Source organism: Sabulicella glaciei, assembly GCF_026183895.1.
GTDB classification, from domain to species: domain Bacteria; phylum Pseudomonadota; class Alphaproteobacteria; order Acetobacterales; family Acetobacteraceae; genus Roseococcus; species Roseococcus glaciei.
Genome location: NZ_JAPFQI010000023.1, coordinates 1 through 53,526 on the forward strand (window position 1 = coordinate 1; position 53,526 = coordinate 53,526).

Sequence of the window (53,526 nt, forward strand, 5' to 3'; positions counted from 1 at the left end):
CTCACGTAGCTGAACAAGCTCTCCGTCCGCTCGTCTGTCCCGCGCATCGCTCGTCCCCCTGCCTGACCAGAAGGAATCACAGCCAAGACACCAACGCGACCGTTTTTCAGCAGCCTGTTAGGGAGCAAAGTCACATGAGCGATTTCTTCACCTCGTCCTTCATGGCGAGCGGGTACAGTTCGTCCCTGTCCGCCTCGGCGCAGGGCCAGCTTTCGTCCGCCTACACGGCGGCGCTGAGCAGCGAGATCAAGACGGTTGCCGACTATTTCGGCTTCCTCGCCTTTGAGCGGACCGGCGACCGTGACGCCGCGCTGGCGGTGAAGGAAGCGGTGGCCGCGGGTCAGTTCACCCTGTCCGACCTTTTCGGCGCGGCGCAGAGCAAGACCGGCCCCGTGGATGGTGCCGCCGTCAACAACCCGGCCCCGAAGCTGACCGTCCTGGGCGAGACCTTCGAGCTTTCGAGCATCCTCAGCGGCCTCGACACGGAGACCTGGACGACCTCGAGCAAGGTCGGCAAGACGACCGAGACGGTCTATCACACGCGCGAGTTCTTCACCTCGCTCTCGGTCGGCGAGTACGACACGGACTGGGCGGTGGTGCCGGAGCCCGTGACGAACGTGGCGCCGACCGCCGAAGCCATCGTGGTCAACCTGACCGAGACCCTGGGCAAGGCTGCTTCTTTTTCCGCCCCCATCGACCTGCTCGGCAACGCGGTTGATCTTGATGGCGATGCGCTCAGCATCGTGGCGGGGAGCTACAAGTTCACGGTCGACGGCGTCGTCCAGCCCGCGAAGCCGTCCTTCCTGACCATCACGGACGGCGTCGTGGTGTTCGATACCTCTACGGATCTTCTCAAGGACGAGATGATGGTCGTGAAGGTCGAATACGACATCACGGACTCAGCCGGGCACGTCATCCCGAACTCGCTGACGATCAACTACACCGGCACGGCCGACCTCTACAGCTACAAGTCGGAGAGCTTCACCTTCACGAAGAGCGGGGGCAACCTCACCTTCAACGGGAGCCTCCAGGCCCAGAGCGGCGCGCAGAATGGTGTGATCGACATCGCGCTCCATGCGGACCTGAACGCCACCAACGAGACCTTCTTCCTGGACGTCGAGCCGCGGCCGAACTCGGTCGACTTCACCCTCGGGGGGACGGCGAACTCGGATGGCACCGAGGTGCTGCAGAACTACAGCGGCCAGGTCAATGTCGCCCTCGCCTCTCTTGCCGATGGCGCGGTGTCCTTCAATGGCGGCTTCAGCACGCAGGTCGCGAATGGCTCCAGCGTCACCCTCACCCTGAACTACGACGTCTGGGCCTGAGCAACCGGGAGAGGCGCCCAGGCGCCTCTTCGCTTCCCACCGGGAGGGCGGACTACTCCTCCCGGACCGGCCGCTCCATCAGGGAATGGAGCGCGCCCTGCACATCCAGCCGCCCTTCCAGCAGCGCCGCCACGGTGGCGCAGACGGGCAGCTCCACCCCCACCGTCGCCGCGCGGGCCAGCAGGGCGGGCGCCGTCGCTACCCCCTCCGTCACCGCCGAGCGTCCGCGCAGCACCTCTTCCAGCGAGGCGCCGCGCCCGAGCGCGAGGCCGAGCGAGGTGTTGCGGCTGCGCTCGCCCGTCGCCGTCAGCAGCAGGTCGCCCAAGCCCGAAAGCCCCGCCGCCGTCGCCGCCTCGCCGCCAAAGGCCACGACCAGGCGCGACAATTCGGCGAGGCCGCGCGTGACCAGGGCGGCGCGCGCATTCTCGCCCAGGCCGGCGCCCATCGCGACGCCCGCCGCGATGGCCAGCACGTTCTTTGCCGCGCCGCCTAGCTGCACGCCGACCGGGTCCCCGCTCAGGTAAAGGCGCAGCCGCCCTCCGGACAGCGCCGCCTGCGCCGCCCGCGCCAGGGCGAGGTCGCGGCTGGCGACGACACTGGCGGCGGGCAGGCCGGCCGCGACCTCGTGCGCGAAATTGGGGCCGGACAGGATGGCGGCCGGTTGGCCGGGGCGCAATTCCTCCAGCACCTCCAGCGGCAGGCGGTGGCTCCCGCCTTCCAGCCCCTTGCACAGTAGGACGAGTGGCGGCAGGCGCGCCGGCCAGGTGGCGAGGGTGGCGCGCAGGGGCTGCATCGGCACGCCCACCACCGCCAGCGACGCCCCTTCCGGCCATTCCGCCGAGACGCGCAGCGAGGGCGGGAAGCCGTAGCCCGGCAGGCGACGCCGGTTTTCGCGCGCCTCCGCCATCTCGGCCGCGTGGCGTCCGTCGCGGGCCCAGAGCGTGACCGCCCGGCCCTGCCGCGCGGCGTGGATGGCGAGGGCCGTGCCCCAAGCCCCCGCGCCGAGGACAGCGAGGCTATTCATCCGCGATCCGCTCCAGGGTCCAGCCGCCGCCCGCTTCCCCGGTGGCGAGGGCGGCATGCAGCGCGGTGAGGATGGCGCGCGCTTCCTCCTCGAAGCCGAAGGGCGGGTTGACGATGGCGAGGCCGCTGCCGTTCAGCCGCGCCGCATCGGTCGGCTCGCGGAGGTGAAGCTCGGCGGCGACGATGTCGCGAATGCCGCTGTCGCGCAGCGCCGCGTGGAAGGCGCGGGCCGGGGCGCGGCCCTTGACTGGGTACCAGGCGGCCTGGACCAGCCCGCGCGAGCGTCGCCACGTCTCGGCCATGGCGGCGACAAGGCGCCCATACTCGCCCGGCTGCTCGAAGGGCGGGTCCAGGAGGACGAGGCCGCGCTTCTCCGGAAAGGGAAGCAGGGCGCGCACCGCTTCCGCCGCGTCGCGCCGGTGGACGGAAACGCGCTTGTCGCGGCGGAAGGCGGCGCGCAGCGTGGCATGATCCGCCTCGTGCAGCTCGACCAGGGTCAGGCGGTCCCCCTCGCGCAGCATCGCCGACGCGAGGGCGGGCGAGCCGGAGTAGGGGCCCCCTTCCCTACGGACGAGATCCAGCCAGGGCGCGAGCGGCCCTTCCGTGATGCCCAGCAGCTTGCCGATGCCCGCGCGCCACTCGCCGGTCCGCTCCGCCTCGGAGGAATGGAGGTCGTAGCGGCCGATCCCGGCATGGGTGTCCAGCACGTGGAAGGGTGCGGGCTTGCGCCGCAGCGCGACGAGAAGGGCATGAAGCAGCGCGTGCTTCATGCAGTCGGCGAAATTTCCCGCGTGAAAGGCGTGGCGGTAGTTCAAGCCCGCAGGACGGCGCCGTTGCCGAAGCCGGCCTCCATCTGCGCCGCGATCCACTCGCCCGCCTCGTCCGGCTGGCGCAGCGTCTTCGGATCCTCGCCGGGCATCGCCACCTGGCGGAGGTTGGTGGCGGTCGGGCCGGGATCGGCCAGGGCGACGCGCAGGGGGGTGCTCGCCACCTCGCGCGCCCAGGCGAGGACGAGGTGGTGCTGCCCCGCCTTGGCGGCGCCGTAGAGGCCCCAATAGGCCTCGGGCTCCTCGGCGCGATGGTCCGTCAACACCAGGGCGCGCCCGGCGGGGGCGGCGCGCAGCAGCGGGTCGGCGGTGCGGATCAACCGCCAGCAGGCGGAAAGATTGACCGCGAGGCTCTCGTTCCAGTCGCGCGGCATGATGTGCGCGACAGGCGTCAGCTTCGCCAGCAGCCCCGCCGCGTGCACCAGCATGTCCAGGCGGCCGAAGCGCTGCAGCAGCGTAGGGCCGAGCGCGTCCAGCTGCTCCGCCTCCTTCACCAAGTCCAGCGGCAGCAGCGTGGCGCCCTGGCCGGTGGCGGCGCGGACCGCATCGTCCAGCTCCTCCAGCCCGCCCTGGGAGCGGGCGGTGGCCACCACATGCGCGCCCCGCTTGGCCAGCGCTAGCGCGGTCGCCCGCCCGATCCCGCGCGATGCCCCGGTGACGAGCGCGACCTGTCCGGCGAAGGTCATGCGCACCCCGCGATGCGGGCAAAACGGTTCGCAACGCGAGCCGCGCCCAGGCCACCCGCGCAGCCGGCGCGGCAGCTCACGGCGCGAAAGCCAAGCGGCCGGAGGCCGCGCCCGGCGCCTGAGGGCATCAACAAGGCCGGCCTGTTCACAGGCTGGCCTGGAGCTGCTTGGTCCGTTGCTCCTCGTTGGCCGGCCAGTCCGTGAGCGGGATGGCGTAGTCGCCGGTGAAGCAGGCGTCGCAATAGCCGGGATTGGCGGCGTTGCGCCCCGGCCGGCCCAGCGCCCGGTACAGCCCGTCCAGCGAGATGAAGGCGAGGCTGTCCACGCCGATCAGCTTCGCCATCGCCGCCACATCGTTCTGCGCGGCCAGGAGATGCGCGCGGTCCGGCGTGTCGATGCCGTAGTAGCAGGAATGCGTCGTGGGCGGCGAGGAGATGCGCATGTGCACCTCGGCCGCGCCGGCCTGTCGCACCATCTCGACGATCTTCTTGGAGGTGGTGCCGCGCACGATGGAATCGTCCACCAGGATGACGCGCTTGCCCTCCAGCGCGGGGCGGTTGGCGCTGTGCTTCAGCTTCACGCCGAGATGGCGGATCTGGTCCGTCGGCTCGATGAAGGTGCGGCCGACATAGTGATTGCGGATGATGCCCAGCTCGAAGGGGATCCCTGCCTCGGAGGCGTAGCCCATCGCGGCCGGCACGCCCGAATCCGGCACCGGGACGACGAGGTCGGCTTCCACGTGGCTTTCCCGCGCCAGTTCCGCGCCGATGCGCTTGCGCGTGTCGTAGACCGGCGTGCCCTCGACCACCGAGTCGGGCCGGGCGAAGTAGATGTACTCGAAGATGCAGAAGCGCTCGGGCGCGGCCGTGAAGGGCTTCACGCTCTGCACGCCGTTGTCGTCGATGATGACGATCTCGCCCGGCTCCACGTCGCGCACGAAATCGGCGCCGACGATGTCGAGGGCGCAGGTCTCCGAGGCCAGCACCCAGCTGTCATGGAGGCGGCCCAGCACCAGCGGCCGCACCCCCAGCGGGTCGCGCGCGCCGATCAGCGCGCCATTGTGCAGGGCGACGAGGGAATAGGCGCCCTGGACCTGCTTCAGCGCATCGATCAGCCGGTCGAGCACCGTCGAGTAGAGGCTGATGGCGATGAGGTGGACGAAGACCTCGCTGTCGGTCGAGCTCTGGAACAGGCAGCCGCGGCGCACCAGGGCGCGGCGCAGCTGCGCGGCATTGGTGAGGTTGCCGTTATGGGCGACCGCGAAGCCGCCGAACTCGAAATCGGCGAAGAGCGGCTGGACATTGCGGATCGCCGTCTCGCCCGTGGTGGCGTAGCGGTTGTGGCCCACCGCGGCACGGCCGGGCAGCCCGGCCATCACCTTGGCGTCGCCGAAGATGTCGCCGACCAGGCCGAGGCCCTTGTGGGTGCGGAACTGCCCGCCCTCCCCCATGGCGACGATGCCCGAGGCTTCCTGGCCCCGGTGCTGCAGGGCATGGAGGCCGAGCGCGACCAGCGCCGCCGCATCCTTGGCGTTCCACACGCCAAGGACGCCGCACTCCTCATGGAACTTGTCGTCGTCGGACAACGGAAGAGACATGGCGACCTGGCCCTTTACGTTCGGTTCCGGGCGGGCGGGCGCAGCAGGTCTTCCTGCGTGGGCACGCGGCGTTCCGGTGGGGCGGCGATGCGGGGGCGATACTCCGGCGGGAGCAACCCCACAACCCAACGCGCGCCATCCGCGATATGCGGCAGCGTCCTGGCTTCGCGCACCGGCTCGGGCCATTCCCCCGTGTCGGGCTCGAGCAATCCGGCCAGGACATAGGCCAATATGGCGATGGCGACGCCCCGTGCCAGCCCGAACAGCGCACCCAGCGAACGATCCACCCCGCCCAGCGCCGAACCCTGCACCTTGCCCGCGATGACATGGATGACGAGCTTCAGGACGATCAGCACCACCAGGAAGACGACGGCGACCGAAAGCCCGTCGGCGATCCAGTCCACCTCCACCAGCTGGTCCATGAAGGGCCGCACCGCGCCGCGAAAGGCGAAGCCGGCAAAGGCCGCGCCGATCCAGGCGCCGATGCCCAGCACCTCGCGGATGAAGCCGCGCATGAAGGCCAGGATGGCGGAGAGCACCATTACCAGGAGGAGCACGCCGTCCACCCAGGTCATCGCGGCGTTCCATGTCGGGGAGAGATCATGGGGAGGGTTTAGGCGAGGATCGGTGGGGGTTGAAGCGTCACGCCCGTTCCTTGCGCTTCACCGTCTGCGCGGCGAAGGGCGCCACAAGGTCGGCGAGGTGGCCGATCTCGTCCAGCCGCAGCCCCTCCACCGGGGCGGGGGGCTTCTGGCCGCGCGCCAGGCGGCGGGGAAGCACCGCCGCGCCGAAGCCCAGCTTGCGCGCTTCGCGCAGGCGCGACTCCGCCTGTGCCACCTGCCGCACCTCGCCGCTCAGCCCGACCTCGCCGAAATACACCGCGTCCGATTCCGTGGGCCGGTCGGTCATGGCCGAAACCAGCGCCGCCGCCACGGCCAGGTCGGCCGCCGGCTCGTTGATGCGCAGCCCGCCGGCGATGTTCAGGTAGACATCGGCCTGGGCGAAGGTCAGGCCGCAGCGCGCCTCCAGCACCGCCAGCAGCATGGCCAGGCGCCCGCCATCCCACCCCACCACCTGCCGCCGGGGCGAGCCGCCGGCCGAGGGCGAAAGCAGAGCCTGCACCTCGACCAGCACGGGCCGCGTCCCCTCCAGCCCGGCGAAGACGGCGGAGCCGCTGATGTTGCCGCGCCGCTCCGCCAGGAACAGCGCCGAGGGATTGGCGACCTCGACCAGACCGCCTTCCGTCATCTCGAAGACGCCGATCTCGTCCGTCGCGCCGAAGCGGTTCTTCACCGCGCGCAGGATGCGGAACTGGTGGCCGCGATCGCCTTCGAAATACAGCGTCGCGTCCACCATGTGCTCCAGCACGCGCGGCCCGGCCAGCGTGCCCTCCTTGGTGACGTGGCCCACCAGCACCAGGGCGAAGCCGCGCGCCTTGGCGGTCCGGATCAGCTCCGCCGCGCAGGCGCGCACCTGGGCGACGGTGCCGGGCGCGGAGTCCAGCGTGTCGAGCCACATGGTCTGGATGGAGTCGATGACGACCAGCGCAGCCTCGCGCTCGGCCTCGAGACTGGCGGTGATGTCGCGCAGCGCCGTGGCATTGGCCAGGGCGAGCGGCGTCTCCGAGAGGCCCAGGCGGCGGGCGCGCAGCCGCACCTGCTCTACCGCCTCCTCGCCCGAGATGTAGAGGACGCGCTTGCCGGAAACGGCCATGCGGGCCGCAGCCTGCAAGAGGATGGTGCTCTTGCCGATGCCGGGGTCGCCGCCGACCAGCACCGCGGAGGCGGGGACGAAGCCGCCACCCAGGACGCGGTCCAGCTCGGCGAGGCCGGTGATGTGGCGCGGCGGCGGGGCGCCCTGCCCCTTCAGCCCGACGAAGTCGAGCCCCTTGCCGCGCGGCGCCTTGCCGGCTGGGCCGGGGCCGGCCTGCACCACCTCCTCCGACAAGGTGTTCCACTCGCCACAGGCGTCGCAGCGCCCCTGCCACTTCGGATGCGCCGCCCCGCAGGACTGGCAGACATAGCGCGCGCGATCCTTGGCCATGATTAGAACATAGAGAGAACGAGACTCCGCTTCAAGGCGGCGCTACTCGTCCTCCTCCGGCACGGGCGGGATGGGAAGGAGGCCGGACTCCTTCACCGAGGCCAGGGCGATCTCCACCGACAGGCGTTCCAGCCCCGGCAGGGGACGGATCTCCTCCGTGATCAGCTCGTCCAGGGCGGAGATGTCGGGCACACGCAGCTTGAGGAGGTAGGACCACTCTCCAGTGAGCTGATGGCATTCCAGCACTGCCTGCTGCTTGCGGACTAGGCGGCGGAAGGCGCTGTCCTCCTTGCCCGGCCGCATGTCGAGCCGAAGGAAGGCCAGAAGCGGCACGCCGACCAGGGCAGGATCCAGCGCGGCGTGCCAGCCGCGGATCAGCCCGCGCTCCTCCAGCCGCTTCTGGCGCTCGGCCGTAGCGGAGACGGAAAGCCCGGCGACCTTGGCGATCTCGGCGAGGCCGGCCGCACCGTCCGCCTGCACCGCGAGCAATATCTTCCGGTCAATCTCGTCCATCACCGGACTCTATACGGCATTGGAGCCTTTGAAAAGGAAAACCGCCGCGACAGGCGGTCTGCCGCGCAAAGGGGAAGCGCGGCACCGTCCCATCGCGGCGGGAAGCCGGGCGGGTGGACCCCGCCCGGGGATGTCAGATGTAGATCTCGTTCAGCGGCGCGAAGCCGTTGAACTTCTGGCTGGCATAGGTGGTGACATAGGCCCCGGTGGCCAGCAGCTCCACCTTGTCGCCGTCGCGCAGTGCCAGCGGCAGACGGTAGTTGCTCTTCTCGTAGAGCGTGTCCGTGCTGTCGCAGGTCGGCCCGGCGATGGTCACCGGCCCTTCCTCCGCGCCGTCATGCGGGGTGCGGAAGCCATACTTGATGGCCTCGCCCTCCGTCTCCGCCAGCCCGCCGAAGCGCCCGATGTCGAGATAGACCCAGCGCACCGGATCGTCCTCGCCCTTGCGGGAAACGAGCACGACCTCGCTCTGGACCACGCCCGCATCGGCCACAAGGAAGCGGCCGGGCTCGATGACGATCTCCGGCAGGGCATTGCCGAAATGCTTCGTCATCGCACCCATGATGGCGTCGCCGAAGGCGCCGATCTCCGGCACCTCGCTCTTGTACCGCACGGGGTAGCCGCCGCCGAGATTGACCATGCGCACCTTCACCCCCGCCTCGGCGAGGTCGGTGAATAGCATGGCGACCTTGGCGATGGCCGCCTCGTAGGCCGCGGTCTTCACCTGCTGGGAGCCGACATGGAAGCTCAGGCCGAAGGCGTCCAGGCCGAGCTCGCTCGCCTGCACCATCAGCTTGCGCGCCATCTCGACCTCGCAGCCGAACTTGCGCGACAGCGGCCACTCGGCGCCGTCATTGCCGACCAGGATGCGGCAATAGACGCGCGCGCCGGGGGCGGAACGGGCGAGCTTCAGCAGCTCCGCCTCGCTGTCGAAGGCGAACATCCGCACGCCGCGCGCATAGGCCGCCGCGATGTCGCGCTCCTTCTTGATCGTGTTGCCGTAGGAGACGCGCTCGCCGGCCGCGCCGGCGTCGAGGCACATCTCCACCTCCTGGAAGGAGGCGGCATCGAAGAAGGAGCCGAGGCCCACCAGACGCTCCAGGATCGGCGCGGCGGGGTTGGCCTTCACGGCGTAGTAGATGCGGGCCAGCGGCAGCGCGGCCTTCAGCCGGGCATAGTTCTGCTCCACGCGATCCACGTCCATGACGAGGCACGGCGTGGCAGGCTCCATCTCCGCGAGATAGCGAGCGACCTTCGGGGTCATCGCACCATCCTCCACCAGCATGTGTGGAACCCTCCCCTTTTCGTGGGGCGGCCCCAGATTGACGAAACGGTCGAACGAACCAGCGACCAAGAAGAAACCGCGAGGCTTGCGACCCGCGGGGTGCCAGAACGCTTGACGTCGTTGCGTAAACCTTGCGCCGCGGTGGCGAGCCTTACTCGGGGCTCCGCTCCGTGGGCCTGGGGCCTAGAGGCACGTGCGTACTGCGTCTTGTGGAGGGGGCAGATACGCGCGCCGGCCGGCATATGCAAGTGACATCGGGCCTGGAGGCAAAGATTTTTCGCGCTGCCCCGGCACGGCGCCGGAAGGCCCCCAGGACGCTCGCGGAAAGCCTGGAAAAATCATGCTTCCCGCCCCGCGCTGGCCGGACGGCTTCCGGCCATGACCTGCGGTCGGGTCACGCATGCCCCCAGGGCAAGCGCGTCGGCTCAGGCCACGCGCCGCAGCCCCGTCAGCAGCGCGCCGGCCTCGCGGGCCGTCATGGGAAAGCCGATCAGCGAACCTTGCGCCTCGCTGCAACCCTTTTCCGCGACGGCCCGAAGCTGCGCCTCGGTTTCCACCCCTTCGGCGGTCACGGCGATGCCCAGGCTAAGGCCGAGTCCGCCGATCGCGCGCACGATCGCCCTGGATTCACGCCGGTCGGGCAGCCCGGCGACAAACGACCGATCCACCTTGATCTTGTCGAAAGGCGCGCGGAGCAGATAGGCGAGCGAGGAATACCCCGTGCCGAAATCGTCCAGCACGATCCGCACGCCCAGGTCGCGCAGGCGGCACAGGATGTCCAGGTTGGCCTGGTCCTCCTGCAGCAGCACCGACTCCGTCACTTCCAGCTCGAGGCGGTTGGGCGCGAGGGACGCATCGGCCAGCGCCTCCCGCACCGCCGCCAGGAGGCGCGGCGAGCGGAACTGGACCGGCGAAAGGTTCACCGCAACCCGCACGTCGTCCGGCCAGAGCGCGGCGGCCTTGCAGGCTTCCCGCAGCACCCATTCGCCGATGGGAATGATGGCGCCGCTTTCCTCGGCCAGCGGGATGAACTCGGTCGGCGGCACCGCATCCTGTCCTTCCGGGAACCAGCGCAGCAGCGCCTCGAACCCGGTCACGCGGTCGTCGCTCAGCCGCCGGAGGGGCTGGAAGCGCAGGGACAGCTCGGCCTGCTCCAGGGCGCTGGCGAGGCTCCGCCGCAGCCCATGGCGGCGCTCCGCCTCCTCCGCCATGGCGCAGTCGAAGAAGCGCGCGGCGTCGCGCCCGTCGCGCTTCGCGCGGTACAGGGCGATGTCGGCATGACGGACCAGCTCGTCCGGCAACAGGCCGTCGCGCGGCGCAAGCACGGCGCCGATGCTGGTGCTCACCACATAGGGTTGCCCGTTGAGGTAGTAGGGACGGCGCAGCGCCTCCAGCGCCCGTTCGGCCAGGAGGCTGGCCTCCGGCAGCCCGTCGCCATCCGTGGCGGCCAGGATGGCGAACTCGTCCCCGCCCAGCCGCGCCACGAGGTCGCGCGGTCCCGCGCAGTCCCGCAGGCGTTCCGCCGCCTCGCAAAGCAGCGCATCGCCCGCCGGATGGCCCAGCGTGTCGTTGATCGCCTTGAAATGGTCGAGGTCGAGGCAAAGCAGGGCCAGCCCCTCCCCCGGCCGGAGCCCGGCGAGGTCGTGCGCCAAGCGGTCACGGAGGAGGCGGCGATTGGCGAGGCTGGTCAGCGGGTCGTGATAGGCCAGAAACAGCGCCCGCTCCTCGGCGAGGCGCCGTTCCGTCACGTCGGTGACCGCGCCGATATAGCCGAGATACTTGCCGGCGGCGGAAAAACGGGGCGAGGCGGTGTCGAGCACCCAGCAGACCTCCTCCCCCTCGCGGCGCAGGAGGCGGTACTCGGCGCGGAAATGGCCCTTCACTGCATTGGCCTCGGCGAAGCCGCGCTCCACCGCGGGCCGGTCCTCCGGGTGCACCCGGTCCAGCCAGCCCATGCCCTGCGCGGCCTCGCCGTCCTGGCCCGTGATCTCCGTCCAGCGATGGTTGACGAAGATGCATTCGCCCGTGGGGTCGGTCAGCCAGATCACGCCCGGGGAGGCGTCGGCGATGCCGCGGAAATACTCGATGCTTTCCAGGAGCATCTGCTCTTGCGTCGCGCCGGTCGCCTCGATGTGCTCGGCGAGGGCGCGGGAAAGCTGTCCCAGGACCCGCTCCACCCTTGTCACCCTCCCGCCAGAAGCCGTCGCCTGCCCCGGCTGGGCCAACGTGGCTTCTCCATACAAAAGCGAAGTCCTTGATACAATGTGTCGAAGCGGCGCCTGTCCCGCTGGGAGCGGAGGGCAGGCCGCCGCGCCGGGTGCGTCTGGACCAGGCCGCCGCACGGTCCTAGCTTGGCCGGCAGAGGAGACATGCCATGCAGCCGATGAGCCGCAACGAGATGGCCGCCCGCGCCGCCGCCGACATCCCCGAGGGCTGGGTGGTGAATTTGGGCATTGGCATCCCGACCCTGATCGCCGACCACGTGCCGCTGGAGCGCGAGGTGATCTTCCAGTCCGAGAACGGCGTGCTGGGCATGGGCCCGGCGCCGGCGAAGGGCAAGGAGGATCCCTGGCTGATCAATGCCGGCAAGCAGATGGTCACGCTGCGCCCCGGCGGTTCCTTCTGCCACCATTCCGACAGCTTCGCGATGATCCGCGGCGGGCACATCGACCTGTGCGTGCTCGGCGGGTTCGAGGTGGCGGAGAATGGCGACCTCGCCAACTGGGCGACGAGCGAGAACGACACCGCCCCGGCGGTGGGCGGCGCCATGGATCTCGGCGCCGGCGCGAAGCAGATCTGGGTGACGATGGACCACCAGACCAAGGATGGCCGCCCCAAGGTCGTGGAGCGCTGCGGCTACCCGCTCACCGCGCTGGGCACGGTCACGCGCGTCTACACCAACCTCGCCGTGCTGGACGTGGTGAAGGGTCTGGGCTTCGTGGTGCGCGACATCGTGCCGGGGATGAGCCTCGCCGACCTCCAGGCGCGCTCCGGCGCCAGGCTGCACGCCCAGGCATGAGCGCAGATCCGACGGGGCTCGCCCCCTTCAGCGAGGACCGCGCCGAAAGCATCGGCATGATCCGCGACAGCGCCCAGGGCCTGCTGGGCAGCGACATGAAGCGGGTCCGCGCCCTGCGCTTCACCGAGCCGGGCTTCGACCCGGCCCTCCTGCGCGCGATGGGCGAGGCGGGCTGGATCGGCCTCATGGTGGAGGAGGCGAAGGGCGGCACTGGCCTCGGCCATGCCGAGATGGTGGCGCTGGCCGAGGAGATGGGCCGCGCCTGCGCGCCGGAGCCGCTGACGGCGCTCCAGCTTTCCGCGGCTTTGCTTGCCGCCGCTGGGCACGAGCTGCTGGAGCAGGCGCTGTCTGGCGAGGCCATCGTGCTCACCGCCTGGCAGGACCGCGCCGGCACGCTGGAGCCAGCGGCGGGGGATGGAGCGCGCCGCTTCGTGCCCATGGCGGCAGGCGCCACGCATTTCCTGTTCGTGTCGGGCGGCGACCTGCACCTCCTGCCCGCCGCCGACGTCGCGCTCGAAACCGAGCAGCGGCAGGATGGCGGGCATTTCGGCACGGTGCGGCCGAAGAACGGCCTTCCCGCCCCGATCGCCACGGGGATGGGCGAGGCCATCGCGACGGCGCTGGACCGCGCGGCGCTGGGAACGGCGGCGGAGTTGCTGGGAGGCATGGAGGCAAGCTTCGCCATGACGCTCGACTACCTCCGCACCCGCAAGCAGTTCGGCACGGTGATCGGCAAGTTCCAGGCGCTGCAGCACAAGGCGGCGGATGCGCGCGTGCAGCTTTCCCTCGCCCGTGCGGCGGTGGAGGAGGCGGCCTTCGAGCTGGACGAGGGCGCGGGCGGACCCGCCATCGTCGCCCGCGCCAAGGCCCGGGCCAGCGACGCGGCCATGGCAGTGCAGCAGGCCTCGCTGCAGCTGCATGGCGGCATCGGCTACACGGACGAGTACGACCAGGGCCTGCACCTGCGCCGCGCCATGGTGCTGGTGCCCAGCTTCGGCGGGGCGGCGCTGCACCGCGCCCGCTTCATGGCCCTGGAACCCGAGACGGAGGACGCGTGATGGACGGCAACCAGACCCCGCGCATGCGGATCAACGCCGAGCGCGAGGGCGACGTCCTCGTCCTCACCCTCGACTACCCGGCGCGGCGCAACGCCCTCGCCGTGCCCCTGCGCACCGAGCTGGAGGCGGCGCTGGAAAAGGCGCAGAGCGACGGGACGCGCTGCATCGTGCTGACCGGCGCGGAGGGGATCTTTTCCGCAGGCGGCGACATCTCCGGCATGAACGTGGAAACGGCGCTGGAAGGCCGGGAGCGGATGCGCCGCACCCACCGCCTCGTGCGGCTGATGGCGCGCGGCAACGTGCCGATCATCGCCGCGGTGGAAGGCTGGGCGGCGGGGGCGGGCTGCTCCCTCGCCCTGCTCTGCGACCACGTGGTGGCGGCGGAAGATGCCAAGTTCGTGCTCGGCTTCCACAAGATCGGGCTGATGGCCGACCTCGCCCTGCCGATGACGCTGCCCGCCCGCATCGGGCTGGGGCGCGCGCGGGACATGATGCTGTTCCACACCCAGTACACGGGCGCGCAGGCGCTCAATATCGGCCTCGTGGACGCGGTCGCGCCCAAGGGGCAGGCGCTGTCGGCGGCGATGGAGAAGGCGCGGGCCCTGGCGGCCGAGGCGCCGCTGCCCATCGCCTACATGAAGCAGTGGTTCTCCGACGAGATGGAGGCGGCGCTGGCCAAGGAATCCGATTGGCAGGCCGCGCTCTTCGCCACGTCCGACCACAAGGAAGGGCGCGAGGCCTTCCTGGGCAAGCGCAAGCCGGTCTTCGCAGGGCGCTAGCCCGCGCATGGCCGGCGGATGCCCTGGCTCCGCCGGCCCCAGGCGGCCCGCCCAACAAGGAATCGCACCATGAACGCCATCACCCCCCGCGAGACGCAGGATTTGAACCTCCTCCCCGACGAGGAGTTCCGCCAGCACATCCGCTCCTGGATCGAGGCGAACTACCCGGCCGAGATCCGCAACCCGGAAAAGCGGCTGCACTGGGACGAGAACAAGCCCTGGTACATGAAGCTGGCCGAGAAGGGCTGGCTCTGCCCCGGCTGGCCGCGCGAATACGGCGGGCTCGGCCTGTCGCCAGCCAAGCAGATCATCTGGACGGAGGAGCTGGAGCGCTGGGGCTGCGCCCGCACCAACGACCACGGCATCGTCATGCTCGGCCCCCTCGTGATCCGCTACGGCACGGAGGAGCAGAAGCAGCGCTTCCTGCCCAAGATCCTGTCCGGCGAGCACGTGTGGTGCCAGGGCTATTCCGAGCCCAATAGCGGCTCCGACCTCGCCAGCCTGCGGACCGAGGCGGTGGATGCGGGCGACCACTACGTCGTCAACGGCCAGAAGATCTGGACCACGCTGGCGGGCGACGCGAACTGGATCTTCCTGCTGGTCCGCACGGACAAGGAAGCGAAGAAGCAGGAGGGCATCTCCTTCCTGCTGGTGGACATGACCACGCCCGGCATCACCGTGCGACCGATCATCAACCTCGAGATGCACGATGAGTTCTCGGAGGTCTTCTTCGACAACGTGAAGGTGCCGAAGGAGAACCTGGTCGGCCAGCTCAACAAGGGCTGGGACATGGCCAAGGCGCTGCTGTCCTTCGAGCGCATCTATCTCGGCTCGCCCCGGCAATCCGCCTATGCGCTGACGCGGCTGCGCCAGCTGGCGGAGCGGATGGGCGTGGCGGAGGACCCCGTCTTCGCCGCCACCTACGCGAAGCACCGCTGTGATCTGGAGGACCTGAAGTCGCTCTACTCCCGCTACGTCGCGGTGCTGAAGGCTGGCCGGCCGCTCGGCGCCGACGTGTCGCAGCTGAAGATCGTGCAGAGCGAGCTGTTCCAGCGCATCACCGAAACGGCGCTGGAGATCGCGGGCGAGAACGGGGCGCTGTTCGGCCCGATGGAGGGGAACCGCAACCTCAACCCCGGCGCGCTCTACATCCAGGCGCGGCCGACGACGATCTATGGCGGGACCAGCGAGATCCAGCGCAACATCATCAGCAAGAACGTGCTGGAGCTGGGCTAGCCCCGCTTCACCATTCCGGGGCCGAGAGCATCGCCTCGGCCTCGTTCATGCTCTGCACCACCTCGAAGCGGCGCGGGCGGAACTGCACCCGCAGCAGCACCGCCCAGTGGACGAAGCCCCGGTCGGGCGTGACCAGCACGGTGATCGCCCGGTCGTCGCGCCCGCGCGCGACCGAATGGTAGAGGGAAGCGATCTCCTCCACGTGATCGTGCCGGATGGAGCCGTGATAGGCCCGCAGGTCGAAGACCCAGTCATGCAGCGCCGCCTCGGGATGCGCCGCGAGCAGCTGGCGCATCAGCCCGACATAATCCGGCCCCGACACATCGCCTTCGAGGACGATATGCGCACGGCGCTTCTCGGGCAGCCAGGCGCAGGAAGAGCGGGGACGGTGCAGGGGCTGAACCTCGGCGCGGCGAAGAACGGCGGACATGACGAAATGGCGGCTCCTTGACGCCGGACAATGCCGCCGGGACCATCCTTTCTGCAATTGGGGGAGCCCCGTATCGGGCTTGTGCGGATGGAAGCGATTCACGGCTGGACCGCCACGGAGACGGCACGGCGGGTGCGGGGGCGGGAGGTGTCCGCGCGCGAGGTGACGGAGGCGGCGCTGGCCCGCATGGCGGCGGTGAATCCGGCCTTGAACGCCGTGGTGCAGCCGCTGGAGGCGGAAGCGCGCGAGGCGGCGGCGGCCGTGGACGCCGCCCTGGCGCGCGGTGAGGCGCCGGGCCCGCTCGCCGGCGTGCCCGTCACGGTGAAGGTCAACGTGGACCAGGCGGGATGCGCCACCACCAACGGGCTGCGGCTTCAGGCGAACCACCGTGCGGAGGTGGACAACCCCGTCGTGGCGAATCTGCGCAAAGCCGGAGCGATCATCCTGGGGCGCACCAACACCCCCGCCTTTTCCGTGCGCTGGTTCACGGACAACGCGCTGCACGGCGCCACCTTCAACCCGCATGACAAGGGGCTGACCCCCGGCGGCTCCTCCGGCGGCGCGGCCTCGGCCACGGCGGCGGGGATCGGCGCCATCGGCCATGGCACCGACATCGGCGGTTCCATCCGCTTTCCCGCCTATGCGTGCGGCATCCACGGGCTGCGGCCGACGCTGGGGCGCATCCCGGCCTGGAACTCCTCCCTGCCCGAGCGCGACATCGGCGGGCAGCTGATGGCGGTGTCCGGCCCGCTGGCCCGCTCCATCCCCGATCTGCGCCTGGCGCTGGCGGCGATGAGCGAGTTCGACCCGCGCGACCCGTGGTGGGTGCCGGCGCCGCTGGAAGGGCCGCCCGCGCCGCGCCGCGTCGCCCTCTGCGTGCGCCCCGATGGGATGGAGGTCGAGGCGGCGGTGGAGAAAGCGCTGCGCGACGCCGCCGCCCGGCTGCGCGACTCGGGCTGGGAGGTGGAGGAGACCGAAACCCTGCCGCCGATGCGCGAGCCGGCACGGCTCCAGGCGCAGCTCTGGCTCGCCATGCTGCCGCGCGGCGGCATGGCGCTGGTGGAACGGGAGGCGGAGCCAGCCGCGCTGGCCGTCCACCAGCACATGGCCCGGCTCTGCCCGCCCCCCGACCTCGCCGCCTTCCAGGACGCGCTGACCGCGCGCGCCACCTTCCTGCGGCAATGGAACCTGTTCTTCCAGGACTACCCCGTGGTGCTGATGCCGGTCTGTGGCCGCACCCCCTTCCCCGACGGGCTGGACACGCAAGGCTTCGAGGCCTTCGAGGGGATCATCGAGGCGCAGCTTCCCCAGGTGGGGCTGCCGCTGCTCGGCCTGCCGGGGCTGGCCGTCACCACCGGCGCGGTGGGGGTCGGGGTGCAGCTCGTCGCCGGGCGCTACCGGGAGGACCTGCTGCTGCTGGCCGGGGAGGCGCTGGCCCCCGCGCCGATCTCGCCCGTGGACCCGGCCTGGGTGTAGGATGAGGGCCATGCGCGCCCCCACCCTTCTCCTCCCCTTCCTCCTCGCCGCCTGTGCCGCGCCGGTGGCCGATCGCGGTGCGGGGCGCGGCTGCGACGGGGTGCTGGTCGTCCGCAACGCGGCCCCGGTGGAGGTGGAGCAGTTCTTCGCCGGGGGGCCCGGCCAGTGGGGGCAGGACCTGCTGGCTCCCGGCACGCTGGCGCCGGGCGCCCAGCGCATCTTCCGCATCGGCCCGGGTCCACGCGCCTTCCGCGTGGTCTATGCCACGGGCCGCGCCGGCGAGGTGGCGGGGGTGGATCCCTGCGAGACGCCCAACCTGACCGTCAACGCCAACGGGATGGCAGCGACGCCCTGACCGGCGGCTTCAGGCGGCCCGGGACAAAGCGGCGCGCGGCAGCACCGAGCGCAGCGCCACCACCAGCGCGTCCATCATCGCCTCGGCGTGGAAGGGCGTGGCGCAAAGGCGCAGCCGCTCGCCGCCGCGCGGCACGGTGGGGTAGTTGATGGGGGTGGCGTAGATCGCGAACTCGGCCAGCAGGCGGCGCGCCACGGCGCGACAGGCCTCGGCCTCGCCGACCAGCACGGGGACGATGTGGCTTTCGCTAGGCAGGCGGGCGATGCCGGCCGCGTCCAGCTTGGCCTTGAGCAGCCGCGCCTGGGCCGCGAGGCGGCCACGCAGCGCCCCATCCCCCTTCACATGCCGGACGGAGGCGAGGGCGGAGGCGACGGTGGCCGGCGGCAGCGCCGTGGTGAAGATCAGGCCGGAAGCGTTGGAGCGGATGTGGTCCACCACCTCGGCCCGCGCCGCGACGTAGCCGCCCACCACGCCGAACCCCTTGGCCAGCGTGCCCTCGATCAGGTCCAGGCGATGGGCGAGGCCGTCGCGCTCGCTGATGCCGCCGCCGGTCTCGCCATAAAGGCCGACCGCGTGCACCTCATCCAGGTAGGTCATGGCGCCGAAGCGCTCGGCCAGGTCGCAGATCGCGCCGATCGGGGCGACGTCGCCATCCATGGAGTACACGCTCTCGAAGGCGATCAGCTTCGGCGCGTCCGCGGGGACGCTGGCCAGGAGCGCCTCGAGATGCGCGACATCGTTGTGGCGGAAGATGTGGCGCGTCACCCCCGGCAGGCCGCGCATCCCCGCGATCATGCTCGCGTGGTTCTTCGCGTCGGAAAAGACGTGGAAGCCGGGCAGGGAGGTCAGGATCGTCGAGATCGCCGCCTGGTTGGCGACATAGCCCGAGCCGAAGAGCAGCGCGGCCTCCATGCCGTGCAGCGTCGCCAGCTCCTCCTCCAGCGCCGCGATGAGCGGCGAGGTGCCGGAGATGTTGCGCGTGCCGCCCGCCCCCGCGCCATGCGCGGCCAGCGCCTCCTGCCCGGCCGCGATCACCGACGGGTGCCGTCCCATGCCCAGATAGTCGTTGGAGGACCACACGATGACGTCCCGCCCCTCGTGGCGATAAACCGGGAAGCGATCCGCCTCCCGCTCCAGCCGCGCGAACTCGCGGTAGCGCCCTTCCGCCCGCAGGGTGTCGAGGCCCTGCCGGCAATGGTCGAGAAAGCGGGAGCGTGTGGCGTTCATCGGGCGAGACCTGCGCCGGGGGGCGGGAGGAGGCAAGGGAGCATGTCTCTCCCTTGCCCCGGAATGCAAGCAAGCGCCTTGCGCAGGATCAACCTGCGCGTCGCGCCTCAGGTCTTGCGGGTGAGGGTCGGGATTTCCTCACGCAGCCGGAAGCGGAGCGCCGACCAGGTGGCGTCCAGCGGCACCTGCGTCACCGGCAGCAGCCCGGCCTGGGTCAGCGGCTCCCAGCCATGGTCGCGGTCCAGGTCGGTGCGGATGCTCGCGGTCTTCTTCGGATAGGCGAACCACAGCCGCCCGCCGACGCCGTAGAGGTCCAGCGCCTTCGCCGCCACCCGCGCCAGCGCGGCACGGTCGGGCGCGAAGGCGAGGATCAGCTCGGGCTCCGAGGCATTGGTCGCGGGAAGGCCATGCTTGAAGCCGGCCGGCGGTTCGAGGACGGCGCACACCATCCCGGGCTTGAAGCCAAGCTTCCGGGGAATGGTGGCTTCCTGTGCAGCGTCAATCAGCGGTCACTCCGGCGGCACGGGCCACCGGCCCCCATATGGAATCCTGCGCGCGGATGGTGGCGGCGAGTTCCGTCCGCCCTTCCCCAACGGGTTCGGCGAACATGGCCCGGAGCCGATTCACCACCGCGACGTCACGCGCGACGGCGATGGCGGCTGCCTCGATCCTGGCCACCAGGGCTTCCTCCATACCGCGGGGACCCATCAGGGCGATCCAGGTCTCGGCCTCGAAGCCGGGAACCGTCTCACCCACCGTGGGCGCCTCGGGAAACAGGGTGGAACGCACCCGGGAGGTGACGGCGAGCAACCGCGCGCGCCCCTCCTGGACCCATGGCAATCCGATGACAGCGGAGCCGACATAGACCTGAAGCGACCCATCAAGCAAATCTGGAATGGCGCTTGCACTGTTTCTGTAGTGAACGAGGTCGCAGCGTGCCCCCACCGAGCGCAGCAGCATGTCCAGCACCAGATGCGCCTGGGTCCCGGCGCCCGGCGTGCCGCAAGTGCCTGTTTTTCCTTTCAATTCCTCGACAAATTCGCCCAGGTCGCGTGGCCCGTCGCGCGGCGGGACCAGCACCAGGAAGGGCTGCGCGGCGAAGCGGCTGATGGGGGTCAGGTCTGCCTGTGGATCATAGCCCATCCGCCGCGACAGGTGCCGGTTCAGCACCAGCGTGGCGGCCGAGACCACTCCCAGCACCGATCCGTCCGGGTTGGCGCGCGCCAGAGCCTCCGCCGCCACGTTGCCGCGGGCGCCGGTCCGGTTCTCGACCACGATGGCGCGGCCCAGCTCGGCGGCGAGACCGTCGGCGAGGAGGCGGCCCATCTGGTCCACCGCGCTGCCGGGCGCCAGGCCGACAAGCAGCCGCACCGGCTCCTCCGCACGCGCGGCACCGCCGGCAAGGCAGGCGCAAAGCAGCAGGGCGAGCAGGCGCTTCACGGCGTTTCCCCGGGCAACGTGGCGACGGAAGCGCAATCCCGGCCCCGTTCCGCCGGTTGCCTCCGGCGAGACTTCCCTCCCGGGCCGCGCGGGTCAATCATGCGCCGCGTTATGATCCTGCTGCACCTGTCGGATTTCCACATCGGCACCCCCAAGGGCGGCCGCGAAAGGCTGGGGGCGGTGCTGGACAGCCTCGTCGCGCTGCACGGGCCGGGCAGCGTCTGGCCGGCGGCGCTGGCCGTCGCCACGGGCGATATCGGGCATGACGACTACGAGAACACCTATCCCTGGCTGCGCGACCGCTTTGCCGCCCTGCCCTTCCCGGTCGTGCCGCTGATCGGCAACCACGACGACCGCGACGCCTTCCGGCGCCATTTCGGCGGGGCCGGCTTCGTGCAGGAGGCGCGCGACACCCCGGCGGGGCGGCTCCTCACCCTCGACACCCATACCCCCGGCGAGGCGGGCGGGACGCTGTGCCGCGCGCGGCTGGACTGGCTGGCGCGGGAACTCGGCAAGTCGGAGGGGCCGGTGATCCTCGCCCTGCACCACCCGCCGATGCGCGTGGGCATCCCGGGCTTCGACGCCATCGGCCTGCGCGACGCCCCGGCCCTGCTGGAGGTGGTGCGGCCGCATCGCGGCCGGATCCGGGCGATGCTGCACGGCCATGTCCATCGCGACATCGCCGGGACGTGGCACGGCATCCCCTCCTTCGGGGTGCGGGGCACCGCCTCCTCCTTCGCGCTGGATTTCCGCCCCGGCCAGCGCCTCCGCCCGACCGGCGAGGCGCCGGGCTACGCCGTGCTGCGGCTGGAGGGCGAGGAAGTGCTGCGCCACGGCTTCGCCGTGCCCGAATCCGGCCCGGGCGCGGATTGACCCGGTGGCAGCCCGTCCTTAAAGACGGGCCCGAGGCAAGGCAGGCCGGAGCCCAGCTCGAATGACGACTCCACACGACGCGCGCGAGGCCTTGATGACGGGCCGGCGTTCCGACGGAACCACCGTCCGGCGCCCGCTTTCCCCGCATCTGCAGGTCTACGACATGCTGCAGATGAACAGCGCGCTTTCCATCACCCACCGCATCACGGGCGCGATCTGGTCCGCGGGCACGCTGCTGCTCGTCTGGTGGCTGGTGGCCGCCGCGACGGGCGAGGAGTCCTTCGCCCGCGTGCAGTGGTTCCTCGGATCCTTCCTGGGGCTGCTGGTGCTGTTCGGGCTGACGGCGGTCACTTGGTACCACACCCTCGCCGGGCTGCGGCACCTGATGTGGGACTGGGGCTTCGGCTTCGAGCTGCCGACCATGTACGCCACGGGCCGCGCCGTGCTGATCGGCACCGCGGTGCTGACGGTGCTGACCTGGATCCTGGCGCTGATCTTCTGGGGCTGACGCAAGACATGGCGAACGAGACGAGCAGCCCGGCTTCCATGCGCTCCGCCCTCGGGCGGGTGCGGGGGCTGGGTTCGGCGCGCAAGGGCACCCATCACTGGTGGATGGCGCGCGTCACCTCCCTGGCGCTGCTGCCGCTGACCTTCTGGTTCGTGTTCAGCATGATCGGCTTGGCCGGCGCCTCCTATGTCGAGACGGTGCTGTGGATCGCGCGGCCCTTCAACGCCGTGCTGCTGCTGGCGCTGATCGCCGCCACCTTCCACCACATGGCCAGCGGGCTGCAGGTCGTGGCGGAGGATTACGTCCGCCCCGACACGACGCAGATGCTGGTCGTGCTGGCGATCAAGGGCGTGTCCATCCTCCTCGCCCTGGCCTGCGCGGTGGCGGTCATCCGGATCGTCGCGGCGGCGTAACGATGCTGGCGCGGGGCCGTCCCGCGCCTGATTTGTTGTTCGAGGCCGGGCGGTTCCGGCCGCGGTTTCGAGGGTGCTCCGACAAGGGGCGCGAGCGGAGCGGGATTTCGCGATGAACGCCATCACCATGCCTTCCAGCGGCGCTTACCGCATCGTGGACCACACCTATGACGTGGTGGTGGTCGGTGCGGGCGGGGCGGGGCTGCGTGCCACCTTCGGCATGGGCGCCGCGGGGCTGAAAACCGCCTGCATCACCAAGGTCTTCCCCACGCGCTCCCACACCGTGGCGGCGCAGGGCGGCGTCGGCGCCGCGCTCGGCAACATGGGCGAGGATGACTGGCGCTGGCACATGTACGACACCGTGAAGGGGTCGGACTGGCTCGGCGACCAGGACGCCATCGAGTACATGTGCCGCGAGGCGGTGCCCGCGATCATCGAGCTCGAGCATTACGGCGTGCCGTTCAGCCGCACGGAGGATGGGCGCATCTACCAGCGCCCCTTCGGCGGCCACATGAAGCATTACGGCAAGGAGCCGGCGATGCGCGCCTGCGCCGCCGCCGACCGCACCGGCCACGCCATCCTGCACACGCTCTACCAGCAGAGCCTCAAGCACAATTGCGAGTTCTTCGTCGAATACTTCGCCCTCGACCTCATCATGGACGAGGAGGGCGCCTGCCGCGGCGTCGTGGCCTGGAACCTCGAGGACGGCTCCATCCACCGCTTCCGCGCGCAGAGCGTGGTGCTGGCCACCGGCGGCTATGGCCGCGCTTGGTTCTCCTGCACCTCCGCCCACACCTGCACGGGCGATGGCGGCGGCATGATCCTGCGCGCGGGCCTGCCCATGCAGGACCAGGAATTCGTGCAGTTCCACCCGACCGGCATCTACGGCGCCGGCTGCCTCGTCACCGAGGGCGCGCGCGGCGAGGGCGGCTACCTCACCAACAGCGAGGGCGAGCGCTTCATGGAGCGCTACGCGCCGACCGCGAAGGACCTCGCCTCCCGCGACGTGGTGTCCCGCGCCATGTCCATGGAGATCCGCGAGGGCCGCGGCGTCGGCCCGCTGAAGGACCACATCCACCTGCACCTGGAGCACCTGGGCGCGGACATCCTGCATGAGCGCCTGCCCGGCATCAGCGAGACGGCGCGCATCTTCGCGGGCGTGGACGTGACCAAGGAGCCGATCCCGATGCTCCCGACCGTCCACTACAACATGGGCGGCATCCCGACGAACATCCACACGGAGGTGCTGCGCCCGACCCGCGAGGACGAGGACGCGGTGGTCCCCGGCCTGATGGCGGTGGGCGAGGCGGCCTGCGTGTCCGTGCATGGCGCGAACCGCCTGGGCACGAACTCCCTGCTCGACCTCGTGGTGTTCGGCCGCGCCGCCGCGCACCGCGCCGCCGAGACCATCAAGCCGGGCGCGACCCAGGCGCCGCTGCCCGCCAAGGCGGGAGAGAAGGCGCTGGACCGGTTCGACCGCCTCCGCAACGCCAAGGGCACGACCCACACCTCCGAGATCCGTCTCGAGATGCAGCGGACCATGCAGAACCACGCCGCCGTGTTCCGCACGAGCGAGCTGCTCTCCGAAGGCGTGGAGAAGATGCGCAAGGTCCATGCCGGGCTGAGCGACCTCCAGATCGCCGACCGCTCGCTGATCTGGAACAGCGACCTCGTCGAGGCGCTGGAGCTGGACAACCTCGTCGACAACGCGCTGACCACCATCGTCGGCGCCGAGGCGCGCAAGGAAAGCCGCGGCGCCCATGCGCACGAGGACTTCCCCGAGCGCGACGACGAGAACTGGATGAAGCACACCCTCGCCTCCGTGAACGAGAAGGGCGAGGTGTCCCTGGATTATCGCGGCGTGAAGATGCGGACCCTCACCAACGAGGTCCAGGTCTTCCCGCCCAAGGCGCGGGTGTACTGAGGCAATGGCCACTTTTACCCTTCCCAAGAACTCCACGGTTGGCGGCGGCAAGACCTTCAAGGCCCCCGCGGGGGCCACGAACGTCAAGGCCTTCAAGATCTACCGCTGGGACCCGGACACGGGCGAGAATCCGCGCATGGACACCTACGAGGTAGACATGGACAAGTGCGGCCCGATGGTCCTGGACGCGCTGATCAAGATCAAGAACGAGATCGACAGCACGCTGACCTTCCGCCGCTCCTGCCGCGAGGGCATCTGCGGCTCCTGCTCGATGAACATCGACGGGCTGAACACCCTCGCCTGCCTGAAGCCCATCGACGAGGTGAAGGGCGAGGTGCGGATCAACCCGCTGCCGCACATGCCGGTGGTGAAGGACCTGGTACCCGACCTGTCGCAGGTCTACGCCCAGTACCGCTCCATCGAGCCCTGGCTGAAGAGCGAGACCCCGCCCCCGCCGGACGAGGAGCGCCGCCAGAGCAAGGAGGAGCGCGCCAAGGTGGACGGGATGTGGGAATGCATCCTGTGCTTCTGCTGCTCCACCGCCTGCCCGTCCTACTGGTGGAACGGCGACCGTTTCCTGGGCCCGGCCGTGCTGCTGCAGGCCTATCGCTGGATCGCCGACAGCCGCGACGAGGCGACGGGCCAGCGCCTGGACAATCTGGAAGACCCGTTCCGCCTGTATCGCTGCCACACCATCATGAGCTGCACCCGGACCTGCCCGAAGGGGCTGAACCCGGCCGCCGCCATCGGCAACATCAAGCAGCTCCTGGTCGAGCGGCACGGCGCCTGACGCCCCTCCCCCGCGCGGGATTCGCGCGGGGGCGCCCCTCTTGCCGGGGCGCGGATGCCGTCGCACCTATTGCCCCGTGCTTCACCTCCTCAAGCTTTCGGTCGGGCCGCGCGACGTGGCGCAGCTGCGCCGCATCCAGGCGGAGCGCGCGGTCTCGGAACCGCCGCTGCGCCACCGCACCCGCACCGTGCCCCGGCGGCGCGCCGAGATCCTGGAAGGCGGCTCAATCTTCTGGGTGGTGGCTGGCTTCGTGCAGGTGCGCCAGCGCATCATGGACATCCGCGAGGATTGCTGGGAGGACGGCTCCGCCTGCTGCGGCCTCATCCTCGACCCCGAGCTGGTGCCGGTGGAAGCGCGGGCGGTGAAGGCCTTCCAGGGCTGGCGCTACCTGGAGCACGCCGAGGCCCCGGCCGACGTGGTGGCCGGCACGGAGGCGGTGCGCGGCCTGGACAAGCTGCCCCCGTCGCTGCGCGCCGCCCTGCGCGAGGCGCGGCTGATCTGATATTGCGGCCGCGACGCGCCCCCGGGGCGCGCCGGCCTCAGCCGCCCTTGCGGATCAGCCCGTCCATCGGGCTCGACGCGTCGGCCTTGTAGTCGCGGCCCATGCGACCGGCCAGGAAGGCGGCGCGGCCGGCGAGGACGGCGTGCTTCATCGCCACCGCCATGCGCACCGGGTCCTGGCTGTGGGCGATGGCGCTGTTGAGCAGCACCGCGTCGCAGCCCAGCTCCATCGCCAGCGCCGCGTCGCTCGCCGTGCCGATGCCGGCATCCACCAGCACCGGCACCTTGGCCTGCGACTTGATGGCGCGGATCATGTAGGGGTTCACCACCCCCATGCCGGAGCCGATGGGCGCGCCCAGCGGCATGATGGCGACGCAGCCCATCTCCTCCAGCCGCTTCGCCGCCACCGGGTCGTCGGCGCAATACACCATGACCTCGAAATTGTCGGCGAGCAGCGCGGCGGCGGCCTCGAAGGTCGCGGCCATGTCGGGATACAGGAAGGGCGGCGGGCCCAGCACCTCGAGCTTGACGAGATTCCAGCCCCCCGCCTCGCGCGCCAGGCGCAGCGTCCGGACAGCCTCCTGCGCCGTGTGGCAGCCAGCGGTGTTGGGCAGGTAGGTGTAGCGGTCAGGCGGGACGAAATCCTGCAGCATGGGCGCCGAGGCGTCGGACAGGTTCACCCGCCGCACCGCCACCGTCACCATCTCGGCGCCGCTGGCGGCGATGCTGGCCGCCGTTTCCTCCAGCGACTTGTAGCGCCCGGTGCCGACGACGAGGCGCGAGCGGAAGCGCCGCCCCGCGACCTCCCAGAGGTCGTCCTGCGTTTCGGTCATGCCATCCATGCGATCACCCGCCCCCGATGAAATGGACGATCTCGATGGCGTCGCCGCTCGCCAGTACCGTGGCGCCGTATTGCGAGCGCGGCACGATCTCGAGATTGCGCTCCACCGCCACCTTGCGCGCCGCAAGGCCGATTTCCGCGAGGAGATCGGCCACGGTCGCGCCCTCGGGGAGGGCGCGCTTCTCGCCATTCACCGAAAGCGTGATGCGGCTGTGCAGCGCCTGGTCCATGTCCCGTTATGTGGACCGGTCCACCAAGCAGAACAAGGCGGGGATGGACGCGGGCGCCAGTCGGGCGTTGGAAGGGGCATGATCCGCATCCATGCGCCGGGGCTGGCCCTGGCCCTGTCCCTCCTCGCGCTGCCGGCCGCCGCCCAGACGCCCGCCGCGGAGCTTCCGGTGCGCCCGCTTCCGCCCGACCCGCGCGGCACGCTGACGTTGACGACGGAGAACGACCTCTTCGGCGGGCTCACCGACCGCTACTACAGCAACGGATTGTTGCTGACCTGGCGCTCCCCCTCGACGGAACTGCCCAGCCCCCTCGCCTGGCTGGACCAGCGCCTGACCTGGCTGTTCGGGCCAGGTAACCTGCGCTGGGGCGTGTCGCTCGGCCAGAACATCTACACGCCCGAGGACAAGCGACGCTACATTCCCGACCCGCGCGACCGGCCCTATGCCGGGCACCTCTACGCCACGGTGAGCCTGTCCCGCTCCACGGAGCGGACGCAGACCCTGCTGGAGCTGCAGGCCGGCATGGTCGGCCCTTCGGCGCTCGGCGAGCAGGTGCAGAACAACTACCACCGGCTGATCAACGTGAAGCGCCTGAACGGCTGGGAATACCAGCTCAAGGACGAGCCGACGCTGAACGCGATGCTGGAGCGACGCTGGCGCATCCCGATGGGCCGCATCGGCTCGCTGGACACGGAGTTGATCCCCTCCGCCACGGCGGCGCTGGGCAACGTGGCGATCAATGCGGGCGGCGGGGCCGTCTTCCGGATCGGCCAGGGTCTGGAGGCGGATTGGGGCCCGACGCGCATCCGCCCCTCCCCCGCCGGCTCCTCCTTCTTCCAGCCGACGCGAGATTTCGGCTGGTACCTCTTCGCCGGGGTGGACGGGCGGGTGGTGGCCCGCGACATCTTCCTGGACGGCAGCACCTTCCGCGAGAACTCCCCCTCCGTGCACCGGCGCTGGCTGGTCGGCGAGGCGACGGCCGGCGCGGCGATCTACTGGCGCGGCACCCGCATCGCCTACACCCAGGTGGTCCGATCGGAGGAGTTCTACGGCCAGCGGGGAACGCAGATCTTCGGCTCGATCAGCGTCTCGTTCCGGTTCTAGGATTGTCTTGGGGGAAACCCGGGTTGCCCCGGCGCGCCGCGCCGTGATACCCCGCCCCCCTTTCCCGGACACCGGACCCCGCTCCCGATGAAGCTCGTCGCCGTCCTGAACGGCCCCAACCTCAACATGCTCGGCACGCGCGAACCGGAGAAATACGGCGCCGCGACGCTGGACGACCTGGAAAGCCTCTGCGCCGAAACGGCGGAGGAACTGGGGCTGGCGATCGACTTCCGCCAGAGCAACATCGAGGGCGAGCTGGTGTCCTGGATCCAGGAATGCCGGGGACGTGCCGCAGGCATCGTCATCAACCCGGCCGCCTACTCGCACACCTCGGTCGCCATCCTGGACGCGCTTTCCGCCGTGGACCTGCCGGTGATCGAGGTGCACATCACCAACATCCATCGCCGGGAGGAATTCCGGCATCACAGCTACGTTTCCCGCATCGCCACCGGCGTGATCGCCGGGCTGGGCATCGGCGGCTACGCGCTGGCGCTGCGCGCCATGGCGGGCATCCTGGCCGAGGCGGGAGACGAGGATCAGGACGACTGACATGAGCAACGGCGTCACCGTGGACGCGGACGCGATCCGCAAGCTGGCGGAGATCCTCCGCGACACCGACCTGACCGAGATCGAGGTGGCGGAGAAGGATGCGCGCATCCGCGTCGCCCGCGTGATCCCGGCCCCGGCCCCGGCGCAGTATTTCGCCGCCCCCGCCATGGCGCCCATGCAGGCCATGGCCACCGCCGCGCCGGCCCAGGCCGCGTCCGTTTCCCCCGCCGTAGCCCCGGCCGCCTCGGCCCCGACCCTGGATGCGAGCCACCCGGGCCTCGTCACCTCGCCCATGGTCGGCGTCGCCTACCTGTCGCCGGAGCCGGGGGCGCCCGCCTACATCACCCTCGGCGCCAAGGTCACGGCCGGGCAGACGCTGCTGCTGATCGAGGCGATGAAGACCTTCAACCAGATCAAGGCGCAGAAGGCGGGCACCGTCACGCGCATCCTGATCGACAACGGCACCCCCGTCGAATACGGCGAGCCGCTGGTGCTGGTGGAGTGATGCCGCGTCCCTTTTCCAAGGTGCTGATCGCCAATCGCGGCGAGATCGCCTTGCGCGTCCACCGCGCCTGCCAGGAAATGGGCATCCGCACCGTCGCGGTGCATTCCACTGCCGACGCCTCCGCCATGCATGTGCGCCTGGCGGATGAGAGCGTGTGCATCGGCCCGCCCCCGGCCCGCGAATCCTACCTGAACGTCGCCGCCATCCTGTCCGCCGCCACCATCACGGGCGCGGAGGCAATCCATCCCGGCTACGGCTTCCTGTCGGAGAATGCCCGCTTCGCCGAGATGGTGGAGGCGCACGGCCTGACCTTCATCGGCCCGACCGCCGAGCATATCCGCATGATGGGCGACAAGATCGCCGCCAAGGACGCGATGCGCCGCCTGGGCGTGCCCCTCGTCCCCGGCTCGCTCGGCGCGCTGGAATCGCTGGAGGAGGCGCGGGCGGTCGCCGAGCAGGTGAAGTATCCCGTGCTGATCAAGGCCGCGGCCGGCGGCGGCGGGCGCGGCATGAAGGTCGCCCGGCACGAGGACGAGCTGGAGGAGGCATGGCGCGTCGCCCGCACGGAGGCCAAGGCCGCCTTCGGCGACGACAGCGTCTACCTGGAGAAGTATCTCGACCGGCCACGCCACATCGAGCTGCAGGTCCTGGCCGACACTCACGGCAACGTGGTGCATTTCGGCGAGCGCGACTGCTCGCTCCAGCGGCGCCACCAGAAGCTGGTGGAGGAGGCGGGCTCCCCCGTGCTGTCGGCCGCCGAGCGCGACGCGCTGGGCGCGCAGGTGACGCAGGCGCTGCGGCAGCTGGGCTACCGCAACGCCGGCACGCTGGAATTCCTGTGGCAGGACGGACAGTTCGCCTTCATCGAGATGAACACCCGCCTGCAGGTGGAGCATCCGGTGACGGAGATGGTCTGCGGCGTGGACCTGGTGCGCGAGCAGATCCGCATCGCGGGCGGCGAGGCGCTGGGCTACGGGCAGGAGGATGTCCGCTTCAGCGGCCATGCCATCGAATGTCGCATCACCGCCGAGGATCCGGAAAGCTTCGCCCCCTCGCCGGGCCGCGTCTCCACCTACCACGCCCCGGGCGGGCTCGGGGTGCGGGTGGATAGCGCGCTCTACAGCGGCTACTCCGTGCCGCCGCATTACGACAGCCTCGTCGCCAAGCTGGTGGTCCATGCGCCGACGCGCGAGGGCGCCATCGCCCGCGCCCGCCGCGCCCTGGACGAGATGGTGGTGGACGGCATCCGCACCACGCTGCCGCTGCACCGCCGCATCATGGACGACCCGGAATTCCAGTCCGGCGACTACACGATCCATTGGCTGGAGCGGTTCGTTTCCCGCGCGGGATGAGCGAGGCGGCGCTGGCATTCGCCGGCGCCCTTCCCTAGCTTCCGTTCCCATGGAGGGCGCAGCATGAGCCGGCGGCGGATCGAGATCACGCCCGAACTCATGCTGCGCGCCTACCGCATCGGCCTCTTTCCCATGGCCGAGAGCCGGGACAGCGACCGCCTCTACTGGCTTGACCCCGAGCGGCGCGGCGTGATCCCGCTCGGCGGCTTCCACCTGTCCCGCCGCCTCGCCCGCACCGTGCGCCAGGGGCGCTTCACCATCACCGCGAACCGGGAGTTCCCGCGCGTCGTCGCGCTCTGCGCCGCGCCGCGCCGCGGCTCCTTCGATTCCTGGATCAACAGCGAGATCGCAGCCTTGTTCACCGCGATGCACGCGATGGGCCACGCCCATTCGGTAGAGGCGTGGCAGGAGGGCGAGCTGGTGGGCGGGCTCTACGGCGTCGCGATCGGCGGGGCCTTCTTCGGCGAGAGCATGTTCTCGCGCGCCACCGACGCCTCCAAGGTCGCGCTGGTCCACCTTGTCGCGCGGCTGCGGATCGGCGGCTTCACCCTGCTCGACGCACAATTCACCACGGAGCACCTGTCGCAGTTCGGCACGGTCGAGGTGCCGCGCGCCGAGTACAAGGCCGCGCTGGCCGCGGCGGTCGAGCGCGACGCCGCCTTTCCCGACACGCCTGAGCCGGAGCGCGTGGCGGAGGAGATCGCGAGGCTGCGCTCAGATCATCCGCTCTAGCGTGCCGTCGCGGCGGATCGCCTGATGGAACACCACCGCCGAGACGTGCAGCACGAGCAGCGCGGCGATCGTCCAGCCCAGCCAGCGATGCGCGTTCAGCAGCGCCTCCGCCAGCGGGACATTCGCGTCCATGAAGCGCGGCAGGTCGATGAAGCCGAGATAGGCGGTCGCGCCCTGCATGGGGAAGCCGAAGGCGTTGGTCGCCAGGAAGCCCAGCACGGGCTGCGCGATCAGCGCGGCGTAGAGCGCGTGGTGCACCGTCGTCGCGGCGATGCGGAACAGGCGCGGCTGGTGCGCCGCCTCGGGCGGGGGGTGGCTGATGCGGAAGGCCAGGCGCGCGAGGGAGACCAGGAAGATCGTCAGCCCCGCGCTCTCGTGGATGGCGTAGGAGCTCATCTTGTCGGCCTCGCGGATGTGCCCGATCACGAAGCCTGCAGGCAGCGCCACGAGCATCAGCGCGACGGTGATCCAGTGGAACCACTTGGCGGGTGCGGCATAGCCCATGCCCGAGCCTAGCATCGCGCGCCGCGCCGCGCATGCGGATTGGTCGGTGCGGCCGGAGAAGCGCTGGGCCTGCTTGGCGGAGCGCGAGGGGAAGGGCTGGCGCGCCGCGGCGCCGCGCCCGGTGGGTGACCCCTTCGCCCTGGCCGGCGCGCTGCTGGAGGGCGGCGCTCCCGCGGCGCTGGGCCTCGACCTGCCGCTCGGCCTGCCGCGCGCCTATGCCGCCGGGCGCCCGGAGGCGGACTTCCCCGCCTTCCTGCGCGCCCGCGCCGGGGATGCGCGGTTCTTCGGCGTGGCGGCGGAGCTCGACGCGGTGGGACCGGACGCGCCCTTCTACCCGGCGCGCGGCCTGCGCGGCATGACGCGCGCCGCCCACGCAGCCGCGCTGGGGCTGGAGGGGGCGGCCGCGCTGGAGCGCTGGTGCGACCGCGCCACCGTCACCCGCCCCGCGGGCGCGCCGCCCTTCTGGACCCTGGGCGCCAACCAGTCGGGCAAGGCGGCGATCGGCGCGTGGCGCGACTGGCTGGCCCCCGCCCTCGCCGCCGAGGCGCCCTATGCGCTCTGGCCCTTCGAGGGCGACCTCCGAAGCTTGCTCGCCCCCGGGCGCCTCGTGCTGGCGGAGGTGTATCCGGCCGAGGCGCTGCGCCTGCTCGGCCTGCGGCTCGGCGGGTCGAAGCGCGACCCGGAGGCGCGGCGCCGCCTCGGCCCCGCCCTGCTGGCGGCGATGGAGGCGCTTTCCGTCACGCCCGAGCCTCCGTTGCGCGACGCGGCGGTGGCGGGGTTCGGCGCCGACGCGGCCGGCGAGGACCGGCTGGATTGCGTGCTGGGCCTGCTGAACCTCGTCGCCGTGCTGGACGGCGCGGCGCCCGACTTCATCCCCGACGATCCCTGGGTCCGGCGCTGGGAGGGGTGGGTGATGGGCCAGACGGCCCTGCCCCGTCAGCGCTGAAAGGACGCCACCCGCGCCAGCGCCACCAGCAGGTCCAGGGTGGGCGTCGGCACGCCCCGCGCGCGGGCGATGGCCAGCGGCGCCTCGAACAGCGTGGCGAACTCGGTCGGCCGCCCCGCCTCCACATCCTGGAGGATGGAGGGCTTGTGCGGCAGGGTGACGGAGCGCATCGCGCGCTCCTCCGCGCCTTTCGACACGTCGTGCCCCTCGGCGGCGGCGATGGCCAGGCCCTCGCGCAGCACGGAAAGCGCCGCCTCGCGCACCGCCGGGTCGCTGAAGGTGGTCCGCATGTCGGCGCGGCTGAGCAGGCAGATCGGGCCGTTGCTGAGGTTGTTCAGCAGCTTGAGCCAGATGTCGCGCCGGATGTCCTTGCTGGCGACGCCGCTCATCCCCCCCGCCTCCAGCGCGCTCAGGATGGGGGCGGCGCGCTCGGAGGGGCCGGGCTGCGTCTCGCCCAGGATCAGCCGGTTGGCGGCGGTCTGCACCCGGATGGTGCCCGGCTCCTCTACCGTGCAGGCGGACCAGACGACGCCGCCCAGGGTGCGGCCCAGCCCCACGGCCTCGTGCAGCCTGTGCGGCGGCGAGGCCTCGTGCCACCAGGGAATGCCGTTCAGCACGAAGGCGACGGGCGTGTCCGGTCCCAGCAGGGACGGGATCTGCGCGGCCGCCGCTTCCAGCGCCGGGGTCTTCACCGTCACCAGCACTGCGTCCTGCGGGCCGAGCGCGGCCGGGTCGTCGCTGGCGCGCACGGGAACGGTGAAGCGCTCCTCCGGCGTCTCGACCGTCAGCCCCCGCTCGCGCATGGCGGCGAGATGGGCGCCACGCGCCACCACCGACACCTCCGCCCCGCCGCGCGCCAGCCGCGCCGCCAAATGGCCGCCGATGGCCCCGGCGCCAAACACGCAAAACCTCATTCCCGCATCGCCTCCAGCATCGCCGCGCCCGCGCGCGCCATCCGCGCGACCAGCCGCGCCCCCAGTTCCGCGGAGGCGCCGCGCGCATCCGCCGCCTGCGCCCCGCCCGGCGCGATCTCGCCGATCTCCAGCGGCAGGGCGAACTCCGCCCCGCCGGCGCGGACCGTGCCGAAGCCGGTCGCCGGCAGCCCGAAGGCCGCGCCCGGCGCCGCGCCGGGGCCAAGGCGCGACGGGTCGCAAAGCCCCGGAAACAGATGCAGCGCAACGGAAGCGACCGGGTCGCCGCCATGGCCCAGCGCGGCGGGGCTGCCGCCCTCCTCCGCGTGCCAGGTGGCGGCGTTGCGCCAGATGTGGAAGGCAGGCACCAGCATCCCGGCCGCCCGCAGGCGCCGCTGCGCCGCCTCGATCGCGCCGATGTTGCCGCCATGGCCGTTCACGACGAGAAGCCGCGTCGCGCCGCCCTCGCGCAGCGCCTCCAGCACCTCCGTCACCACGGCGGCGAGGGTGGCGGGGGACAGCGCCGCCCCGCCCGGGACGCCGCGAAAGAAATCCGCCCCGCCGAACGGAAGGGGCGGGGCGACCAGCGCCTCCCCCGCCTCGGCGGCGATGCGGCAGGCCACCGCCTCGGCCAGGAGGTAGTCGCCCATCGGCAAGGCGGGACCATGGGTTTCCGTGCTGCCGAGCGCCAGGATCACCGCATGGCCGGACGCGACGCGCGCGGCCACCTCGGGCGCAGGCAGGGCCGCGATGCGATTCTCGGGCATGGGGCATCCTCGCGGCGGTATCCGGCGGTGTCCAGACGCTTGCAGCCCGAGGAGGTGCATGCCATAGCCGTTGCCAAGCAGAACCATTCCGGGGGAAAGGAGAGCGGGTTGTCCAAGCCCACGCCGAGGCGCGCCGCGCTGTCCCTTGCCCCTGCCCTGGCCCTGGCGGCCCTCGCCGCTCCCGCGCTCGCGCAATCCTGGCCCTCGCAGCCCATCCGCCTCGTGGTGCCCTTCGCGCCCGGCGGCACCACCGACCTCATCGCGCGCCTCGTCGCCACGCCGCTGGGCGAAAGCCTCGGCCAGCCGGTGGTGGTGGAGAACCGGCCGGGCGCCGGGGCGACGCTAGGCTCGCTGCAGGTCGCGCAATCGCCGCCGGACGGGCACGTGCTGGTACTGTCCTCCATCGCCAGCCACGCCATCGCGCCGGCGCTGTATTCCAACGTGCGCTACGACGCGCTCACCGACTTCACCCATGTCGCGCTGCTGAGCCTGAACCCCTCGGTGATCGTGGCGCATCCGCGCCTCGGCCCCGCCGACATGGCGGATCTGGCGCGGCGCCACCGCGAGGACGGGCGCGGCCTCGACATGGCAAGTTCCGGCGCCGGCTCGTCCAACCACCTCCTGATCGTCCGCCTCGGCCAGATCCTCGGCAAGGAACTGAACCACATCCCGTTCCGCGGCGCCGGCCCGGCGATGACGGCGGTGATCGGCGGGCAGGTGCCGCTGATGTCGGACAGCCTGCCCAGCGCGGCGGCGCATATCCGGCAGGGCAGCGTGCGCGCCCTGGCGACGAGCGGCGAAGCGCGGCACCCCGCCTTTCCGGAGGTGCCGACGCTGCGCGAGGCGGGGTTCGACCTCGTCACCTCCTCCTGGTTCGGCCTGTCCGCCCCCGCACGGCTTCCCGCATCGGTGACGGATCGGCTGTCGCGCGAGGTCCTGGCGGTCCTTGCACGGCCCGAGGTTCAGTCGCGCTTTGCCGAATTCGGCGGCACGCCCGGCACGCTCGACCCGGCAGGCTTCACGCAGTTCGTCGCGTCCGAGCTGGCGCGATGGGAGCCGGTGGTGCGGGAAAGTGGCGCGAAACCTGACTGATCTGTAATTTTCTTCATGTCGAACAGGCAAGACTTGGCAGTTTCAGTGAAATGCCGGATTTTCCGGCTGGCTTGACGGGAGAACGGGCGATGCAGCTCAGGATCAACATGAAAGATGTGGTATCGGGGCTTTTCCTGATCCTCCTCGCCCTGATCGGACTTTGGCTGAATCAGGATCACAACCTCGGCTCGGCGCGGCGCATGGGACCAGGCTACATGCCCATGCTGGTGTTCTGGATCCAGGTCGGGCTGGGCACGGCGGTGACGTTGATCGGCCTGTTCAGTGGGCCCGATCCGCTGGAGAAGTGGACCGGCCTGGATATGGCGTCGCTCGCCCTCGGCGTGGCGGCTGGCTTCATCGTCTGGGCCATCGCCACCAACCTGGGTCCCTTCTTCTCCCAGACCTACAACGGCGTCGGGTTGGGCGTCCTGGCCGGGATGCTCGTCGTCTCCTGGTCGGCCGGGTGGCGGAAGATCGGGCTGATCTGCGCCTCCATGGCTGTGTTCGCCCTTTTGCTGGAGAAGTTTGGTTTCTTTGCGGCACTGATTGGGCTGATCATCGTCGCGTCCATGGCCGAGCGCACGCACACGGTGCGTGGCGTGGCCGGCATGCTCGTCTTCCTGCTGGTGCTTTGCTGGTGGGTCTTCATCTACGAGCTCGACATCCGCGTAAACCTGTGGCCGCAGTTCTGACGGCGCGATAGGGACAAGGCGACCATGGAACTCCTCATCGACAATCTGGCGCACGGCTTCAGCGTCGCGCTCTCCCTGAAGAACCTGTCGTTCGCCCTGCTCGGCGCGCTGATCGGCACGGCCATCGGCGTGCTGCCGGGCATCGGCCCGGTGGCGACCATCTCGCTGCTGCTGCCCATCACCTTCGGGCAGGAGGCGACGACCGCCATCATCATGCTCGCCGGCATCTATTACGGCGCGCAGTATGGCGGCTCGACCACGGCTATCCTCCTGAACCTGCCCGGCGAGGTGTCGTCCGTCGTGACGACGCTCGAGGGCTACAAGATGGCCCGCAACGGGCGCGCCGGCGCGGCGCTGGCCACGGCGGCGCTCGGCTCCTTCTTCGCCGGCTCGGTGGCCACGATCCTCGTCGCCGCCTCGGGCCCGCTGCTGACGCAGATCGCGCTGTCCTTCGGCCCGGCGGACTACTTCTCGCTCATGCTGCTCGGCCTCGTGATCGCCTGCGTGCTCGCGCAGGGCTCGATCCTGAAGGCGATTGGCATGGTGGTGGTGGGCGTGGCGCTCGGCCTCGTCGGCACGGACGTGCAGACCGGCCAGCAGCGCTTCACCTTCGGCATCCCCGAGCTGTCCGACGGCCTGGGCTTCGCCGCCATCGCGATGGGCATGTTCGGTATCGCCGAGATCATCCTGAACCTCGAGCGTCCGGAGGCGCGCGAGGTGCTGAAGACCGAGGTCGGCAAGCTGTGGCTGACCAAGGAGGAGTTCAAGCGCGCCACGCCCTCGGTGCTGCGCGGCACGCTGCTCGGCTCCGCTCTCGGCATCCTGCCAGGCGGTGGTGCCTCGCTCGCGGCCTTCGGCGCCTACATGATGGAACGGAAGATGTCGAAGGGCCGGCACCTGTTCGGCCAGGGCGCCATCGAGGGCGTTGCCGGTCCGGAGGCGGCGAACAATGCTGCGGCGCAGACCTCCTTCATTCCGCTGCTGACGCTGGGCATCCCCTCCAACGCCGTGATGGCGCTGATGGTGGGCGCGCTGATCATCCAGGGCATCCAGCCCGGCCCCCGCATGGTGGAGGCGCAGCCCGACCTGTTCTGGGGCCTCATCGCCTCCATGTGGATCGGCAACGTGATGCTGCTGGTCATCAACCTCCCGATGATCGGGATGTGGGTGAAGCTGCTGCAGGTGCCCTACAAGTACCTCTACCCGGCGATCCTCGTGTTCTGCTCGATCGGCGTCTACTCCATCAACAACAACGTCTTCGACGTCTACACGACCATCCTCTTCGCGGTGTTCGGCTACATGTGCTCGAAGCTGAAGATGGAGCCGGCGCCGCTGCTGATCGGCTTCGTGCTCGGCCCGATGATGGAGGAGCACCTGCGCCGCGCCATGCTGCTGTCGCGCGGCGACTGGATCGTGTTCGTGGAGCGTCCGATCTCGGCCACCATGCTCGGCATCGCGGCCTTCGCCCTGGCGCTGATGCTCCTGCCCAACATGCGCAAGGGCAAGGACGCCGCGATGGCGGGCTGAACCCCGCCCCATCGCAGCCCGACCAGGGGCGCCGCGGGACCACCCCGCGGCGCCCCTTTCCTTTGCGCGGGCGCAAGGCGCCGAGCCCCGCGCCATGGGACAGGAGCAACGGAGGAGGCCCCGCCCATGCCCATGCTGATCCGCCTGATCCTCGCCGCTGCCGGCGCCCTGGCCGCGCTGCTGGTGCCGCCGCTTTCCGCGCTGCATCCCGTGATGCAGGGCATGGTGGCGCTGCTGCTGGTCGCCGCCGTCATCCTGGCGCTCGGCCTGTCTTCCCGCCGCTGACATTCCGGCGGGGGGTGGCTATCCTCCCGCCCGATGGCGATTCTGCAGGCCGTGCTGGAGCTGATGGCGGCCTGCATCCTCCTCGCGCTGGTGGCACGGGCCTTGCGGCTTCCCTATGCCGTGGTCCTGATCCTGGCCGGCATGGCGCTGGCCTTCGCCCCCGGCGTGCCGCGCCTCGCGCTCGACCCGGAACTGGCCCTGGCCTTCGTCCTGCCGCCGCTGCTGATGGGCAGCGCCTACCGCACGGACTGGCAGGCCTTCCGTCGTAACCTGCGCCCGATCCTGCTGCTCGCCGTGGGCTGCGCCGTCTTCACCGCCTTCGCCCTGGACGCCGCCCGCGCCGTGCTGCACCAGCGCCACGCGGAGGGTCATTTGCCGGAGGAGTTCCTGGTGAAGCTGAACGAGGAACTGGATCTGGAGGAAGGCCGGGTGGAGCGCGCCCTGGGATGACGATCGCCCCCGCCCTGGAGGAAGCGCGCCGCGCCCTGCTGGATCTTTCCACGCGCAACCGCATGCTCTCCCTGCCCGGCGAGGCGCGCGGCCGCCGCGTCCTGCGGCTGGAGGGCAATCCCGCCGCCATCCTGGCGCGACTGGAATCCGGCGACGCGATCGCCTTCGGCCCCTCCGCCCCCTTCCGCTCGCCCCTGCCGGCAAAGGAGCTTGAGGCGCGGCTGCGCGCCATCGCCGCCGATGCGCGGTCGGCGCGGGAGGAGACGGGCGTCGCCTCGCTCTTCCTGGCCTTCGGCACGCTGCACTGGCGCGACACCCGCACGCCCGAGCGCGAGCGGGAGGCGCCGCTTGCCTTTCTTCCGGTGACGCTGACGCGCGAGGGCGTGTCGTCGCGCTTCCGCCTGCGCCTGGCACCGGGGGAAGCGCAGGAGAACCTGCCGCTGCGCGAGAAATTCGCCCGCGAGCTGCGGCGCGAGCTTCCCCCCTTCGACCCCGCCGCCCCGCTGGTCTGGGCCGGGCTGCTCGCCCCGCACCTGCCGGAGGGATGGCGGGTGGAGGAGGGCAGCATCGTGCTGGGCCTGTTCGGCCATGCGCGCTTCCTGATGTGGCGCGACCTGGATCCGGCGCTGCATCCGGGCCTGCTGTCGCATGCGCCGCTGCGCCGCCTGCTCGACCCCACCCCGCCCGCCGAGGCGCCGCCATTCGAGGATGATTCCGACGTGGACGCCGCCATCCCGGTGGAGCGGCTGGACCATGTCGTGCCCGTGGACGGCTCCCAGGCGCTGGCGGCGGAAGCCGCACGGCGCGGTGGCGACCTCGTCATTCAGGGACCGCCCGGCACGGGCAAGAGCCAGACCATCGTCAACATCCTGGCCCAGGCCATCCTGGATGGGCGCAGCGTGCTGTTCGTCGCGGAAAAGGCGGCGGCGCTGGAGGTGGTGCAGCGGCGCCTGGCCGCGCTGGGCCTCGCCCCCGCCATCCTGGCCCTGCACGACGAGGATACCGGGCCGCGCGCCGTGCTGGATGCGCTGCGCGATGCGCTGGCGACGCCGCGCCCCGAACCCATGGACCGCGAGGCAGCGGTCGCCCGGCTGGGCGATCTGCGCGGCCGCCTCAACCGCCACGCCGCCGCGATGCGCGACCGCGTCGGCGGCCTGCCGGTGCACGAGGTGGCGCAGCGCCTTGCCCTCCTGCGACAGGAAGGGCCGGCGCCGCCCTTCCGCCTCGGCGGCGCGGAAGGCTGGGACCCGGCGCGGCGCGATGCGCTGCGCGAGGCGGTGCCGACGCTCGCGGAACGGGCGGAGGCGGCGCGTGGCCCCTGGGCGGGCACCGCGCCCGCAGAGGCGCTGCCGCCCCTCCCGTCCCTGATCCGCCGCCTCGCTGCCGCGCCCGGCACGGTCGAGGAGGCGCTGCGCGCCGAGGCAGCGGGCGCCCCGCCCTTGCCCGCCGAAATCCTCCCGGAGGTCCGTGCCCTGCTGGCCGACCTCGAAACCATCGCCCGGGCGCGGGCCGATGCGCGCATCGCCTCCCTGGACATGCCCGGGGTGGAGGAGGCGGCGGCGCGGCTGGCGCGTCCCGGCGGCCTGCTCGGCTTCCTCGACGGCGAGCGCCGCGCGGCGGGGCGCGTGCTGGATGCGGCGCTGCGCGATCCCGCCGCCCTGCCCGCCCTGCTCGCGGCGCGCGAGGCGGCGCGTCGCGTGGCCGCCAGCTCCCTGCCCCGCGATGCGGCCACGCTGCGCACGGCCCTGGACTGGCACACGGCGCATGGCGCGACGCCGCCATTGGACGACACCGCGCGCGACGCGCTGGCAGCGGCGCGGGACGCGTGTTCCGCGCTGGGCCTGCCCCTGTCCGGGCGCTTCGGCGACCTCGCCGCGCGCCTCGCCACGCTGGCGGCGGAAACCGACGCGCTGCCGCGCTGGCGCCTGTGGCTGCGCGCGCGGGAGGCGGCGCCCGAACTGGCGCCGCTGGCCGATGCGCTGGCGGGCGGCGCCCTCCCGCCCGAGCGGGCGGAGGCGGCTTTTGAGCGCGCCCTGCTCGAGGCGCTCTGGCGCGCGGCGCTGCGCGCCCATCCCGAACTCGCGGCCTTTGACGGCGCGGCGATGGACCGGCTGGTCGAGTCCTTCCAGGCCGCTGATGCCGCGCGGGTGCGCCTCGCGCGGCATGAGGCGCTGCTGCGCCATGCCGAGCGCGCGGCGGCGCTGCGCGGCGGGGCGGAGCCGGCGTCGATGGGCTTCCTGCGCGGCGAGATGGAGCGGCGGCGCGGCCACGCCCCCGTGCGAACCTTGCTGGCCCGCGGCAGCGCGGCTCTGCGCATGCTCAAGCCCGTGCTGATGATGAGCCCGCTTTCCGTCGCGCGGTTTCTCGCCAACCCGCACCATGCCACCCAGCCGGGCTTTCCGCTCTTCGACCTCGTGGTGATGGACGAGGCGTCGCAGATCGAGCCGGTGGACGCGCTGGGGGCCATCGCGCGCGGGCGGCACTTCGCCGTGGTGGGCGATGACCGGCAGATGCCGCCCACGCGATTCTTCCGCCGCGTGACGGAAGAGGAGGACGAAGCCGAGGCCGAGGAGGATGAGGCGGAAGGCCCCGCGGCGCGCGACGTGGAAAGCATCCTCGGCCTCGCCGCCGCGCGGGGCGTGCCGAACGCGCTGCTGCGCTGGCACTACCGGTCGCGCCACGAAAGCCTGATCGCCACCTCCAATGCCGAGTTCTATGGCGGGCGGCTGCTGGTCCTGCCCTCGCCCCTGCCGCGCTCCCCGGCGCTGGGCCTGACGCTGGTGCGGGTGGAGGGGCGCTTCCGCACCGGGGTCAACGCGGAGGAGGCGCAAGCCGTGGCTGAGGCGGCGATGCGCCACGCGCGCGAAACGCCAGGGGAGTCGCTCGGCATCGCGGCCTTCGGCATCGGCCAGCGCGACGCCATCCTCACTACGCTGGAAGCGCTGCGGCGCGACAGCCCGGAGACGGAAGCTTTCTTCACCGCCCACCCGCACGAGCCCTTCTTCGTGAAGAACCTGGAGAACGTGCAGGGCGACGAGCGCGACGCGATGCTGATCTCCGTCGGCTATGGGCGCGATGCCGATGGGCGCCTCGCCTTGCGCTTCGGGCCGCTGGCGACAGAGGGCGGCGAAAGGCGGCTCAACGTCCTCATCACCCGGGCGCGGCGGCGCTGCGTCGTCTTCACTGGCCTGGCGCCGGAGGAGATCGACCTGTCGCGCGCCGGTGGGCGCGGCGTGGCGGCGCTGCGGGCCTTCCTCCAATTCGCCGCCTCAGCGGACGAGGCGAAGCAGGGGGAGGCGGCGGACACGCCGCTCGGCGCGCTGGTCGGGCCGGTCCTGCGCGCGAATGGGCTGGAACCGGTTTCGGGGGTGGGCGCGGGGCAGCTGCGCGTGGACGTGGCGGCGCGGCGCGACGGGCGCTTCGAATGGGGCATCGAATCCGACGGCGCGGACTGGTCCGGGCTGCGCTCCGCGCGCGACCGCAGCAATGGCTGGACCGAGGCGCTGAAATCCATGGGCTGGCGCCTGGCCTCGAGCTGGACGCTCGACTGGCTGGACCGCCCGCGCGAAGCGGAGGAACGGCTGCGCGACGCGCTCGGCCTCGCCGCGGCGGAGGAAGCGGCGCCCGCCCCGGACGATGCCGGGCTGGCCGAGTCCTACGCGGAAGCGTCGCCCCATCTCGACGCGCCGCTCGACGCCATGCCCTTCGCCCGCCTTGCCGAGGCGGCGGCCGAGGTCGTGGCGATCGAGGCTCCCATGCCGGAGGAGGCGCTGGCCGAACGGCTGCGCCTCGCCCGCGGGGAAGCGCCGCTTTCCGCCGCCGAGCGCGCGGCGCTGGTCCAGGCGCTGCGCCTCGCCCGTTCCCTGCACGGGCTGCGCGAGGAGGGCGGCTTCTGGTTCGGCGAGGCGGCGCCCGATTTCCGTCCGCGCGACCGACGCGCAGCCCTGCCTGCCTTGCGCCGCGCCGCCGCGCTGCATCCGCGCGAGTTGGAGGCGGCGGCGCGCACCCTGTTGGAAGCGCGCCCCATGACGACCGAGGCCGAGGCGGCGCTCGGCATCGTGCGGATGCTGGGTCTGGAATCGGGGGCGGAAGCGGCGATCGAGGCGCGCCTGGCCCTGCTCGCGGGCAGCGGGACGCTGCGCTTCCCCGGCTGAATCACGACGTGCGAAGCTGCGCCATGCCCCGATTCGCGCAGCAGGTGACGTTTCTCTACGCCGAGGATCCGGAAGCGAGCTGGCGCTTCTACGAGGAGGTGCTGGAACTTCCGCTCGCACAGGACCAGGGCACGTGCCGCATCTACGAAACGGCGGAAGGCGGCCGCGCCTTCCTGGGGGTGTGCCGCGCCCGCGCACCGCGGAGCGAAGAGAATCCACGCGCTGAAGGCGGCGTGGTCTTCACCTTCGTCACGCCGGATGTGGAAGCGTGGCATGCGCGCCTCGCCGCCAAGGGCGTCGCGCTGCCGCCCGCGCCCCAATGGTCGGAAGCATACCGCGTCACGCATTTCTTTCTGCGCGACCCGGCAGGCTACCTGCTGGAGGTGCAGCGCTTCGACCGGCCCGATTGGCCGGAGCCCGGTTGAGGCGCGGCCCTACTCGGAAAGCCGCTGCAGCAGCGACAGGAGATGCGCGCGCTCCCCGGCGGAGAGGGGGCCCAGCAGCGCTTCGTTGGCGCGGCGCCCGGCTTCCTTCGCCTCGGCGAGCAGGTCGTGGCCCTGCGGCGTGACGGACAGCACGCGCGTGCGCCGGTCCAGCGGGTCCTTGGCGGCGCGCAGGAGGCCGCGCGCGGCAAGGCGCCGCACCACGCCCTGCACCGTCGCGGAGTCCATGGCGGCGAGCCGCCCGAGCTGGTTCTGCGTGGCGCGCCCGGCTTCGGACAGCCGCAGCAGCGCGGCGAATTGCGGCCCGGTGAGTCCGTGCCCCGCGGCACATTCGCTGAAGACCGCCTGATACCGCTGATGGGCGCGCCGAAGCAGGTGCCCCGCCGAGGCGTCGAGGCGATAGGCCCGTTCGGGCAGGGCGCCCGAAGGCGCGATCAGGTCGAGGATCTCGCTCATCACGGTCCCGGCTTCGTTTCGCTTGGTTGCGCCGCAACAGCTGGCGAGTCAAGCGTCAGATGCAATGCGGGATTGCAAGTGGCGAAGTCGTTCTTTAATCGCAGAGATCCGCCAAGAGAGCGGGGGCCGTGCGCCCGCAGGGGCATTGATCATAGGGAGTGGGACATGACTGAAACCGTCTCCGGCAGCCGCCGCGGACTTCTCAAGGCCGGCGCCGTCACTGCTGCCGGTGCCGCCGTGCTGGCGACCCCCAATGTGAGCCGGGCCCAGACGGTGACGTTGCGCTTCCAGTCCACCTGGCCGCAGCGCGACATCTTCCATGAATTCGCACAGGATTACGTCAATCGCGTGAACGCCATGGGCGGCGGCCGCCTGCGGCTGGAGTTGCTGGCGGCGGGCGCCGTGGTCGGCGCCTTCCAGGTGCTGGACGCCGTGCACTCCGGCACGTTGGATGGCGGGCATGGCGTGTCGGCCTATTGGTTCGGCCGCAACCGCGCCTTCTCCCTCTTCGGAACGACGCCGCCCTGGTTCGGCGACGCGAACCAGATGCTCGGCTGGTTCTATTACGGCGGCGGCGAGGCCCTGTATCGCGAGCTGCTGCACGACATCCTGCGCATGAACGCGGTGGGCTTCATGTCCGGCCCGATGCCGACCCAGCCCCTGGGCTGGTTCCGCAACCCGATCGAGCGCGCCGACCAGGTGCGCGGCCTGCGCTACCGCACCGTCGGCCTCGCCACCGACCTGTTCCAGGAGATGGGCGCGGCGGTCGTGGCCCTGCCGGGCGGCGAGATCGTTCCGGCGCTGGAGCGCGGCGTCATCGACGCGGCGGAGTTCAACAACCCCTCCTCCGACCGCGTGCTCGGCTTCCCCGACGTCGCCAAGAACTACTACATCCAGAGCTACCACCAGGCGGTGGAATGCTTCGAGGTGCTGTTCAACCGCCAGAAGTTCGAAGGGCTGCCGCAGGAGCTCCAGGCCGTGCTGCGCCATTCTTCGGAGGCAGCCTCGGCCGACATGTCGTGGAAGCTGCAGGACCGCTACTCGCGCGACCTGCTGGCGATGTCGCAGCAGCAGGGCGTGAACGTGCGCCCGACGCCGCGCCCCATCCTGGACGCGCAGCTCCAGGCCTGGGACCGCGTCATCCAGAAGATGGAAGGCGACAACTCCAACCCGCAGGCCGGGCCGTTCTTCAAGAAGGTCTGCGACAGCCAGCGGGAGTGGTGCCGCCGCGTCGGCAACTTCATGCTGCGCTACAACGTCAGCCCGGTGGTGTCCTACAACCACTTCTTCGCGCGCGGCTGAGTTCAGCCTGATGTCTACCCGGCCCGGTTGCAGACGCACCGGGCCGGTTTTTTTCGGGCCTGTGCAGGGAGAAGTAGGGGGATGACGGACAGCCTCGTGGTCGGGGGGCTCGCGGGCCTCGTCGTTGCGGCGCTCATCGTGGGCATCGCCTTCTCCGGCGCGCATTTTGTGCAGCGGGCCCTGCTGGCGGTGGATCGGTTCTCCACGCTGATCGGCCAAGTCTTCGCCTGGACCATCATCCTCCTGACAGCGTCCATCGTCTACGAGGTCTTCGCGCGGCGCTTCTTCTCCTCCCCGACCAACTGGGGCTACGACGTGCAGTACATGCTGTACGGGATGCTGTTCATGTTCGCCGGCGCCTATGCGCTGTCGCGGAACGGGCATGTGCGGGGCGACTTCCTGTATCGCATGATGGAGCCGCGCAAGCAGGCCATGCTCGACTGCCTGCTCTACGTCCTATTCTTCTTCCCCGCGATCTTCGCCTTCATGGTGGCCGGCTGGCACTTCTTCGAGCTGAGCTGGATTCAGAACGAGCGTTCGATGTTCAGCCCTTCCGGGCCGATCATCTGGCCCTTCAAGGGCATCATCCCGATCGTGGGCTTCATCATGCTTCTCCAGGGCTTGGTCGAGACGGTGCGCTGCGTGCGCTGCATCCGCACCGGGCATTGGCCGCAGCGCCTTTCCGACGTGGAGGAGCTGGATCAGATCATCCTCGCCCGCGCCGCCGAGGCGGAGGACCTGGAGGACCTCGCGCGCAAGATCGCCGAGGGCGACGACACGACCCTGACGAACAAGAGCACCTGAGCCCATGATGTCCGACGCCGCGCTGGGCCTCACCCAGCTCCTGCTCTTCCTGTTCTTCATCCTGCTGGGCTTTCCCATCGCCTTCACCCTGATGGCGATGGGGCTGTTCTTCGGCTATCTCGGCATGGGCGACCGGGTCTTCGACCTGCTGATCCAGCGCACCTACGCGGTGATGTCGAGCGACGTGCTGATCTCCGTCCCGCTCTTCGTCTTCATGGGCTACGTCATCGAGCGCGCGAACATCCTCGACCGGCTGTTCCGCGCGTTGCAGATGGCCTCGGGCAACATTCCCGGCTCGCTCGCCGTCGCCACCCTCGCCACCTGCGCGCTCTTCGCCACGGCGACGGGCATCGTCGGCGCGGTGGTGACGCTGATGGGCCTCCTCGCCTTCCCCGCCATGCTGCGCGCCGGCTACGACGTGAAGCTGGCCTCCGGCGTGATCTGCGCGGGCGGCTGCCTCGGCATCCTGATCCCACCCTCCATCATGCTGATCCTCTACGGCGCGACGGCGGGAGTGTCGGTGGTGCAGCTCTACGCCGCCGCCTTCATTCCGGGCCTCACCCTGGCCGGGCTCTACATCGCCTACGCGATCGGCATCGCCATCGTGAAGCCGGAGGTGGCGCCGCGCCTGCCGCCCGACGCGGTGGCCGTGCCCTTCGGCAAGATCCTCTGGGCGCTGCTGACCAGCTTCCTGCCGCTGGCGCTGCTGATCGCCATGGTGCTGGGCGCGATCCTGCTGGGCCTCGCCACCCCGTCCGAGGCGGCGGCGATGGGCTCGCTCGGCTCCATCCTGCTCGCCATCACGTACCGTGCCTTCACCTTCGGGAAGCTGAAGGAGAGCGTGTTCCTCACGGCCCGCACCTCGGCCATGGTGTGCTGGCTCTTCGTTGGCTCCTACATCTTCTCCTCGGTCTTCGGCTATCTCGGCGGCCAGGGCGTGGTGGAGGAGTTCGTGAAGTCCCTGCCGCTCAACACCTTCACCTTCATGCTGCTGGCGCAGGCGATCATCTTCGTGCTCGGCTGGCCGCTGGAATGGACGGAGATCATCGTGATCTTCGTGCCGATCTTCCTGCCGCTGCTGGACAATTTCGGCGTGGATCCGCTGTTCTTCGGCGTGCTGATCGCGCTGAACTTGCAGACCAGCTTCCTGTCGCCGCCCGTCGCCATGGCCGCCTTCTACCTGAAGGGCGTGGCGCCGAAGCACGTGAGGATCGAGGACATCTTCCGGGGCTGCATGCCCTTCATCTTCATCGTCGTCTTCACCATGCTGATGGTCTACATCTTCCCCGCCATCGTCACCTGGCTGCCCGAGACGCTCTACGGCGGCCAGAGCGGGCCGCCCGCCGTGCAGATGGACGCGCCGCCCTCCGGCGGCTTCCAGGAAGAGGAAATGCCCGAACTGCCGCCGCTGCAATGAGCGGCGCAGCGAATTGGCTGGCCGAGGCGTGGGAGACGGGGAACCCTCTCGCCCCGCTCCCCCCCGAGGTCGCACCGAAGGACCTCGCCGAGGGCGAGGCGCAGGCGGCGGCGCTGGTGGAAGCGCTGGGCCTGCCCGTCTGCGGCCTGCGCCTCACGCGCGGGCCGGGCGGCGACTGGCTCTCCGCGCCGTTGCTGGAAGGGCGGATGCTGCGCGCCGGCACGCCGGTCGCGCTCGCCGCGCTGCGCCGGCCGCGCCTGTCCGCCGGGGTGCTGGGCGTGCTCGCCGCACCGCTGGAGGAAGGCGGGGATGGCGAGGCAGAGTTCGGCGCCCTTCATCCCGCCCTGGACGTGGCGGCGACGCGCTTCAGCGAGGGCCCGGCCGATGCGGCGCAACTCGTGGCCGATCTGGGCGGGCTGGGGCAGGTGCTGGTGGGCAAGCGCTCCCTCGCCCCTCTCCCCACCTCCGCCGAGGCACGGCTGGGGCGTCGCGGCGCCCGGCCCCGCCCCATCCATGAATCGCTGGGCGCGCTGATGGCCCGCGCCGCCGCCGAGGCGCGGCGCTGGGGCGGGCTGCCCGCGGGCGCCGTGCTGCTGGTCGCGGGGCTGGGCGGCGAGGCCGAGCCCCAGCCCGGCGAGAAATGGTCCGCCGCCATCCATGGGGTCGGGCGCATCGGGGCCGATTTCGCGTGACGGCGCGTCGGTAGTTTTCCGCAGGGCGACAGCGCCCGGCGACGTCGCATAATCGCGGCGCTTCCCCGGAATCGCCCATGCCGAACCACAAGATCTCGCCCCTGCGCCTCGTCGCCTCGGACGGCGTCGCGGTCACGTCGCCGGATACCGGCCCGCGCCTCCGGCCGGAAGCGGTGGAGGCGCTGCGGCAACTCTGCGACCTCGCTCGCGCCGTGGCGCGCGACGAGTTGCTGCTGGGCGGGCTGCGCGCCGACGAGGCGCTGGCGGGCGCGGTGCTGCGCCTGGCGGAGTTCGACGCCTCCTGAACCTCACTCCAGCCGGATGTTGAGGTCGCGCACCACCGTTCCCCAGCGCTCGCGGTCGCCGGCGATGAACCTGCGCGTTTCCTCCGGCGTCATGGTGACGGGCAGCGCCGCCTGGGCGCGGAACACCTCCTGCACCTGCGGATTGCGCAGCGCCTCCGCCGTCACGGCCGCGATGCGCGCGGCGCCGGCCTGCGGCATGCGCGCGGGGCCGAGCAGGCCGAACCAGTTCGCCGCATCCACCGGCGTCCCCAGCTCCTTCAGCGTGGGCACGTCCGGCAGGAGCGGGATGCGCTCATCGGCGCCGACGCCCAGGATCTTCGCGCGCCCGTCGCGCGCGATGGCCTCGGCCGGGCCGGCATTGAGGAACATGCAGTCCACCTGCCCGCCCAGCACCGCCGTGCTGGCCGGCGCGGCGCCGGTGAAGGGCACGTGCAGCAACTCCAGCCGCGCCTGCTTCATCAGCCGCTCCATCGCGAGATGCGAGGTGGAGCCGATGCCCCAGGAGGCGTAGGTGACCCGCCCCGCCTGGGCGCGCGCCCGGGCCAGGAAAGCCTCCAGATTCTCCACGCCCAGCCCGGGGCGCGTGATCAGCACGAAGGGACCGCGCGCGAAGACCGTGACGGGGGTGAAGTCGCCCAGCGCGTCATAGGGCAGGCGCGGATAGATCAGCGGGTTGATCGCGTGCGTCTCGGCATTGGCCAGGATCAGCGTGTGGCCATCGGGACGCGATTGCGCCACCGCCTGGGTGCCGACCGCACCATTGGCGCCGGGCCGGTTCTCCACCACCACCGGCTGGCCGAGTGGCCCCGCCATGGCCGGGCCAAGGGCGCGGATCACCACGTCGGCCAGGCCGCCTGCGTTCCACGGCACGATCACGCGCACGGGCTGGTCCGGGAAGCCCAGGGCCGGGGCAGCGAGCGGCAGCAGCGCGGCTGCCCCGAGCAGCGCGCGGCGGGTGACGGGAGTGGTCATGGCGTGTCCTCCGGATTGAGCGGCCGGAGCTTTGGCCGCCCGGTCCTGTTACCGATCACACGATGCGCCGGCCCGACCTGTCAATGGCGGTCCGGGCGCGGCGCCACGTCGAGCCGCACGGCGATGCCTTCGAGTTCTGGCGAAGGCGCGGGGTAGCGTGCCATCACCAGCGGGTCGTGGCCGGGGACGATGTGATCCTCGCTCGATGCCGCTCTCCGCAATCGGTCGAAGCCCTCCAGCATCTCGCCGACATGGAAGGCGACGGTGAAGGGGCGCGCCTCCTCCATGTTCGCGTAGAAATGCGTGACGTCGGAGGCGAGCACGACGCGGCCGCGCCCGGTTTCCACCGACACGAATTGCAGCCCCGCCGAATGCCCGCCGGTGGGATGCAGCCGCAGCCCGGGCCAGGGCTCGACCACGCCGTCATGGAAGGAGACGCGGCCGGCGAAGTTCATCCGCACCATGCCGACGATGTCGTCCGGCTCGAAGGAATGGGCGAGGTGACGGTGCCGCATGTAGCGGCCGGTGGCGTAGTGCATCTCCTCCTCGCGCAGGTGGAAGCGAGCGCGGGGAAACAGGTGGAAGGAGCCGACATGGTCGTAGTGGAGGTGGGTGATGACCACGTCCTCTACCGCCTCCGGCGCGATGCCGAGCAGGCGCAGGGATTCGGCGGGGCAGCGCAGCCATTCGCGGCCGCGCCGCGCCGCCACCTCCGCCGTGAAGCCGGTGTCCACCACCACGGCGCGCCCGTCGCGCACGCAGGCCCAGACGAAGTAGTCCATGGGCATCGGCCCATCATGCGGATCGCCGCCGATGAAATGCGCGGCGGCGGTGGCGTCGCGGCGCGCATAGCGCAGCGCATAAACCTCCCAGCTCATGGCTTGCGCTCGCCGCCGATGGTCACCCCGGCCCATTCCTCCAGCACCTTGGCGACGCTGGTGAAGTCGCTCTGCGGGCCGTACTTGGCGCTGGTGACGGCCAGCATCTGCCGCACCGCGCTGCCCACCACCATTGGGATGCCCATCGCCTCCGCCTCCTCCACGCAAAGCCGCACGTCCTTGTGCGACAACCCGGTGGTGAAGCCGTAATCGAAGCCCCGCGGGATGATGGATTTGGGGAACTTGTCCTGAGTCGCGCTGTTGCGGCCGGAGGAAACGTTGATCACCTCGCACATCAGCGAGGGATCGAGCCCAGCCTTCACCCCCATGGCCAGCGCCTCGGAGGAAACGACGAGCGTCGCGGCGGCGAGGAGGTTGTTGCACAGCTTCATCACCTGCGCGGCGCCCGGTTGCTCGCCGCAGAAGAAGGGCTTGCCCATCACCTTCAGCACCGGTTCCAGCGCGTCGAAGCGGGCGCGCGGTCCGGACACCATCACGGCCAGCGTGCCGGCCGCCGCGCCGGCCTTGCCGCCGCTCACTGGCGCGTCCAGCACCTCGCGCCCCGCGGCGGCGAAGGCCTCGTGCATCTCGCCCGCGACGCGCGGCCCGGTGGTGGAGAAATCCACCAGGGTGCGGGCGCGCTGCCCTTCCAGCACGCCGCCCGGGCCGATCGCGACGTCGCGCACGATGGCGGGGGTGGGGAGGCTCACCAGCACCACGTCGGCGCGGTCTGCCACCTCGCGCGGGCTGCCCGCCGCCTCCGCGCCGAGGGCGACCAGGGCCGCCACCGCGTCCGGCACGCGGTCATGCACCACGAGGCGGTGGCCCGCCTCCAGGAGGCGCGTCGCCATGGGCCGGCCCATCTGGCCCAGCCCCACGAAACCGATCACCTGATCCGCCATTGCCGCGTTTCCCCATTTGGCCTTGCCGGGATGATACCGGTATCACCACAAAGGCCAAGGGTGCGGCGTCAGGTGCTGGCGCGCTGGATGATCTCGAAGCCGAGGTCGAGCACGGCCGGGCCGGATTGCCGCCCAGCCAGACGGTCCAGCAGCATGCGGGCTGAGCGCGTGCCGATCTCCCCCCGGGGCAGGCGCAGCGTGGTGACGGGCGGGTTCAGCTGGGCCAGCAGGTCCACGTTGTCGAAGGCGGCGATGGCCACCTTGCCGGGCACCGCCCAGCCGCGCCGCTGGCATTCCAGCACGGCGCCCGCCGCCAGCACGTCGCCCGCGAAGAAGATGGCGTCGGGTGGTTCCGCCCCTTCGGTCAGCCGTGCCAGCGCCTCCGCCCCCGAGGCCAGGCCGGGCGGCATCTCGAGCAGCAGGCGTGGATCGGACGGCCGTCCCAGCTCCGCCAGCGCGTCCAGGAACCCGGCGCGCCGGTCGCGCGAGCGGGCATTGGCGGCGGAGGGCAGCGTCACCAGCGCCACGCGCCGGTAGCCGAGCCGGGCGAGGTGGCGGGTCATCGCCTTCGCCGCCTCCCGGTTCGAGTAGGACACGACCATGTCCAGCGGCTCGGCCGGCACGGTGCCGTTCTCCACCACCGGCACGCCGGCACGGCGGATCATCCGCGCCGTCGCCTCCGTGTGCAGCGTGTCGTGCAGGATCAGCCCCGCCACGCGCTGCTCCAGGAAGGCGCGGATCGCCGCCTCCTCCGCCTCCGGGCTGTAGAGGCTGTCGGCGATCATCAGCTGAAATCCCTCGCGCCGCAGCACGTCGGAAATCCCCTTCACCGTCGCGGCGAAGAGCGAGTTTTCCAGCGACGGCACCACCAGCCCGACCACGTCCGAGCGGCGCGAGGACAGCGAGCCGGCGAGGCGGTTCGGCACGTAGCCCACCGCGCGCACCGCCGCCTCCACCCGCGCCCGCACCTCGGGCGAGACGCGCGCAGGCTCGCGCAGCGCGCGGGAGACGGTCATGGCGGAAACCCCGGCGGCGCGCGCCACGTCGCGCATCCGTGCTCCGCCGGGTGGGTCGGGCAGGTCGTGCATGCCCGCCTGCTCTACTCCATCCGGATGCGCGCGTCGCGGACCACGCGGCCGATCTTCTCCACCTCCTCGCCCATGAAGCGGCCAAACGCCTCGGGCGTGCCGCCCACCACCTCGGCGCCCATCTCCAGCAGGCGCGCCCGTTCCTGCGGCTCGGCGATGATCGTGTTGAAGGCGGCGTTGATCCGCTCCACCGCGCGCGGCGCCATGCCTGCGGGACCGAGGCAGGCATACCACTCGTCGATCGCGAAGCCGGGCAGTCCGGATTCCGCCACGGTCGGCACCTCCGGCAGGTAGGCGGCGCGCTCCGCCGAGGTGACGGCGATGGCGCGCAGCGACCGGTCCCGCACGAAGGGCAGGGTGGAGGAGGCGTTGCCGAACATCAGCTGGATGTGGCCGCTCACCAGGTCGGCCAGGGCCGGCCCGCCGCCGCGATACGGGGCGTGCACCATGTCCACCCCGGCGGCGAGCTTGAACATCTCGCCCGAGATGTGCACCGCCGAGCCGATGCCTGGCGAGCCGAAGGTGAGCGCGCCGGGCCGCGAGCGCGCCAGCGCGATGAGGTCCTGAACGGAGTGTACCGGCAGCGAGGGATGCACCACCAGGATGTTCGCCACCCGCGCGAGGTTGATGATGGGGGCGAGGTCGCGCACCGGATCATAGGGTTGGCGCGACAGCAGCGCCGCCGAGATCACGGTCGAGGTGACCATGCCGAAGCCGTGCCCGTCCGGATTCATGCGCGCCATCTCCGCCGCGCCGATGGCGCCGGAGGCGCCGCCCCGGTTCTCCACCACCACGGCCTGGCCCAGCAGGGCGGAAAGCCGCGGCTGGAACTGCCGCGCCAGGATGTCGGTGGTGCCGCCCGGCGGCCACGTGACGAGGAGGCGCACCGGGCGCGTGGGAAAGTCCTGCGCAAGGACCGGGGCCTGGAGCCCGGCGGCGAATGCGGCGCCCATCGCGGCGCGTCGCGTCCATCTCATGGTGGTTCCTCCCTGGTTCTTTGTCATGCGGCGGACCAGCCGCCATCCATCGGCAGCGCCGATCCCGTGATGCCATCCGCGTGGGGGCCGCACAGGAAGGCGACCAGCGCGCCGACCGCGGCGGCGTCCACGAAGCGCCCGGTGGGCTGCTTGCCGCGCAGGAAGCGGCGCGAGGCCTCGGCCTCGTCCAGCCCCTCGCGCGCCATCAACTCGCCCAGGCGCGCCTCGATGTTGGGCGTCCGCGTGGTGCCGGGGCAGAGCGCGTTGCAGGTGATGCCGCTGCCCGCCGTTTCCAGCGCCACCGCTCGGGTGAGCCCCAGCAGCGCGGTCTTCGTGACGACATAGCCCGCGCGCCCCGTGGCGCCGACGAGGCCGTAGATGGAGGACATGTTGACCACCCTCCCCCAGCCCCGCGCCCGCATGCCGGGCAGCAGCAGCCGGATGAGGTGGAAGGGGGCGGAGAGGTTCACCGCGAGGTCGGCATCCCAATCCGCCTCCGGCATCGCCTCCACCGGCGCGAAGTGGCGCGTCGCGGCATTGTTCACCAGGATGTCCACGGCGCCGGCCGCCGCCGCGAGGCGCGCGACCGAGGCGGCGTCGCCAAGCTCGGCGCGAAGGTAGCGCGCGGGGACGCCCAAGCGGCCCCCGAGTTCCGCTGCCACCTCCTCGCCCTCCGCTTCGCGCGCCAGGCCATGCAGCACGACGCCGCAGCCCAGCGCCGCGAGGGTCTCGGCCGAAGCCAAGCCGATCCCGCCCGTGGAGCCGGTGACGAGGGCCGTCCGCCCAGCCAGGAAGCGGGACGTCGTGTCTGCTATCGGTATCACACGGCGAGCCTAGTCCTCGCCCGCTTCGGGCCGCAAGCCGCGGCCTGCAAGCTTGCGGCCGGCACTCGTCCTGGTTAGCGTTACCACAAACCGGAGGAAGCCATGCCCCTTCTCGTCCGCCGCGCGGCGCTGCAGGCCGCGCTCGCCCTTCCCGCACTCGCGGCGCGGGCGCAGGGTCGCTGGCCGCAGCGCCCGGTGCGCCTGGTCGTTCCCTATGCGCCCGGCGGCGGCACGGATGTCTTTGCCCGCGCCCTGGCGGAAGGGCTTCGCCCCGCCCTTGGCCAGACGGTGACGGTGGAGAACCGCTCGGGCGGCAACGGCGTCGTCGGCAATGAGTTCGTGACGCGTGCCGAGCCGGATGGCTCGGTCTTCCTGGTGGATTCCGGCTCCTTCAGCCTGAACCCGCACATGGTGCCCAACCTGTCCTTCTCGCCGCTGCGCGACTTCACCCATGTCTCGCTGCTGTCTCGCTTCCCCTTGATGATGACGGTCGCGAA

General features: G+C 71.3%; 57 protein-coding genes (1 of these 57 only partly in view). 32 read left to right on the forward strand and 25 right to left on the reverse strand.

Annotation, left to right across the window (positions count from 1 at the left end; genetic code table 11):
• Positions 1-134: 134 nt before the first annotated feature.
• Positions 135-1,325, forward strand: coding sequence for a hypothetical protein (locus tag OF850_RS19820; RefSeq protein ID WP_301592066.1), 1,191 nt, complete (start codon positions 135-137; stop codon positions 1,323-1,325).
• Positions 1,326-1,377: 52 nt separating this feature from the next.
• On the opposite strand, the gene OF850_RS19825 is transcribed toward OF850_RS19820, so the two are convergent.
• The 9 genes from OF850_RS19825 to OF850_RS19865 all read right to left on the reverse strand — a co-directional run bounded on the left by OF850_RS19825 (position 1,378) and on the right by OF850_RS19865 (position 11,476).
• Positions 1,378-2,349, reverse strand: a complete 972-nt coding sequence (locus OF850_RS19825) for an NAD(P)H-dependent glycerol-3-phosphate dehydrogenase (RefSeq protein ID WP_301592067.1) — start codon at positions 2,347-2,349, stop codon at positions 1,378-1,380.
• Complete coding sequence (locus tag OF850_RS19830) at positions 2,342-3,118, reverse strand: 23S rRNA (adenine(2030)-N(6))-methyltransferase RlmJ (protein ID WP_408906483.1); 777 nt, start codon at positions 3,116-3,118, stop codon at positions 2,342-2,344. The genes OF850_RS19825 and OF850_RS19830 overlap by 8 nt, the downstream gene beginning before the upstream one ends.
• A gap of 41 nt (positions 3,119-3,159) precedes the next feature.
• A complete protein-coding gene (locus tag OF850_RS19835; protein WP_301592069.1) occupies positions 3,160-3,861 on the reverse strand; it encodes an SDR family NAD(P)-dependent oxidoreductase in 702 nt (233 codons plus the stop codon).
• Positions 3,862-4,006: 145 nt separating this feature from the next.
• Complete coding sequence (purF, locus tag OF850_RS19840) at positions 4,007-5,458, reverse strand: amidophosphoribosyltransferase (protein ID WP_301592070.1); 1,452 nt, start codon at positions 5,456-5,458, stop codon at positions 4,007-4,009.
• 14 nt (positions 5,459-5,472) lie between these two features.
• Positions 5,473-6,033: a CvpA family protein gene (locus OF850_RS19845; RefSeq protein WP_301592071.1), complete on the reverse strand. Its 561-nt coding sequence runs from the start codon at positions 6,031-6,033 to the stop codon at positions 5,473-5,475.
• 67 nt (positions 6,034-6,100) lie between these two features.
• Positions 6,101-7,501 (reverse strand): DNA repair protein RadA, encoded by a 1,401-nt coding sequence (gene radA / locus OF850_RS19850; protein ID WP_301592072.1) that lies wholly within the window; start codon positions 7,499-7,501, stop codon positions 6,101-6,103.
• A gap of 42 nt (positions 7,502-7,543) precedes the next feature.
• Complete coding sequence (locus OF850_RS19855) at positions 7,544-8,014, reverse strand: Lrp/AsnC family transcriptional regulator (RefSeq protein WP_301592073.1); 471 nt, start codon at positions 8,012-8,014, stop codon at positions 7,544-7,546.
• A 133-nt stretch (positions 8,015-8,147) separates the two neighbouring features.
• Positions 8,148-9,278 carry a type III PLP-dependent enzyme gene (locus OF850_RS19860; protein ID WP_301592074.1) on the reverse strand — a complete coding sequence of 377 codons (1,131 nt, stop codon included), beginning with the start codon at positions 9,276-9,278 and terminating at the stop codon, positions 8,148-8,150.
• Positions 9,279-9,724: 446 nt separating this feature from the next.
• Positions 9,725-11,476 carry a putative bifunctional diguanylate cyclase/phosphodiesterase gene (locus tag OF850_RS19865; protein ID WP_301592075.1) on the reverse strand — a complete coding sequence of 584 codons (1,752 nt, stop codon included), beginning with the start codon at positions 11,474-11,476 and terminating at the stop codon, positions 9,725-9,727.
• Positions 11,477-11,673: 197 nt separating this feature from the next.
• Between OF850_RS19865 and OF850_RS19870 the strand changes: the two genes are divergently transcribed.
• From OF850_RS19870 to OF850_RS19885, 4 genes are all read left to right on the forward strand, one after another.
• Positions 11,674-12,318 carry a 3-oxoacid CoA-transferase subunit B gene (locus tag OF850_RS19870; RefSeq protein ID WP_301592076.1) on the forward strand — a complete coding sequence of 215 codons (645 nt, stop codon included), beginning with the start codon at positions 11,674-11,676 and terminating at the stop codon, positions 12,316-12,318.
• The gene (locus tag OF850_RS19875) at positions 12,315-13,376 is read left to right on the forward strand and encodes an acyl-CoA dehydrogenase family protein (protein WP_301592077.1); all 1,062 of its coding nucleotides are present in this window, start codon (positions 12,315-12,317) and stop codon (positions 13,374-13,376) included. Before OF850_RS19870 ends, OF850_RS19875 begins: the two co-directional genes overlap by 4 nt.
• Entirely contained in the window at positions 13,376-14,155 is a 780-nt protein-coding gene (locus tag OF850_RS19880) for an enoyl-CoA hydratase/isomerase family protein (RefSeq protein ID WP_301592078.1), read from the forward strand. Before OF850_RS19875 ends, OF850_RS19880 begins: the two co-directional genes overlap by 1 nt.
• Before the next feature lie 69 nt (positions 14,156-14,224).
• Positions 14,225-15,391 carry an acyl-CoA dehydrogenase family protein gene (locus OF850_RS19885; protein WP_301592079.1) on the forward strand — a complete coding sequence of 389 codons (1,167 nt, stop codon included), beginning with the start codon at positions 14,225-14,227 and terminating at the stop codon, positions 15,389-15,391.
• 7 nt (positions 15,392-15,398) lie between these two features.
• Here OF850_RS19885 and OF850_RS19890 read toward each other — a convergent pair whose 3' ends face one another.
• The gene (locus OF850_RS19890) at positions 15,399-15,821 is read right to left on the reverse strand and encodes a hypothetical protein (protein ID WP_301592080.1); all 423 of its coding nucleotides are present in this window, start codon (positions 15,819-15,821) and stop codon (positions 15,399-15,401) included.
• A gap of 87 nt (positions 15,822-15,908) precedes the next feature.
• On the opposite strand from OF850_RS19890, the gene OF850_RS19895 reads away from it, so the two are divergent.
• Both OF850_RS19895 and OF850_RS19900 read left to right on the forward strand, forming a co-directional pair.
• Complete coding sequence (locus OF850_RS19895) at positions 15,909-17,297, forward strand: amidase family protein (RefSeq protein ID WP_301592081.1); 1,389 nt, start codon at positions 15,909-15,911, stop codon at positions 17,295-17,297.
• Positions 17,298-17,307: 10 nt separating this feature from the next.
• Positions 17,308-17,652: a hypothetical protein gene (locus OF850_RS19900; RefSeq protein WP_301592082.1), complete on the forward strand. Its 345-nt coding sequence runs from the start codon at positions 17,308-17,310 to the stop codon at positions 17,650-17,652.
• A 9-nt stretch (positions 17,653-17,661) separates the two neighbouring features.
• On the opposite strand, the gene hemA is transcribed toward OF850_RS19900, so the two are convergent.
• From hemA to OF850_RS19915, 3 genes are all read right to left on the reverse strand, one after another.
• Positions 17,662-18,879 (reverse strand): 5-aminolevulinate synthase, encoded by a 1,218-nt coding sequence (hemA, locus tag OF850_RS19905; protein WP_301592083.1) that lies wholly within the window; start codon positions 18,877-18,879, stop codon positions 17,662-17,664.
• Positions 18,880-18,986: 107 nt separating this feature from the next.
• A complete protein-coding gene (locus OF850_RS19910; protein WP_301592084.1) occupies positions 18,987-19,328 on the reverse strand; it encodes a hypothetical protein in 342 nt (113 codons plus the stop codon).
• Positions 19,329-19,377: 49 nt separating this feature from the next.
• Positions 19,378-20,319, reverse strand: a complete 942-nt coding sequence (locus tag OF850_RS19915; RefSeq protein ID WP_301592085.1) for a Bug family tripartite tricarboxylate transporter substrate binding protein — start codon at positions 20,317-20,319, stop codon at positions 19,378-19,380.
• 99 nt (positions 20,320-20,418) lie between these two features.
• Here OF850_RS19915 and OF850_RS19920 point away from each other — a divergent pair, with 99 nt between their 5' ends.
• The 6 genes from OF850_RS19920 to OF850_RS19945 all read left to right on the forward strand — a co-directional run bounded on the left by OF850_RS19920 (position 20,419) and on the right by OF850_RS19945 (position 25,329).
• Entirely contained in the window at positions 20,419-21,192 is a 774-nt protein-coding gene (locus tag OF850_RS19920) for a metallophosphoesterase (protein WP_301592086.1), read from the forward strand.
• A gap of 61 nt (positions 21,193-21,253) precedes the next feature.
• Entirely contained in the window at positions 21,254-21,700 is a 447-nt protein-coding gene (sdhC, locus tag OF850_RS19925; protein ID WP_301592087.1) for a succinate dehydrogenase, cytochrome b556 subunit, read from the forward strand.
• A gap of 38 nt (positions 21,701-21,738) precedes the next feature.
• Positions 21,739-22,113 carry a succinate dehydrogenase, hydrophobic membrane anchor protein gene (sdhD, locus tag OF850_RS19930; protein WP_301592088.1) on the forward strand — a complete coding sequence of 125 codons (375 nt, stop codon included), beginning with the start codon at positions 21,739-21,741 and terminating at the stop codon, positions 22,111-22,113.
• A 112-nt stretch (positions 22,114-22,225) separates the two neighbouring features.
• Positions 22,226-24,037 carry a succinate dehydrogenase flavoprotein subunit gene (gene sdhA, locus OF850_RS19935; protein WP_301592089.1) on the forward strand — a complete coding sequence of 604 codons (1,812 nt, stop codon included), beginning with the start codon at positions 22,226-22,228 and terminating at the stop codon, positions 24,035-24,037.
• Positions 24,038-24,041: 4 nt separating this feature from the next.
• On the forward strand, positions 24,042-24,827 hold the full coding sequence (locus OF850_RS19940) for a succinate dehydrogenase iron-sulfur subunit (RefSeq protein WP_301592090.1): 786 nt from the start codon (positions 24,042-24,044) through the stop codon (positions 24,825-24,827).
• Positions 24,828-24,903: 76 nt separating this feature from the next.
• The gene (locus OF850_RS19945) at positions 24,904-25,329 is read left to right on the forward strand and encodes a DUF1489 family protein (RefSeq protein WP_301592091.1); all 426 of its coding nucleotides are present in this window, start codon (positions 24,904-24,906) and stop codon (positions 25,327-25,329) included.
• Positions 25,330-25,366: 37 nt separating this feature from the next.
• Here the strand turns inward: OF850_RS19945 and OF850_RS19950 are convergent, their stop codons facing one another.
• Positions 25,367-26,161 (reverse strand): thiazole synthase, encoded by a 795-nt coding sequence (locus OF850_RS19950; protein WP_301592092.1) that lies wholly within the window; start codon positions 26,159-26,161, stop codon positions 25,367-25,369.
• Between the two features lie 13 nt (positions 26,162-26,174).
• Complete coding sequence (gene thiS, locus OF850_RS19955) at positions 26,175-26,399, reverse strand: sulfur carrier protein ThiS (protein ID WP_301592093.1); 225 nt, start codon at positions 26,397-26,399, stop codon at positions 26,175-26,177.
• A gap of 78 nt (positions 26,400-26,477) precedes the next feature.
• Here thiS and OF850_RS19960 point away from each other — a divergent pair, with 78 nt between their 5' ends.
• The 5 genes from OF850_RS19960 to aat all read left to right on the forward strand — a co-directional run bounded on the left by OF850_RS19960 (position 26,478) and on the right by aat (position 30,641).
• Positions 26,478-27,503 carry a lipid A deacylase LpxR family protein gene (locus OF850_RS19960; protein WP_301592094.1) on the forward strand — a complete coding sequence of 342 codons (1,026 nt, stop codon included), beginning with the start codon at positions 26,478-26,480 and terminating at the stop codon, positions 27,501-27,503.
• Between the two features lie 87 nt (positions 27,504-27,590).
• On the forward strand, positions 27,591-28,052 hold the full coding sequence (aroQ, locus tag OF850_RS19965) for a type II 3-dehydroquinate dehydratase (protein ID WP_301592095.1): 462 nt from the start codon (positions 27,591-27,593) through the stop codon (positions 28,050-28,052).
• A gap of 1 nt (position 28,053) precedes the next feature.
• The gene (gene accB / locus OF850_RS19970; RefSeq protein ID WP_301592096.1) at positions 28,054-28,557 is read left to right on the forward strand and encodes an acetyl-CoA carboxylase biotin carboxyl carrier protein; all 504 of its coding nucleotides are present in this window, start codon (positions 28,054-28,056) and stop codon (positions 28,555-28,557) included.
• Complete coding sequence (accC, locus tag OF850_RS19975) at positions 28,557-29,909, forward strand: acetyl-CoA carboxylase biotin carboxylase subunit (RefSeq protein WP_301592097.1); 1,353 nt, start codon at positions 28,557-28,559, stop codon at positions 29,907-29,909. The genes accB and accC overlap by 1 nt, the downstream gene beginning before the upstream one ends.
• Positions 29,910-29,972: 63 nt before the next feature.
• Entirely contained in the window at positions 29,973-30,641 is a 669-nt protein-coding gene (aat, locus tag OF850_RS19980) for a leucyl/phenylalanyl-tRNA--protein transferase (protein WP_301592098.1), read from the forward strand.
• On the opposite strand, the gene OF850_RS19985 is transcribed toward aat, so the two are convergent.
• Positions 30,624-31,145: a cytochrome b gene (locus OF850_RS19985; RefSeq protein WP_301592099.1), complete on the reverse strand. Its 522-nt coding sequence runs from the start codon at positions 31,143-31,145 to the stop codon at positions 30,624-30,626. The two genes, aat and OF850_RS19985, sit on opposite strands and share 18 nt — an antisense overlap.
• On the opposite strand from OF850_RS19985, the gene OF850_RS19990 reads away from it, so the two are divergent.
• A complete protein-coding gene (locus OF850_RS19990) occupies positions 31,144-32,091 on the forward strand; it encodes a hypothetical protein (protein ID WP_301592100.1) in 948 nt (315 codons plus the stop codon). The two genes, OF850_RS19985 and OF850_RS19990, sit on opposite strands and share 2 nt — an antisense overlap.
• On the opposite strand, the gene OF850_RS19995 is transcribed toward OF850_RS19990, so the two are convergent.
• The gene (locus OF850_RS19995; protein ID WP_301592101.1) at positions 32,082-32,993 is read right to left on the reverse strand and encodes a ketopantoate reductase family protein; all 912 of its coding nucleotides are present in this window, start codon (positions 32,991-32,993) and stop codon (positions 32,082-32,084) included. The two genes, OF850_RS19990 and OF850_RS19995, sit on opposite strands and share 10 nt — an antisense overlap.
• A gap of 8 nt (positions 32,994-33,001) precedes the next feature.
• Positions 33,002-33,769: a creatininase family protein gene (locus OF850_RS20000; protein WP_301592102.1), complete on the reverse strand. Its 768-nt coding sequence runs from the start codon at positions 33,767-33,769 to the stop codon at positions 33,002-33,004.
• Positions 33,770-33,877: 108 nt separating this feature from the next.
• Here OF850_RS20000 and OF850_RS20005 point away from each other — a divergent pair, with 108 nt between their 5' ends.
• The 7 genes from OF850_RS20005 (at position 33,878) to OF850_RS20035 (ending at position 42,394) form a co-directional block, all read left to right on the forward strand.
• Entirely contained in the window at positions 33,878-34,861 is a 984-nt protein-coding gene (locus tag OF850_RS20005; protein ID WP_301592103.1) for a Bug family tripartite tricarboxylate transporter substrate binding protein, read from the forward strand.
• Positions 34,862-34,968: 107 nt separating this feature from the next.
• The gene (locus OF850_RS20010; protein WP_301592104.1) at positions 34,969-35,553 is read left to right on the forward strand and encodes a hypothetical protein; all 585 of its coding nucleotides are present in this window, start codon (positions 34,969-34,971) and stop codon (positions 35,551-35,553) included.
• A 24-nt stretch (positions 35,554-35,577) separates the two neighbouring features.
• Positions 35,578-37,080: a tripartite tricarboxylate transporter permease gene (locus tag OF850_RS20015; RefSeq protein WP_301592105.1), complete on the forward strand. Its 1,503-nt coding sequence runs from the start codon at positions 35,578-35,580 to the stop codon at positions 37,078-37,080.
• A 126-nt stretch (positions 37,081-37,206) separates the two neighbouring features.
• The gene (locus tag OF850_RS20020) at positions 37,207-37,365 is read left to right on the forward strand and encodes a hypothetical protein (protein ID WP_301592106.1); all 159 of its coding nucleotides are present in this window, start codon (positions 37,207-37,209) and stop codon (positions 37,363-37,365) included.
• 33 nt (positions 37,366-37,398) lie between these two features.
• The gene (locus OF850_RS20025) at positions 37,399-37,815 is read left to right on the forward strand and encodes a cation:proton antiporter domain-containing protein (protein ID WP_301592107.1); all 417 of its coding nucleotides are present in this window, start codon (positions 37,399-37,401) and stop codon (positions 37,813-37,815) included.
• Complete coding sequence (locus OF850_RS20030) at positions 37,812-41,969, forward strand: DUF4011 domain-containing protein (protein WP_301592108.1); 4,158 nt, start codon at positions 37,812-37,814, stop codon at positions 41,967-41,969. Before OF850_RS20025 ends, OF850_RS20030 begins: the two co-directional genes overlap by 4 nt.
• Before the next feature lie 23 nt (positions 41,970-41,992).
• Positions 41,993-42,394: a VOC family protein gene (locus tag OF850_RS20035; protein ID WP_301592109.1), complete on the forward strand. Its 402-nt coding sequence runs from the start codon at positions 41,993-41,995 to the stop codon at positions 42,392-42,394.
• A gap of 9 nt (positions 42,395-42,403) precedes the next feature.
• Here OF850_RS20035 and OF850_RS20040 read toward each other — a convergent pair whose 3' ends face one another.
• Positions 42,404-42,868, reverse strand: a complete 465-nt coding sequence (locus tag OF850_RS20040; RefSeq protein WP_301592110.1) for a MarR family winged helix-turn-helix transcriptional regulator — start codon at positions 42,866-42,868, stop codon at positions 42,404-42,406.
• Between the two features lie 165 nt (positions 42,869-43,033).
• Between OF850_RS20040 and OF850_RS20045 the strand changes: the two genes are divergently transcribed.
• From OF850_RS20045 to OF850_RS20065, 5 genes are all read left to right on the forward strand, one after another.
• Positions 43,034-44,170, forward strand: coding sequence for a TRAP transporter substrate-binding protein (locus tag OF850_RS20045; RefSeq protein ID WP_301592111.1), 1,137 nt, complete (start codon positions 43,034-43,036; stop codon positions 44,168-44,170).
• An 81-nt stretch (positions 44,171-44,251) separates the two neighbouring features.
• The gene (locus OF850_RS20050; protein WP_301592112.1) at positions 44,252-44,974 is read left to right on the forward strand and encodes a TRAP transporter small permease subunit; all 723 of its coding nucleotides are present in this window, start codon (positions 44,252-44,254) and stop codon (positions 44,972-44,974) included.
• A 4-nt stretch (positions 44,975-44,978) separates the two neighbouring features.
• Positions 44,979-46,391, forward strand: a complete 1,413-nt coding sequence (locus OF850_RS20055; protein WP_301592113.1) for a TRAP transporter large permease — start codon at positions 44,979-44,981, stop codon at positions 46,389-46,391.
• Entirely contained in the window at positions 46,388-47,083 is a 696-nt protein-coding gene (locus OF850_RS20060) for a hypothetical protein (protein WP_301592114.1), read from the forward strand. The genes OF850_RS20055 and OF850_RS20060 overlap by 4 nt, the downstream gene beginning before the upstream one ends.
• 77 nt (positions 47,084-47,160) lie before the next feature.
• Complete coding sequence (locus OF850_RS20065) at positions 47,161-47,388, forward strand: hypothetical protein (RefSeq protein WP_301592115.1); 228 nt, start codon at positions 47,161-47,163, stop codon at positions 47,386-47,388.
• A gap of 3 nt (positions 47,389-47,391) precedes the next feature.
• On the opposite strand, the gene OF850_RS20070 is transcribed toward OF850_RS20065, so the two are convergent.
• From OF850_RS20070 to OF850_RS20095, 6 genes are all read right to left on the reverse strand, one after another.
• A complete protein-coding gene (locus OF850_RS20070; RefSeq protein ID WP_301592116.1) occupies positions 47,392-48,360 on the reverse strand; it encodes a Bug family tripartite tricarboxylate transporter substrate binding protein in 969 nt (322 codons plus the stop codon).
• 80 nt (positions 48,361-48,440) lie between these two features.
• Entirely contained in the window at positions 48,441-49,238 is a 798-nt protein-coding gene (locus OF850_RS20075) for an N-acyl homoserine lactonase family protein (protein WP_301592117.1), read from the reverse strand.
• Positions 49,235-50,140: an NAD(P)-dependent oxidoreductase gene (locus tag OF850_RS20080; protein ID WP_301592118.1), complete on the reverse strand. Its 906-nt coding sequence runs from the start codon at positions 50,138-50,140 to the stop codon at positions 49,235-49,237. The genes OF850_RS20075 and OF850_RS20080 overlap by 4 nt, the downstream gene beginning before the upstream one ends.
• A 68-nt stretch (positions 50,141-50,208) precedes the next feature.
• The gene (locus OF850_RS20085) at positions 50,209-51,228 is read right to left on the reverse strand and encodes a LacI family DNA-binding transcriptional regulator (RefSeq protein WP_301592119.1); all 1,020 of its coding nucleotides are present in this window, start codon (positions 51,226-51,228) and stop codon (positions 50,209-50,211) included.
• 11 nt (positions 51,229-51,239) lie between these two features.
• The gene (locus tag OF850_RS20090) at positions 51,240-52,205 is read right to left on the reverse strand and encodes a tripartite tricarboxylate transporter substrate binding protein (RefSeq protein WP_301592120.1); all 966 of its coding nucleotides are present in this window, start codon (positions 52,203-52,205) and stop codon (positions 51,240-51,242) included.
• Positions 52,206-52,228: 23 nt separating this feature from the next.
• The gene (locus tag OF850_RS20095; protein WP_301592121.1) at positions 52,229-53,029 is read right to left on the reverse strand and encodes an SDR family oxidoreductase; all 801 of its coding nucleotides are present in this window, start codon (positions 53,027-53,029) and stop codon (positions 52,229-52,231) included.
• Positions 53,030-53,131: 102 nt separating this feature from the next.
• Here OF850_RS20095 and OF850_RS20100 point away from each other — a divergent pair, with 102 nt between their 5' ends.
• Positions 53,132-53,526 carry the beginning of a tripartite tricarboxylate transporter substrate-binding protein gene (locus OF850_RS20100; RefSeq protein WP_301592122.1) on the forward strand. It continues 574 nt past the right edge of the window, so the window shows 395 of its 969 coding nt (coding positions 1-395); it begins with the start codon at positions 53,132-53,134; its stop codon lies beyond the right edge, outside the window.

What these genes read in the sequence shown, in the direction of transcription:
- accC (WP_301592097.1), top strand. Translation starts at nt 28,557, where the DNA reads ATGCCGCGTCCCTTTTCCAAGGTGCTGATCGCCAATCGCGGCGAGATC.
- OF850_RS19880 (WP_301592078.1), top strand. Translation starts at nt 13,376, where the DNA reads ATGGACGGCAACCAGACCCCGCGCATGCGGATCAACGCCGAGCGCGAG.
- hemA (WP_301592083.1), bottom strand. Translation starts at nt 18,879, where the DNA reads ATGAACGCCACACGCTCCCGCTTTCTCGACCATTGCCGGCAGGGCCTC.
- OF850_RS19875 (WP_301592077.1), top strand. Translation starts at nt 12,315, where the DNA reads ATGAGCGCAGATCCGACGGGGCTCGCCCCCTTCAGCGAGGACCGCGCC.
- aroQ (WP_301592095.1), top strand. Translation starts at nt 27,591, where the DNA reads ATGAAGCTCGTCGCCGTCCTGAACGGCCCCAACCTCAACATGCTCGGC.
- OF850_RS19835 (WP_301592069.1), bottom strand. Translation starts at nt 3,861, where the DNA reads ATGACCTTCGCCGGACAGGTCGCGCTCGTCACCGGGGCATCGCGCGGG.
- OF850_RS19990 (WP_301592100.1), top strand. Translation starts at nt 31,144, where the DNA reads ATGCCCGAGCCTAGCATCGCGCGCCGCGCCGCGCATGCGGATTGGTCG.
- sdhA (WP_301592089.1), top strand. Translation starts at nt 22,226, where the DNA reads ATGAACGCCATCACCATGCCTTCCAGCGGCGCTTACCGCATCGTGGAC.
- OF850_RS19830 (WP_408906483.1), bottom strand. Translation starts at nt 3,118, where the DNA reads ATGAAGCACGCGCTGCTTCATGCCCTTCTCGTCGCGCTGCGGCGCAAG.
- OF850_RS20030 (WP_301592108.1), top strand. Translation starts at nt 37,812, where the DNA reads ATGACGATCGCCCCCGCCCTGGAGGAAGCGCGCCGCGCCCTGCTGGAT.
- OF850_RS20080 (WP_301592118.1), bottom strand. Translation starts at nt 50,140, where the DNA reads ATGGCGGATCAGGTGATCGGTTTCGTGGGGCTGGGCCAGATGGGCCGG.
- OF850_RS19920 (WP_301592086.1), top strand. Translation starts at nt 20,419, where the DNA reads ATGCGCCGCGTTATGATCCTGCTGCACCTGTCGGATTTCCACATCGGC.
- OF850_RS19820 (WP_301592066.1), top strand. Translation starts at nt 135, where the DNA reads ATGAGCGATTTCTTCACCTCGTCCTTCATGGCGAGCGGGTACAGTTCG.
- OF850_RS20055 (WP_301592113.1), top strand. Translation starts at nt 44,979, where the DNA reads ATGATGTCCGACGCCGCGCTGGGCCTCACCCAGCTCCTGCTCTTCCTG.
- OF850_RS19900 (WP_301592082.1), top strand. Translation starts at nt 17,308, where the DNA reads ATGCGCGCCCCCACCCTTCTCCTCCCCTTCCTCCTCGCCGCCTGTGCC.
- OF850_RS20010 (WP_301592104.1), top strand. Translation starts at nt 34,969, where the DNA reads ATGAAAGATGTGGTATCGGGGCTTTTCCTGATCCTCCTCGCCCTGATC.
- OF850_RS19855 (WP_301592073.1), bottom strand. Translation starts at nt 8,014, where the DNA reads ATGGACGAGATTGACCGGAAGATATTGCTCGCGGTGCAGGCGGACGGT.
- OF850_RS19870 (WP_301592076.1), top strand. Translation starts at nt 11,674, where the DNA reads ATGCAGCCGATGAGCCGCAACGAGATGGCCGCCCGCGCCGCCGCCGAC.
- OF850_RS20060 (WP_301592114.1), top strand. Translation starts at nt 46,388, where the DNA reads ATGAGCGGCGCAGCGAATTGGCTGGCCGAGGCGTGGGAGACGGGGAAC.
- OF850_RS19825 (WP_301592067.1), bottom strand. Translation starts at nt 2,349, where the DNA reads ATGAATAGCCTCGCTGTCCTCGGCGCGGGGGCTTGGGGCACGGCCCTC.
- accB (WP_301592096.1), top strand. Translation starts at nt 28,054, where the DNA reads ATGAGCAACGGCGTCACCGTGGACGCGGACGCGATCCGCAAGCTGGCG.
- OF850_RS19950 (WP_301592092.1), bottom strand. Translation starts at nt 26,161, where the DNA reads ATGACCGAAACGCAGGACGACCTCTGGGAGGTCGCGGGGCGGCGCTTC.
- OF850_RS20070 (WP_301592116.1), bottom strand. Translation starts at nt 48,360, where the DNA reads ATGACCACTCCCGTCACCCGCCGCGCGCTGCTCGGGGCAGCCGCGCTG.
- aat (WP_301592098.1), top strand. Translation starts at nt 29,973, where the DNA reads ATGAGCCGGCGGCGGATCGAGATCACGCCCGAACTCATGCTGCGCGCC.
- OF850_RS20065 (WP_301592115.1), top strand. Translation starts at nt 47,161, where the DNA reads ATGCCGAACCACAAGATCTCGCCCCTGCGCCTCGTCGCCTCGGACGGC.
- OF850_RS20025 (WP_301592107.1), top strand. Translation starts at nt 37,399, where the DNA reads ATGGCGATTCTGCAGGCCGTGCTGGAGCTGATGGCGGCCTGCATCCTC.
- OF850_RS19890 (WP_301592080.1), bottom strand. Translation starts at nt 15,821, where the DNA reads ATGTCCGCCGTTCTTCGCCGCGCCGAGGTTCAGCCCCTGCACCGTCCC.
- OF850_RS19885 (WP_301592079.1), top strand. Translation starts at nt 14,225, where the DNA reads ATGAACGCCATCACCCCCCGCGAGACGCAGGATTTGAACCTCCTCCCC.
- OF850_RS20090 (WP_301592120.1), bottom strand. Translation starts at nt 52,205, where the DNA reads ATGAGATGGACGCGACGCGCCGCGATGGGCGCCGCATTCGCCGCCGGG.
- OF850_RS20075 (WP_301592117.1), bottom strand. Translation starts at nt 49,238, where the DNA reads ATGAGCTGGGAGGTTTATGCGCTGCGCTATGCGCGCCGCGACGCCACC.
- thiS (WP_301592093.1), bottom strand. Translation starts at nt 26,399, where the DNA reads ATGGACCAGGCGCTGCACAGCCGCATCACGCTTTCGGTGAATGGCGAG.
- OF850_RS20040 (WP_301592110.1), bottom strand. Translation starts at nt 42,868, where the DNA reads ATGAGCGAGATCCTCGACCTGATCGCGCCTTCGGGCGCCCTGCCCGAA.
- OF850_RS19895 (WP_301592081.1), top strand. Translation starts at nt 15,909, where the DNA reads ATGGAAGCGATTCACGGCTGGACCGCCACGGAGACGGCACGGCGGGTG.
- OF850_RS20085 (WP_301592119.1), bottom strand. Translation starts at nt 51,228, where the DNA reads ATGCACGACCTGCCCGACCCACCCGGCGGAGCACGGATGCGCGACGTG.
- OF850_RS20015 (WP_301592105.1), top strand. Translation starts at nt 35,578, where the DNA reads ATGGAACTCCTCATCGACAATCTGGCGCACGGCTTCAGCGTCGCGCTC.
- sdhD (WP_301592088.1), top strand. Translation starts at nt 21,739, where the DNA reads ATGCGCTCCGCCCTCGGGCGGGTGCGGGGGCTGGGTTCGGCGCGCAAG.
- OF850_RS20045 (WP_301592111.1), top strand. Translation starts at nt 43,034, where the DNA reads ATGACTGAAACCGTCTCCGGCAGCCGCCGCGGACTTCTCAAGGCCGGC.
- OF850_RS19845 (WP_301592071.1), bottom strand. Translation starts at nt 6,033, where the DNA reads ATGACCTGGGTGGACGGCGTGCTCCTCCTGGTAATGGTGCTCTCCGCC.
- radA (WP_301592072.1), bottom strand. Translation starts at nt 7,501, where the DNA reads ATGGCCAAGGATCGCGCGCGCTATGTCTGCCAGTCCTGCGGGGCGGCG.
- OF850_RS19910 (WP_301592084.1), bottom strand. Translation starts at nt 19,328, where the DNA reads ATGGTGTGCGCCGTCCTCGAACCGCCGGCCGGCTTCAAGCATGGCCTT.
- OF850_RS20020 (WP_301592106.1), top strand. Translation starts at nt 37,207, where the DNA reads ATGCCCATGCTGATCCGCCTGATCCTCGCCGCTGCCGGCGCCCTGGCC.
- purF (WP_301592070.1), bottom strand. Translation starts at nt 5,458, where the DNA reads ATGTCTCTTCCGTTGTCCGACGACGACAAGTTCCATGAGGAGTGCGGC.
- OF850_RS20050 (WP_301592112.1), top strand. Translation starts at nt 44,252, where the DNA reads ATGACGGACAGCCTCGTGGTCGGGGGGCTCGCGGGCCTCGTCGTTGCG.
- OF850_RS19985 (WP_301592099.1), bottom strand. Translation starts at nt 31,145, where the DNA reads ATGGGCTATGCCGCACCCGCCAAGTGGTTCCACTGGATCACCGTCGCG.
- OF850_RS19860 (WP_301592074.1), bottom strand. Translation starts at nt 9,278, where the DNA reads ATGACCCCGAAGGTCGCTCGCTATCTCGCGGAGATGGAGCCTGCCACG.
- sdhC (WP_301592087.1), top strand. Translation starts at nt 21,254, where the DNA reads ATGACGACTCCACACGACGCGCGCGAGGCCTTGATGACGGGCCGGCGT.
- OF850_RS19940 (WP_301592090.1), top strand. Translation starts at nt 24,042, where the DNA reads ATGGCCACTTTTACCCTTCCCAAGAACTCCACGGTTGGCGGCGGCAAG.
- OF850_RS19960 (WP_301592094.1), top strand. Translation starts at nt 26,478, where the DNA reads ATGATCCGCATCCATGCGCCGGGGCTGGCCCTGGCCCTGTCCCTCCTC.
- OF850_RS20035 (WP_301592109.1), top strand. Translation starts at nt 41,993, where the DNA reads ATGCCCCGATTCGCGCAGCAGGTGACGTTTCTCTACGCCGAGGATCCG.
- OF850_RS20000 (WP_301592102.1), bottom strand. Translation starts at nt 33,769, where the DNA reads ATGCCCGAGAATCGCATCGCGGCCCTGCCTGCGCCCGAGGTGGCCGCG.